Raw genomic sequence first — 57,671 nt, 5'->3', positions numbered from 1 at the left:
ATCGGCAGTGTAATTGTAATTGCTGTGGCAGCTACAATTATGTATCAGGCGGTTGCTTTTCTCGAAAAGAAGCTGACCGGCAAACGATAAGTGGGATGGAAAGCATCTAAGCTGGTGTGCCCTGTTGTGGGCGGAGGATGCCGGCTCTTTTTTTTATGAATAAAATGGACAAGCATTGAGGCAGGATTTAAGATAGGAATAAAATGCTCAAGTTGGAGATCACTCATGGGAATACGGATTATTAAAACAGCGGTTGCTGTAGTTTTGGCCATATATTTGGCGCAAAGTCTTGGACTGCATTCACCCTATTCGACGGGGCTTTTGGCTATATTGGGAGTGGATGTTACAAAACGCAAAGGGGTGCGGACATCGCTTCAGCGGATTGTTGCATCCTTTCTCGGCCTGTTAATAGCAGCGTACTTATTTTGGCTGCTGGGTTTTCATATATGGGTGATCGGAATCTATATTCTTATCTTATTTCCAATACTGGCTCGGTTCCAATTAAAAGAGGGGGTAGTGACCGGTTCTGTAGTTATGTTTCATGTCTTCATAGGCGGGCAAATTAGCAGTGATGTGATCCTTAATGAGGTGGCATTGCTGCTAGTTGGACTAGGTACGGCTACCTTAATCAATATTATATATATGCCAAAAGAGGACCGGCAGCTTTTGGATTTGCGGGAGAGGCTTGAAACATGTTTTTCACATATTTTCAAAGAAATTTCTAATCATCTGAGAGATAATCGATACGTTTGGAGCGGCAGTGAACTATTGGAGTCCAACGATATTTTGCAGCAAGCCATGAATGCGGTCAAACGCTCCAAGGAAAATGCATTATTTCATGATGACACAGTGTGGGCGGTTTATTTCTACATGAGAAAGCAACAGATGGATTCTGTCGATCGAATGGTACAATACGTAGCCCAAGTATACCAGACATTGCCGCATGGTGAGCTGCTAGCATCGGTTTTTGATGAGATAAGCGAGGATGTTAAAGTGGAGCATTATACAGGGCGCTCGGAAAAAAAGCTGGAGCTGTTAGAGCGGAAATTCCAGGAGATGCCCCTGCCAGCAAGCCGTGAGGAATTTGAAGTACGCTCCGCGTTGCTTCAGCTTATGGTGGAGCTGAAATCCTATTTGGCGGTTGCGAAAAGAGAGAAAAAGCAAAGAGAACCGGCAGCCTATGCCGATTCTGAATAAAATACCAAAAAGAGCAGAAAATTTTTGTCACCCTAGACGAATGTCCTGCATACAATTGTAATGAATGATTGTATGGAGGAGGTTGAAAGGATGTCATTAGATAAAGATTTGCACTACAGAGAGATCTATACTAAAGCTGTCTGTGGCAAAGGGCGCAAGTTTTCACAAGTAACGAACACGGTCACTCCGCCTCATGCTCCGACGAGTATATTGGGTGCTTGGATTATCAACAACCAGTACGATGCGGTTAAAGCAGGCGATGGCGTGGAGGTAGTAGGTACTTACGACATCAATATTTGGTATTCTTATGATAGAAATACCAAAACGGATGTTGCGAAAGAAACGGTATCTTACGTTGAAGGGGTTGGGCTTTCTTATCTCGATAAGAAGCATAGACCGTCAACGGCTGAAGTTACAGCTGTCGCTACCCAAGAACCGAACTGCGTGGAAGCGAGCATATCTTCCCGCGGCGACAGTGTGATCATCCGTGTAGAGCGCGAGTTCAAGGTTGAAATGATCGCTGAAACAAAAATTTGGGTTGTGGTGAACCCGAACGGAAGCGATGATTTCGACGACAAGCAAGTGGACTTTGGCAGCTCCGATGACGGTGACTTCGAAGATCTTGATCCGGATCTTTTGGATGACGATTTGAACTAATATCTACTTACAGTATATGACACAATGTTCATTTCGGCAGAGGGCGTGAGCCCTCTTTTTTGTTTCAACAGGGGGTTATTGTAAAAATGGGCTGGGCTGAGGCCCGGAGGTCAAGCGGATGTAGAGGGCTTTGCTGAAGCAGAACACAAGATGCGAGCTTGTGAGGGTATAGGAAGCCCGGACAGGATGCTTACGAATCAGGCTTCAGCAAAGCCCGCAGCAGGTGCTTAAGAAGTAAGCTTTGCATGTGCAAAAGCCCTTGGGAGGTGAAATAATGAGCGTATGGCTGCTTCACTCAAATGAGCCGACCCTCGATTTATTATTGGATCAGCTGGAATTTCCCCATGGAACAAGGCTGCCAACGCATGGTGAATCCACGCATGTTATCCATTGGGGCTGCTTTCATACGGAGAGGCCTGGGCAGCGTTCGCTTCAGCCCGTCAAGAGTCTGCTGCGTTCGTCTACTGCTCGCAAAATGGCGGAGCTGCTCGAAGTGCACGGGATCCTTTTTGATCTGGAGACAAATAAGCGCCGCTATACATATGAGTACCTTGTTCCTGTTTTTCATTTACATGCATTGGGGCTGTTTCAAAAGTCATATGGTGTATTCTATGGAGCTCCTCACCCTCTTCAAAAACAGGAGGAGAGCGAATTTACAGAATTGCTGAATGAAACACCTCCCTATCATGCCGTTAGAGCTAAGCGTGAAGCAGTGAAGGCGGTTTATGCTCTTGGGCTCGATTATGGCGTTGTACGTATTGGTGTACGCCCGGGAGGAGAGCTGGCCGTCCTTGAGCTGCAGGCGATTCCTAAGCTGACTCAGAGGCTTGCTGAGCTGTTTGCCGCCGCCATGCACAGATTTGCCCAGGAGGTTGTGAATGCCCAAACGGATAAACGTGAGATCATGATCGGGGCTGACCCCGAATTTCTGCTTCGCAATGCTCAGGGCAAAGTCACCTTTGCATCACGATTTTTGGAGAAAGAAGGCCCAGTGGGTTGTGATGCCATCGTGCTGCCAGGCTTTCGCAAGGTATATCCTTTGGCGGAGCTTAGGCCTGAACCAAACAGTGACGTGGGCCAATTGATCATTAACCTGCGTCGTACGATGCAGATAGCAACTCGTCAAATTCAAGACGAATCACTGCAATGGCTCGCTGGTGGTATGCCTGTCAAGGGTTTTCCTCTGGGCGGTCATCTCCATTTCAGCGGCACTTGGCTGAATAGCGAATTGCTGCGCGTGATGGATAATTATTTGGCGCTGCCGCTCATCTTGCTTGAGGATGCAACGACAGGCAACAGAAAGCCCAAATACGGCTTTTTGGGTGATTTTCGCCGCAAGAGGTACGGGGGATTCGAATACCGCGTGCTGCCTAGCTGGCTGATTTCCCCAACGGTTGCCAAAGGGGTATTCGCCATGTCAAAATTAATTGCGGACCACTATTCACTGCTTCAGGCTCGCCCCTTAAATGAGCTCTCAATGCAGAAGGCTTATTACGAGGGGGATAAATCCAGTATCCGTCCCCTTATTCCTGGGCTGTGGGGGGACTTGACACGGCTCCCATCCTATCGTAAATATGAGAAGTATTTGACGCCACTCAAGTCGATGTTATTGCGTCAAGAAGGCTGGAATGAACAAGGAGATATACGCCGTGGGTGGAAAATTGGCCCTTTTCGCATAAAAGAAGAATCGTCTATTAATTCATGATATAATAGTCTGTACTAGGCTGGCAGATATAGTAGTTTGGGATTTAGAGTAACTTTGAGCATTGCGAGCTTGTAAGGCGGCTACAGCCGTAGTTGAAAATGGGATATTATTTATATATTTTGCAGAGGTATCCCATTTTCAAAAAAGCGGTACGTAAACTTTCCAGGCTCTACATACAAGTACATCTGGTCTGGGAATGACAAGGAAGAAAGAAGCATGAATATAGTCAAGTAGCTGGAGGTTGGGTAAAAGAATGGCCAATTACACGCCGATGATCGAGCAATACCTAGCCATCAAGGCGGAGGTGCCCGATGCATTTTTGTTTTTCCGATTGGGCGATTTTTATGAAATGTTTTTTGAGGATGCCATACAAGCATCACGCGAATTGGAAATTACGCTGACCGGACGGGGAGGGGGAGCCGAGGAGCGCATTCCTATGTGCGGCATTCCCTATCATTCGGCGGATAACTATATTGCCAGATTAATAGAAAAAGGGTTCAAGGTCGCGATCTGCGAGCAGGTCGAGGACCCGTCATCGGTCAAAGGGATCGTTAGGCGGGAAATCATCCGCATAGTCACTCCTGGAACTGTGATGGATGCCCGATCTCTTGGAGAGACCAATAATTACATGGTTTCCGTAACTGAAGCAGAGGATGGAAGCTACGGCTTTGCAGCTTGCGATATCTCGACAGGCGAGCTGTTCGTTACGCGTTTGGAAGGTACGCTTACGCTTGTTGCCGATGAGATGAATGTGTATCATCCTTCGGAGCTGTTAGCGTCGCCTGATCTCTTAAAACGGCTTAGAGAGTTTTCACCCGCTTGGGCAGGAACTACGGTAATGACGCCGCGCGAGCATGAAGGTGGCAGATCCGCTTTTGAACTTGGCGATTATTTTGCTGAAGCGGAGCTGTCAGGTCTGCCCATTGGGGGCGCATCCTGCGTCAAGTTGTTGATGGCTTATCTGATTGAGACGCAGAAGCGGTCTTTAGGCCATATCAAAAATATTCGCGTATATGAGCAGAATCAATATATGATTATGGACCCTTTTACTCGCCGTAATCTCGAGTTGGTTGAAACGGTTCGCGATCGGACGAAGAAGGGGACATTGCTGTGGCTTATGGACAAAACCGTCACAGCAATGGGCGGCAGGCTGCTGCGCCGCTGGATCGAGAAGCCGCTTATGAACGCAGCGGCTATCGAAGAGAGGCTTGAAGCGGTGGACAGGCTGTACCACCAGCTGATTGTCCGCGACGAGCTGAAGCAGTCGCTCAAGGAAGTTTACGACCTGGAGCGGCTCGTGGCGCGGATTGCCTACGGCAACGCCAACGCTCGCGACCTGGTCGCGCTCAAGAGCTCGCTTCAGCAGGTGCCCCAGCTGAAGCAGATATGTGCTGCGTCGGGCTCTGCGACGCTTGCGACACTGACGGCACGGATGGACCCGTGCCATGATGTGATGGCGTGGATCGAGGACGCCATCACCGAAGAGCCGCCCGTCTCGATTCGTGACGGCGGTATGATCAAGGCGGGTTACCACGCCTATCTGGATCAGCTGCGCGAGGCTAACACGAACGGCAAGCAGTGGATCGCCGAGCTTGAGAAGCAAGAGCGGGAGCGGACCGGCGTCAAGTCGTTGAAGATAGGCTATAACAAAGTGTTCGGCTACTATATAGAAGTTACCAAAGCGAACATAGCTTCACTGGAGGAAGGACGTTACGAGCGCAAACAGACGCTTGCGAATGCGGAACGTTTTATTACACCGGAGCTCAAAGAGAAGGAAGGCTTAATTCTCGAGGCTCAGGAGAAAATGGTCGACCTCGAGTACGAGCTGTTCATGCAGCTGCGGGATAAGCTGTCCGCACATATATTGAGGCTGCAGCAGCTCGCGGAGCAGATTGCTTCCGTTGACGTGTATCAGTCGCTGGCTGCTGTCAGTGCGGCCAACCGTTATACACGGCCCCAGGTTGGGGAGTTCTTCGAGCTTCGTATAGAAGAAGGGCGTCATCCTGTTGTTGAGGCCGTAATGCAGGACGGTGTTTTTATTGCAAATGAAACGGCTCTTAACCAGCAGGAAGGCAGTATGCTGCTAATTACCGGACCTAATATGGCCGGGAAGAGCACCTACATGCGGCAGGTGGCTATCATTTGCTTAATGGCGCAAATCGGCTGCTTCGTTCCGGCAAAGTCAGCTCAGGTGCCCATTATTGACCGAATCTTTACACGGATCGGAGCTGCTGATGATCTGATCGGCGGTCAGAGCACCTTTATGGTAGAAATGATGGATATTCAAGTAATGACTGAGAAGGCAACATCCAGGAGCTTGGTTATCATAGATGAGCTGGGCCGCGGAACTTCTACCGGTGAAGGCATGGCGATTGCTCAGGCTGTGATTGAATATTTGCATGACAAGATTGGCTGCAAAACGCTGGTCTCAACTCACTTTCATGAATTGGCCCATTTGGAGGAAACACTTCAGTCCTTACGCAACTACTGCATGGCTGTCAAAGAAAGCGGCCGGCAGGTGACCTTTCTGAGGAAGCTGATTCCCGGCGCTGCCAGTACCAGTTATGGTATATATTGCGCTCAAATCGCCGGACTTCCGGCCGGAATCATTGATCGTTCCTATGAGCTGCTGAATACTTTCGAAGCACGTGCCGAGCTGTTGATGGGACAAGATCAAGCTGCCCCCAGCCGTACTTCAGCTGCGGACACTCTGGTTCCGTCTCCAATTGCGAATCAACCTGAAGTTGGGGGTACTGTACAGTCTCAGCAGGTGAAGGAAGGCCCGGCAGTTCAATTGAGTTTATTCCAAGAGACAGAGACCCCGTCAGAGCGAACAAAGAAAAAGTCAGATTCTCGTACCGAGCAGTTGCTGGATCAGCTGAAGGGTGCGGATTTAATGAATATGACCCCAATGATGGCTATGAACTTTTTATTTGATTTAAAGAAGCAGCTATCTTAAAGAGGGTAGTTCAAAAAGTCCCCTTTTGATCACGAAGCATTTCAGGAGGCTATTCGACATCGAATCTTGCATTCACCTTCGAAGTCCGGTGCTCATTTAGGTTTTGCCTAAACTCCGCTCCTCCTTCTTCAGGTTCTTGCAACCTCCTCGGTGCTGAAAAGTTGACTTTTTGAACTCTCACTTAAAGAGGACGCTTATACCGAAATGAATATACAACCTTTATACAAATTAGCCTTATATAATGAGAGGATGACTCTACTATGACAACGAACGGCTATCGTGCTATTTGGAGACGAACTGCATCTGTAGTACTTACACTAACGCTTTTATTTCCTGCGGCTTCCGCATCATTGGCAGCAGACCAGACCAGCACGGATTTGGCTAGAATTAAAGAAGCATTTGACTTGATCCAAAAAAATCATGTCAGCAGTCCTAACACTCAGCAATTATCTGATACCGCTATTAAATCAATGGTCACATCGCTAAATGATCCTTATACCGTGTATTTTACAGCGGATGAGCTCAAAAAATTCGAGGGCGCCATTCAGAATAATTACGTTGGAGTAGGTGTTCGAGTCAGTCAGGAAACGGAAGGCGTCTACATTTTCGAGGTGTTTGATGGTCCTGCCAAAAAAGCGGGTATGCAGGAAAACGATTTGATTACTGAGGTGAACGGAGAATCGGTTGCAGGCTTTAAAATCGATGATGTTACCAAAAAAATTATGGGTCCTGAAGGCACGAAGGTATCTGTAACGGTGAAACGCGGAGAGCAAAGCATAGTATTGGATATGACCCGTCAAACGATCCAACTGCCTGTGGTTATCAACAAGAAATTTGATTCTGGTGTTGGCTATATCCGTGTTACAAGCTTCTCAAGTGATGCGGACGAGCTTATGACTTCCCAGCTTGCTGATCTGAAGAAGCAGGGCATTAACAGCTTGATCCTTGACCTGCGCGACAATGGGGGCGGTTTGGTTGATACGGCTCTCAATATGGCGAAGCTGTTTGTTAAGGAAGGCATTTTGATTCATACCAAGGATAAAGATAATGTTGATGATCCGGTAAAATTTTCAAATGGAACGACCCAGCCTTTTCCTTTATACATTTTGGTAAATGAATACAGTGCGAGCGCTTCTGAAGTGTTAACAGGGGCCTTGCAGGATTACAATGCGGTAGCTAAGGTTATTGGAATGAAAACATTCGGCAAAGGCAGCGTTCAGACCTTATTCCCGCTCTCCACTGGTGGAGCATTAAAAATTACAATCGAGGAATATTTGACACCTAAGCTACGCAAGGTCAATAAAGTAGGCTTGAATCCTGATATTGAAATAGATGGCGAGGTTCCGCAGCTGCTAACGGCTCTGCATGAAGCGGGAATCAGCAAATTCACGGTCAGCCACAATAAAAAAGGGGTAACGGTAAACGGAGTTCCTGTCCAAGACAGTTTAGGTATTGTACGTGAAAATGGTGCTGTTTATGTTCCTTCACGTCTCCTTAGCACTATACTAGGCGGTACTATCACATGGAATGGTGATTCACAGGCGGTTGAGCTTACTGTGGGCGGTACAAAGGGTACTTATCAGATTGCAACAAGCGATCTTAAGCTTGATCATGGTACTAGCTATGTAAATATCGGTAAGGTAGCAGAAAGCTTTCCTCAGCTGGAATGGTCTGATAATGGAGAGCAATTTACAGTAACCACGTCCAAATAAGGAGCGGCTTATGGGGAAAATAAAAGTATTAGATGAGCATATCGCCAATCAAATAGCGGCGGGGGAAGTTGTGGAACGACCTTCCTCCGTTGTGAAAGAGCTCGTTGAAAACGCAATTGACGCTGGAAGCACTCGAATTGACGTTTCAATAGAGGAGGGTGGCCTTGAGCTGATCCGTGTCAGTGATAACGGCAGCGGGATGGAACGCGAAGACTGTGAGGTTGCCTTTTATAGGCATGCAACAAGTAAAATTGCTAGCAGTCAGGATTTGTTTTCCATCCGAACTTTGGGATTTCGCGGCGAGGCGCTGCCAAGTATAGCTGCGGTCTCCAAAGTAACCTGCCTGACTTCCACTGAGCAGAGCGGCTTAGGTTACCGCTTTGTCATTGAAGGCGGCACTGTAAAAGCATTGGAGGAAGCAGCAGCACCCAGAGGAACGGATATTCAAGTTCGTGAGCTGTTCTATAATACTCCAGCGCGATTGAAATATATGAAAACCGTGCAAACAGAGCTCGGACATATTTCTGATTTCATATACCGATTGACATTGGCTCATCCAGAGATAGCTTTTACATTGAAACATAATGGAAGCTCATTGATTCAAACACTGGGCAATGGGGATATGCTGCAGGTAATAGCTGCGGTATATGGCACGGCTGTCGCCAAAACGATGCTGCCGATTGAAGGGGAGCATCTGGATTATTCGATCCGTGGTTTCATTGGCAAGCCGGAAACGACTCGGGCTAACCGGAATGGGATATCAACTGTTATCAATGGACGTTATATTCGAAATTACACGGTAATTCATGCGCTTCTGCAAGGTTATCACACACTTCTTCCAATCAACCGGTTTCCTGTAGCCGTGCTTCATATTGAAATGGACCCGGCTTTGGTGGATGTTAATGTGCACCCGGCGAAGTTGGAGGTAAGATTTAGCAAGGAACAGGAACTGATTCAATTTGTGGAACAGCAGGTACGTCGTGTACTAAACCAGCAAGTGCTAATTCCGACGCCTGGCGCATCTAATAAACCGAAGCTTCATGGCATTATTCAGGAGCAAATGGAGTTGTACCGTCCTGAGCAGCGGGGGCTTGCAGCTACCACATCTCCCGGATTGCCACCGTCTGCTGGAACTGGCGCGGGAACTCCATCCGTCTATGGAAATGGCCATAATGCTGGCAATAGCAGCCAAGTTGGAAGCAGCACTATTGGAGGCAATAGTGACCGAGTCAGTACCGGGAGCAATGTTGAAAGCGACTATAGCAGAGCAGTCAGCCGTCTCAACCAAGCCGCTCAAGGTGGGGATCGAGTTAAAACCCAGTCAAACGGTCAACAGTCCGTATATTCAACCATGAATCAAGCTGGGGGAGGCAAAGAGCCCTCCTCGCGATCACATGCGGATCAGGAAAGAAAATCAACGGATCAAGGGGCGTCCAGTCAAGCACTTCTTCGTGCGTTGGCTGTTGGAAGCGAGCAAGAAGCACCTGCGATGCCATCGTTCCCGAGACTATCTTCAATTGGACAAATGCATGGTACTTATATCGTTGCTCAAAACGAGGAAGGCTTGTTCTTGATTGATCAGCATGCGGCTCATGAAAGAATTAATTATGAATACTATTTCGAGAAATTTGGCAGACCAGCCGAAGCTAGCCAAGAACTGCTAGTACCGATTACACTTGAGTTTACTTCAACAGAAGCGGAACGTTTGAAGGAAAAGCTTCCTATGCTTGAGCAAGCCGGTGTCTATATTGAACCGTTCGGCGGCAATGCTTTTCTGGTTCGAGCTTACCCGCATTGGTTTCCAGAGGGTGATGAAAAAGCGCTTGTAGAGGAAATGAGCGAGTGGCTGTTGTCGGAGCGCAAAGGGATTGACCTAAGCAAGCTGCGCGAGAAGGCTGCAATAATGTGTTCCTGCAAAGCCTCCATAAAAGCTAATCAAAGCCTAAGCACATTGGAAATCGAGGGACTGCTGGATAGGCTGGCGGCTTGCCGCAACCCCTATACATGTCCGCACGGGCGCCCTATCATTATTAGCTTTTCCACCTATGAGCTGGAGAAAATGTTTAAACGAGTGATGTAAGTTAAGGCAATTCCCATTGAAATCATGTACATGGGGCTTGTCTTTTTTTTAATAAATAATAAATGGAGGAGTCTTCTATTATGGACAAGCCATTTCACAATAGTGATTACACCATTCTGATTGCCGATGATGATACTTACATAACCGAGCTAATTAACATGTACCTTAAGAGTAAAGGATTTCATGTTTTATGTGCGGCGACAGGATCGGAGGCTCTGGAGCTGGTTCGCAGGCACACCATTCATCTCATAGTATTGGATATTATGATGCCCGATAAGGATGGATGGGCGATCTGTACGAAGATCAGAGAGACAAGCGACCTGCCTATCCTGATGCTAACAGCCAAGGGGGAAAGCGAAGATAAAATAAGAGGCTTTGGTATTGGCGCTGATGATTATATGGTTAAGCCATTTGATCCCAATGAGCTTATTGCCAGAACGGTTTCACTGCTTCGCCGATCCTATTCCTCCTTGAGGCAATTAAAGCTGCCAGCATCGATTAGAGTTGACAATCTGACGATTGAGACAGCCTCTCGTAGCGTGTATTTGGATAACGATATTGTTGAGCTGACTCCCAAGGAGTACAAGCTGCTTGTCAGCTTCGCTCAGCATCCCAATCAAGTGCTCGAAAGACAGCAGCTTCTGGATTTGGTGTGGGGAGAGGATTATTTTGGAGATGACCGCGTCGTGGATGTAACTATCAAACGACTCCGTGAAAAGCTTTCCCAAGAGAAAGAGAAGTCCACTTGGTCAATTGAGACTGTAAGAGGCGCAGGCTACAAGCTGCGAACCGAGGTACAGTAAATGCTTACTTCAGTGTTTCGCAAACAGCTTCTATCCCTGCTTTGTGTACTTTTGGTTGGTTTTACATTGATTGCCCTTGTACTCAATTTTGCGCTTCAGGATTTCCTTGTTAAACAAAAGGAAGCCTTGCTCTTCCGGGAAGGGGAACAGCTTAATGAGCTTCTGCTGGAAGGATTAAGTGCCGACCCCTCAAATCAGAAAACGATATATAACAATGCGGATTCTAGATTAAAGAGAACGCTCAACATTCGGACGAATTTGTTGCTAATTGACGAAAGCGCCGGTGTGAATAAAAAAAGGCTGGAAAAGCGGCTGCTAAAGCAAAGTGAAATTAAGGACCCAGCTCTTCTAAGCCAGGTTTTAAAAGGCGGCCGGGTTACTCAGATAGGCCCCTTTACCTATTCTGATGATACGGTGCTTCTTTCCGTGGGGATGCCTGTCATAGAGAAGGATAAAGTAATCGGAGCGTTATTCCTGCATACACCCGTACAGGAAATTCAGATGGGCAAGGTTACCCGATTGATCATCTTTACAGCTTACTTGATTGCAATTCCATTTTCCCTGCTTGTTTTTGTGCTGTCCAAACGGATGACAGGCCCGTTACTTCGTATGAATCGGGCGGCCAAGAGGCTCGGTAATGGTGATTTTACAGTAAGGGTTCCTGTGGAAAGCCGCGATGAAGTCAGTCAGCTTGCTGATACGTTTAATCAAATGGCGGAGCAGTTGGAACAGCTCGATCGAATGCGTAAAGAATTGATTGCCAATGTCTCTCATGAGCTGCGCACCCCTCTAACTTCTGTTCGCGGATTTGCTCAAGGATTGATGGAAGGGGTCATACCGGAGGAACAGCATCATCGCTATCATCAAATCATTTATGCGGAGCTGTTCAGGCTGACTTCTTTACTAAACACAATGCTCGACTTATCAGCTATTGAGACGGGACGAGTGAATATGGAAATGAAAGCAATTCGTTGGTCCTCCTTGGTTCATACAGTGAGCGAGAGCCTAGCCCCCAGAATAGAGAAAAAAGAGCTGGACGTTGAAATTGTTGAACCTGAGGATGAGATTTTAAAAGCATATGGAGACCCTGAGCGACTTAAGCAAGTGTTATTTAACTTATTAGATAATGCAATACGGCATTCCGAATCAGGCGGCAAGATTACCATTCAATCTTATTATGAACAAGATAGCCTGGTTGTCAAAGTATCAGATACGGGCTCAGGAATCGATCCATCCAAGCTGCCTTATATTTGGGAACGATTTTATACGGAGGATGACTCGCGGCACACACATCGTGAACGCAGCGGTTTGGGGCTGACCATAACCAAGCAGCTGTTAGAGCTTATGAAGGGTTCGATAGAGGTTGATTCTGTCTTGGAAAAAGGGACCACCTTCACAATACGTATACCGACTCCTCCTGAAACTTAGCAGCAATGTATAGGAAAGAGCCGATCTCTTGGTTTGATCCAAGTGAACGGCTCTTTATGATGCAAGTAAATTGATTTACTTAGGTGCTACTTTTTTGGCTTGCAGCTTGGCCTGACGTTTTTCCTCGTGTTTGGCTTGACGTTCAGCTTTATGCTTGGCTTTAAGTTCGGCCGTTTGCTGCTTTCGGTATTGTTGAACCGTAATTCCGAGCTCCTGCGCCTTTTTCACTGCTTCAGCATGCTGAGCCTTCCGCTTTTCTAAATATTGTTCAATCGTGATTCCTTGCTTATCCGCATGCTGTTGAAGTTTCGTTTGCTTGACTTCTTTACGCTGCTGCTTTTCTGTTTTAAGATCCTGTTTATATTGTTCCAATGTTACTCCGGCGGCTTGTGCTTTTTGCTCCAGCTCTGCTTTATGTGCTTGATGTTTTTGAGTCCATTGTTCCAATGTAAGGCCTTTGGCTGCAGCCTTAGCCTCTATCTTTGCTTTATGCGCCTCTTTGGTCTTTGGAGACGCAGCGGTAGTCTCATTTGCTGCAAAAACGGAGCCCATTAACCCTACTGTTAATAATGCGCCTGCTACAGTTCCTACGATTGTTTTTCTTAGCATTAAGCTCAACTCCCAACGATGATATGTTTCTTACAAGCTAATAGTAGCGTTGTATTATGACAGGAATATTACAAAATGAAGCAAAGTTATAAATGCGTTTGTTTAAGTGAATTTTTTGAATATACTTCTATGGTTTTGTTTGTTATAATATCAGAATTCTTCTGCGGAGCAGGATATTGCAACAAAAGCTGCCGAATATACACGGATGTATCGCGGAGCAGATTCTGATATTGCAACATAAGAGAAGATTAGGGTTGGTGCAAACTTACAAATGATAAGAGAATGGATTTCATTTCAGAGGGAGAACGAAGATGTAAGAGTTTTTCTTGATAGAGGCGTAAAAGAAAGAATCGACTACTCTCAGTTTTCAACCCTTCTCAATCTTTCTTTAAATATTTATCACATCGCTGAAAAGAAAGAACAAGTTACACAAATTCAAGAAGAGCTTATAGAGCTTCAGGAGAAGCTGGATTCAAGTATTCTTGAAGCGAACCAAGGGGTGTTTATTGGGAGGATTGATTCTGAGACTCGAATTGAGCTTATTTTTTATGTAAGAGACCCCGAGAAATGTAAAGAAATGATTAAAAATGGCTTAACTCTTTTTGCGAGATTTCGTTATGTCATATCTTCCAGAATAGATGAGCAGTGGGACTTTTACGATTATCTTTCCCCCAATACTATAGAAGCCGAATATTATAATAATTACAATGCGATTCATTCATTTTATTATGAAGGCTACAAAACGGATGTAGAATACAGAGTCCACTATTATTTGCGATTTCAAAATAGCCAGGATCTATTAGAGGCCGCGGAAAGCTTAAAACGACATGATTATACCGTTGAGAACATCGACTATGATGCTGAAGGTATCCATTATAAACATGTTCTGCATCTGAGCCTGGCCTGCTTTTTAAATGAGGATTCACTAAATAAAAATACCTTAATGCTGATTGAAACCGTATCAAAGGTTGACGGGAGATATGAGGGCTGGGGGATTTTTCCCAAAGAAAGACCGATAAGGAAAATCAAGGCTGCTTTTAAAAAGATAAAATATTATGGCTTAGTTGCTTGTTTTATACTCATATTGGCTGCAATTGGCATGTACGTTATGCGAAAAATGTAAGAAAGTTAGATGGAGCGAGCTATCCCAAAAGTCATCTTGAGTCAGCTCATACACTACTTTATCATAAATATAGGGTTGCAAAAGGACCCTCAAACCCGCCTTGGATAGTGGAGTGCACCCTTTAGAATAGACATTGGAATAAACCCCTGGTTTATCCGATGAATTCTAAGGGTGCATTTTTGATGGTGAAAGTTCTTTTGCAATTTCAGTAAAATATCAGGAAAATGTCAGGTTAATTACGCCGAAAAATAGCGTTCGAAGCCCTATAGATGAAATTTCTCATGCTAATTCGAAGTGGTTTGGGCTGATATCATCCATATCACCTATATTAGTCTGAGTTTTTCCAGTTAAATTAATTTCAAACGACATCTAGGCTGGATTAACGTGAGAAATTCCATCTATTTCCTTTCCCTCATGTGGTTGAGTGTCGGATAAACCCTGGACTCCCTTACATATGTAGGCGGTTTGAAGATTGCTAAACAATTTGAACAAAAGTATCAATAATAGCTGGATCAAAGAAAGTACCTTGGTGCTCCCGTAGAAAACCGATTGCTTTTTGTTTATCCCATATTTCTTTGTACGGCCTCCTGGAAGTTAAAGCATCATATACATCGACAACTGAGACGATACGAGCCTCAAATGGGATGTCGTTTGCTTTCAATTGATGCGGGTATCCAGAGCCATCCCATTTCTCGTGATGAGATAAAATAATATTTTTCGCAACATTTAATTCTTCCTTAAAAAAGTCATCATCAAGTTCAGCATTGATCTTTTCAAGAATATCCACTCCGATTAATGGATGCATTTCTATGATGATCCGTTCATAGCTGGTCAAGGGGCCGGGCTTATACAGAATGCCTTCCGGAACTCCCGATTTACCAATATCATGCATAATACTGGCATGGATAATGCTTTGAATATAATCTTGAGACAAGCCTAATTGAAGCCGCTCGTTGTGAGCATGAATTAATTGTCCGGTTAGCTGCTGTACCCTTGTCAAATGCTCCTCAATCGCCGGGTCGCGAATTTCGCAGGATATGGCAAGTACCTTCAACAAAGCCGCTTGTATGCCGCTTCGGCGCCCCTCAGCAATATAAATGCCCTCCTGCAGATGCTCAAGTTCTCTAAAGACCCCAACATAGTAGGTATCTCCATTTATTAGAAACGGAGTGATCGAGATGGATGAGTGCCACAGTTCACCGTTTCTCTTTTTGTTGACAAATACCCCTGACCAGCTTAAGAGCTGATTTAGTGCTTTATGCATCTCGTGGTAAGTAGATTCTGATGTGAGCCTTGTTTTTAAAATACCTGCTCGGAACCCGAGAATTTGTTCACGGGAATATCCAGTAATGTCCTCGTAGGTTTTATTCACATCAAGAATTCGATGGTTAATGTCCGTAATAATTACCGCATCTGACAATAATAAAAATGGCTTCAAAGATTCTTCCATACTTAAGCTCCCTTATGACGACTTTCTTTAGCTTAGTTAACGTGCTTAATAGTATTATAAGGACGATGACCCATGAATGTAAAACGAAGGATCCGTGGACGCAGTAAAGAAAAACTGTTAAAATTCAGTTGTTCCGATTTTTTTTATAAAATTCAAGAGCTAGACGGGTGATGCAGTTGCTGATAACAACCTCTTATGAACCACAGGCGGAGCAGCTGGAACTGACAGCGCATTTGTCAAAGCAAGTCAGGGGACTAACAGGTATACAAGAGGACATTCGGGTTGTTTCACGCCGACAATTTTCAATTGCACAATTGAGGAAACGTTACGGCGCTCAGGATGTCTTGCTTGTATCGCGCGAACGAATAGAGTATTATCAGGATCAGCAGCCTCTGCTGTTCTTTCATCCAAGTACTGCCGCCATCCGGGTCAAACGTCTTATTAATGGAGAACCGGATTCGCTCATGCAGTTATCTGGATTAAAGCCAGGAGACAGGGTGCTGGATTGCACAGCCGGGTTAGGCTCCGATGCGATTGTTTATTCTTTCGCTCTTGCGGGTAATGGACAGGTAACTGCCCTCGAAAGCAGGCCTTTGCCGTACCTACTGTTGAACCAGGGGCTTCACGCTTATCATTCGGACATTCCCGGAATGAATGAAGCGATGCGCAGTATTCAAGTGACTCAGATTGACCATTATGATTTTTTGAAACAGCAGTCAGATAAGTCATTCGATGTGATTTATTTCGATCCCATGTTTCGCAGGCCAATCGAAGAATCCAACTCTATTAGCGCGATTAGGGAATTAGCTGATCCTAGAGCGATTACAGAGGCAACGATTACAGAAGCTATGCGGGTAGCCCGCCGATCTGTAATTTTGAAAGAACATCGTGAAAGTAAAGAATTTGCACGTTTAGGCTTCACGGAAGTACATCGTTCGACCACGAGAATAGCTTACGGAGTGATACGATTGTGACACAGGCTTCTATTAAGCCAAACCTGCTGGTATTGGTTGGACCGACTGCAGTAGGTAAAACGAGGCTTAGCCTTCAACTGGCAGCCGATTATGGCGCTGAAATTATATCTGGGGATTCAATGCAGGTCTATCGTGGAATGGATATCGGGACCGCCAAGGCTTCCTTGCAGGAGCAAGAGCAGGTTCGCCATCATTTGATAGATATTCATAATCCTGATCATCCGTTTTCAGTAGCGGAGTTTCAGGAGCGGGCTAGCCAACTGATCTTTGACATTCATGGCCGCGGCAAGCTGCCTTTTATTGTGGGAGGTACAGGACTGTACGTTGAATCCGTTTGTTACGACTATCAATTTAGCGAGAGCGGCTCAGACGAAGCTTTCCGCAATGAACAAGCTGAATTTGCCTTGACTTATGGAGCTGAAGCCTTGCTGGAGAAGCTGCGACAGATTGATCCTGAGAGTGCTGATCGGCTGCATGCCAACGACCAACGACGCATTATTCGCGCGCTTGAAATCTTTCATTTGACAGGCGAACGTTTATCCGACAGGTTAAAAGTACAGAAAAAACAGTCTCCCTACGAACTATGTATCATCGGGTTGACAATGGATAGAGCTTTACTATATAAACGTATAGAAGAGCGAATCGATCAGATGATCGATGAAGGATTAGTCGAAGAGGTTGAGGGGCTGCTTAAACAGGGTTACGGTAAGCAATACATATCAATGCAGGGTTTGGGATATAAGGAAATGATCGCCTATTTGCAGGGTGAATTATCTTGGGAAGCCTCTGTGGAATTGCTGAAGCGTGATACCCGCCACTTTGCTAAGCGACAGCTCTCATGGTTCCGTCATATGAAAGATATCCATTGGGTGGATATGAGTGATTTGGTAAATTTTTCTGCCCATTTGGACCAGGTTCATGCTATAATATCAGATAGGTTAAAATTCGAACGTTAAACTCATTTGAGGGGGCCCATGATGAACAAATCGATCAATATTCAGGACACATTTTTGAACCAATTGCGCAAGGAAAATATACCGGTAACCGTCTATCTGACTAATGGGTTTCAAATCCGCGGTGTTATCCGTGCGTTCGATAATTTCACGATCATCATTGATAGCGAAGGCCGTCAGCAAATGGTTTATAAGCATGCAATATCAACCTTCACGCCTCAGCGTTCCGTTTCATTAATGCAGCAGGAGAACGCTACAGACAACTAGAATTTTACTAAGAGCAGCATTCTAATGAGCAACATTTAAGTTAAATGTTACGTCTAAATGAATATGAAACATAAGAGCAACCCGTTAGAAGGGTTGTTCTTTTATTGTAACGAAGCTGCTGATCGAAACCCTTACTATAAAGATACATTGGTATTTTAGAGAAAGCAGTTTTTATTGAAAGATCAGGGGAGCCGGGCATCGCTGACGGCTGATTCTTACTGATCTTATATAGAGAAAACAGGGGTGGCTAAAGAGATGGCGACTGTGAAAAAAACCAATGCAGAAAAATCGAAGCCCAAAAAAAAGAAGCGGAAGGTCAGTGTCGGCAGAGCGTTAATGTTCGCATTCGTAGCTGCCGTAGTTGCTCTTATTTGTGCACTAGGCGTCTATATTTTTATTATTATAAACGGAGATAAGATTCTTAAGGAAAATATCGATAAGCTGGACATGGATGAAGCTTCTCAGGTTTATGATGTCAACGGAGCAGAAGCTGCTGTGCTGTATCGTGAAAATCGTGAAATAGTGCAGCCGGAAGACATTCCGGAGAAGCTGCAGCAGGCCTTTATTGCTACGGAAGATAAAAGATTTGGTGAGCACTCGGGTATTGATTTCTTGGGAATTGGCCGGGCCCTGGTTAAGGACGTTATTGCAAGAAGTGCTGTAGAGGGTGGAAGCACAATAACACAGCAGCTTGCCAAAAATCTGTTCTTGAGCTCGAACAAAACCTTTTTCCGAAAAGCGACTGAAATGTCCATTGCTGTAGCCTTGGAAAACAATTACTCCAAAGATAAAATATTAACGATGTATTTAAATCGAATTTTCTTTGGAAACCGGGCTTATGGGGTAAAAGCGGCAGCGAAAAAATATTTTGGAGTATCCGATTTAAAGAAGCTGGAATTGTGGCAGATGGCAACGCTCGCTGCGATACCTAAGGCTCCAAGCACTTATAATCCAATATCTAATCCTGAAAAATCAAAGGATCGCAGAACGGTTGTTTTGAAATTGATGGAAGATCAGAAATATATAACGGCAGATGAAAGAGCCAAAGCCGAGGCTGCGGAATATGTGGCGCCAAAGGAAACAGGCTCGAAGGATTATATCGCTTTTCTTGATTATGTAATTAATGAAGCTAATGACTTGTACGGCTTGTCTGAGGATGAGCTTTTGCGTAATGGCTATAAAATCTACACAACAATGGATATGAATGCTCAAAAAATTATGGAGCAAACATTTGCGAATGAAAAGTTTTTTCAAAAAGACGGTCCTGAGCAGAAAATGCAGGGGGCAATGGCTATCGTTAACAATAAGGATGGCGGATTAGTCGGTATTGTCGGCGGCAGGGATTATGTGCTGCGCGGCTTGAACCGGGCAACTGTAATGCAGCAGCCGGGCTCCTCGATCAAACCTATATTGGTGTATGCACCAGCTCTTGAAAGCGGCAAGTACACGCCATACAGCATGCTACAGGATAACGAAGCTAATTACAATGGGTATACGCCACGCAACTATGACGGGATTTACCGAGGTCAAGTTACGATGTTTGAGGCTGTCAAGAAGTCGATTAATGCTCCTGCTGTTTGGCTGCTGAATGAAATTAAAGTGACTACAGGCATGAAATTTGCTGAAAACTTGGGTATTCCACTGGATCCGGTTAAGGACAGAAATCTGGCCATCTCCCTTGGCGGTATGACAAAGGGGGCTACACCTGTTCAAATGGCCGCTGCATACAGTGCATTTGCTAATAATGGATATTTGAATACTACGCATTCGATTGTGAAAATTTTAAATGATCAAGGAACCGAAGTGGCTACGTTCAAGCAAGAGCGTAAATCACCCGTTATGAGTGCAAAAACAGCGTATTATATGACGCTTCTTATGCAAGGTGTAATTGAGCCTGGCGGTACAGGGACTGCGGCGAAGTTCGAGCGTCCAGTTGCTGGAAAAACAGGTTCTACTCAAAATGTAATTAAGGGTCTTGAAAAGTATAACAGAGATCTATGGTTCACAGGCTATACGCCGGAATGGAGTGCAGCGGTATGGCTCGGCTTCGATAAGCCGGATGCCAAGCACTTCGTATCCATGAGCAGTGGTGCACCTGCGGTGATCTTTAAGGAGGTTATGCAGAAGTCGCTGGCTAAACGTCCTGTCACGCAGTTTACACGACCTGATGGGGTAGCTGATCCTGTAGCACCGCCTAAAGGTGTAGCAGAATTGAAGGCTGAATATGTGATGGAAAGTCGGGCTGTGGTGCTTAGCTGGCCAGCTGTAGGAGAAGGGACATCGTATCAAATATTCCGCAAGGAAGACAAGGATAAGGATTTTGCAGCTGAGCCGCTCCTGTCGACGACAGCTACCGAGGTTAGAGACATAACCGTTAAGCCAGGTGTAACGTATCAATATGCAGTTGCTTCTGTGAATCCGGATAATGCGGCTACCGGCGGGAAGTCAAGTGCGGTAACCGTAGCTGTACCTTTGGACGCTGGAACTGTTCCTGGGCTTAATGGACAGGGCCAAGGACAGGGACAGGGACAGGGCCAAGGTCAGGGTCAAGGACAGGGCCAAGGACAGGGTCAAGGTCAAGGACAGGGACAAGGTCAAGGACAAGGTCAGGGACAAGGGCAAGGTCAAGGACAGGGACAAGGACAGGGACAGGGACAGGGACAGGGACAGGGACAGGGACAAGGTCAGGGTCAAGGTCAGGGTCAAGGTCAAGGTCAAGGACAGGGCCAAGGCCAGGGACAAGGACAAGGACAGGGACAAGGACAAGGTCAGGGACAAGGACAAGGACAGGGACAAGGGCAAACGCCTGGAGGGGGCAAGCCAGGCGCAGGAAGTGGAAGCCCCGGCACAGTGACGCCGGGGCAAGGCACTGGCACAACCGCTCCCGGATCGGGCGGTCAGCAGGGCTCTCCGCCGGGGACGTCGTCCCCCGGCGGGGCAACAAGCGGTACCGGTGCATCCGGTACCGGAACCCCCGCTGCCGGAACGGGCAGCGGGAGCGGAGCCGGAACAGGGGCTGGAAGCCCTGTTCCGACCTCGCCCAGCAGCACCACGGGTGCTGCTGGAGCTGTTGATCCCGCGGCGAAGCCGGGATCAGGCACGCGCTAGGCCGGGGGCTATGCCCGGCCTAGCCTTACGGTTGCGGCAAACAGCCCGCAACCTGCGGGTCCGCGGACGTTTTGTTATAATTTGATTCCCCGTAGTATAATAATGGATATGGCAATGACCATAAATTACAATAATGGAGTTGAAGAGTAGATCATGAAAGCAACATTTACAGCCACTACCGCGAAATGGGCCGCTATTGCAGCCGTTTGTACACTTCTGCTTTCAGCCTGCGGTACGAAGCCCACTGAACAACCAGGAGCTTCAGGAGGAGCAAGCCAAACACCATCCGGTCAACAAACACAGCAGCCTGCTAATAACACCCCAGCTGCGCAGCAGCCAGCAGCCAAAAAAAGCTGGACCACACCACCTGAAATGAAAATTGATGTCAAAAAAACATACCAAGCAACAGTCGCTACAACAAAAGGCACGTTCAAAATCGACCTGTTTGCCAAGGATGCGCCTAAAACCGTAAATAACTTCGTATTTCTAGCCAAAGAAGGATTCTATCAGGATATTATTTTCCATAGGGTTATATCGACTTTCATGATACAAACCGGTGACCCTACCGGTACTGGAAGAGGCGGCCCTGGCTACAAGTTTGAGGATGAGCTGAAAACTCCTTATAAATACGAACCGGGTATTGTAGCTATGGCGAACTCAGGTCCGAATACGAATGGAAGCCAGTTTTTCATCTGCTCAGGTGTGGATTGTCAAGGCTTGAACAAGAAACCGGACTATTCGATTTTTGGAAAAGTATCCGAGGGGATGGACGTTATACAGAAAATTGCAACCACCCCTGTAAACGGTGAAGCTCCCAAAGAAAAAATCGCCATTCAGTCTGTGACCATCACAGAAAAATAATTTTTTTTCAAAATAAGCGACTTTGAGCTTTAACCTTGAATTCGCTCAATCCTTGACAAACACGCTGGTCCTTAAAAAACGGCGGTAACGTTTATCCTTGACTCGGACTAAAAGGGAGGGTTTGCCATGGCATTTCAATTATCCCAAACAGATCGTTACAGGGGGAGTCTGCTAGGGTTAGCTATCGGAGATGCTATAGGAACAACGGTAGAATTTTGTGCTCCGGATTCGTTTGAACCACTTAAGGAACTTGTTGGCGGTGGGCCCTTTGATTTGCAAGCAGGACAATGGACAGACGATACCTCGATGGCGCTTTGTTTGGCTGAGAGCTTACTCGCATGTGGCAAGTTTCATCCGGTAGATCAAATGGAGCGCTACGTGAAATGGTACCGTGAAGGCTACTTGAGCAGCACGGGCGTATGTTTTGATATCGGCAATACCGTTCGAACGGCACTGGAGAGATTTGAGTTGACCGGTGAACCGTTTTGCGGATCATTTAGCCGCATGGCATCAGGAAACGGATCGTTAATGAGGCTTGCTCCTGTTCCCTTGTACTATGCGGCTAATCCTCAGGAAGCTATTGTCAAGTCGGGAGACAGCTCACTGACTACCCATGGATCGATATTGACTGTGGATGCATGCCGATACTACGCAGCATTAATTATAGGTGCATTACAGGGTGTGACCAAAGAGCAGCTGCTTACCGAACGTTTTTCACCGGTAGCCGGCTTCTGGGAGCAGCACTACTTGATTACCGAAATCGATGAGGTTGCGAAAGGCTCGTTTAAAAGACTACAACCTCCTGATATTAAGGGAAGCGGTTATGTTGTAAAATCGCTGGAAGCAGCACTGTGGGCTTTCTATCATAGCAGCAGTTTTGCGGAAGGCTGCCTGCTGGCGGCTAATTTAGGTGATGATGCCGACACAACGGCAGCGATTTACGGGCAACTGGCAGGTGCCTATTATGGCGTTCATGATATACCTGAGCATTGGTTGGATAAGTTAACCATGAAAAGCTTCATCCAAGAAACGGCCGATAGATTGCTTCGGGCGGCAGATGAGGTGAAACGCTGTGGGTGAACGGCATTGCCTGATGCTGCATGGATTCACAGGCGGGCCTTATGAGCTGACGCCGCTTGCAGATCATTTAACCAGGAAGGGCACAGTATGCCACGTGCCTGTCCTGCCGGGACATGATCCTGATCTCCGAACGCTGGGGGAAGTCCGATGGATCGATTGGGTCCATGAAGCATCTGTCGAGGCTGCCAGATTGACTCGGCAGTACGGCACTTTTGATCTTATCGGCTTTTCAATGGGTGGCTTGATCTCAGCCTATATCGCTAATCGGTTTCCGATCCGTAAGCTGGTGCTGTTGAATGCTGCCGTATATTATTTCAGTCCTCTTCGATTTATTAAAAATTTAGCTTTTAGAGCTCAGAGCAATGAGTGGTTTAATTGGAATGAAAAAAAGAGAAAAACACCTTGGAGAGCTACCAGGCAGTTTATTGAATTAAATAAGCAAATGCGGCCAGAGTTGCCCCAGATTACGGTGCCGACTTTTATAGCTCAAGGAGAACAGGATCCTATCATTCATCCCAAAAGCGCTCAGTATTTGTATCGGAAGCTGCGAGGAGAGAAGGAAATTCATTATTATCCGGGTACGCGGCATATGATTTGTTTGGAGCCTGAAGCTCCCTTGTTGTTTAAATCTGTTGAGCAATTTTTGGATAAAAAATGATAAAAGTAACTGGCTTTAATCATTCAACATTGCGTATCTCAAGCCTAGATCGTTCACTTCCGTTTTATACAGATATACTTGGTATGAAGCTGGTACACAAGGGACGAACAGATGTTTACCTGGAGTGGGGAGCCGCTTGGATTTGCCTGATAGAGCTGCATCGGGTTGAACCCGATCTTAAACCATCTGTAGACGAAGCTTCGATTACTGAACTGCCTTGTGAGCCATTTGCCATTCATACAGGTTTGGATCATCTTGCATTCTCGATAGAAGAAGCAGATTTTGCAGAAGCAGTTGAGAGGCTCCGTGCTGCAAATGTACCTATCATACGAGGCCCTTTATATCGTGGAGGGGGCTGGAGCGTCAACTTTCTAGATCCTGACGGTATTCAGCTTGAAATTTTTACTGGTACACTTGCGGATAGAATGAAAAATTGGACATAAATTGAACTTATCCTACATATAAAATCGCAAGTGAAATATCCCCACAAAGTGGTGGCTTGCTTCGAAGTTGATTCAGATACTTTGCGGGGAGCCCCGAAACATATAACTTCTATTAATGCGAAAAAGCCTTCGCCACTCCAAAAAGTGGGAAGGCTCTTTTTTCTTATCCATTTACGATTACGCCGCCATTAACATGCATAATTTGTCCTGCCATATAGGAGGAATCATCACTTGCGAGAAATACATAGCTTGGGGCCAGCTCCTCGGGTTGACCGGCTCGCTTCATTGGTACATCAGCTCCAAATTTGGCTACTTGTTGTTCATTGAAGGTTGACGGAATTAGCGGAGTCCAGATAGGACCTGGAGCAACACCATTTACTCGGATGCCCTTGCTGATTAGAGATTGTGATAGGGAACGTGTAAAGGTGACGATCGCTCCTTTAGTTGCTGAATAGTCCAAGAGCTGGTCATGCCCTTCATAAGCGGTAATGGAGGCGGTATTGATGATCGCACTCCCTTGCTTCATATGGGGAAGGGCCGCTTTAGTTAAATAAAACATGGAAAAGATGTTGGTTCGAAAAGTGCGTTCCAATTGCTCCGCTGTTATGTCTTCAAGCTTCTGCTGGGGATGCTGCTCGGCTGCATTATTGACCAATATATCAAGCTTGCCGAATTGTTTGATGGCCTGCTCTACAACTTGCATGCAAAAGGCCTCAGTGCCAAGGTCTCCTGCCAGGACCAGACATTTGCGGCCTTCTTCTTCAACCTGCCGCTTCGTCTCCTCTGCATCGCTGTGTTCGTTTAAATATACGATTACAACATCAGCGCCTTCTTTGGCATAAGTAACTGCTACAGCTCTGCCAATTCCGCTATCGCCACCTGTTATAATGGCTGTTTTATTCAGGAGTTTACCGGCAGGTTTATACTTCTTATCCTCATAAATCGGGCGTGGGTTCATTTCTGACTCAATTCCGGGCTGATGCTGTTGATGCTGAGGGGGAAACGTCTCACGTGTTGGTGTTGTCGTGCTCATACAAATCGCTCCTTATTTGGAAATGGGCTCTTCTTTAGGATGCGACAGGATGGTTTAATTATTCTTGCAGCGATAATGATACTGATACAATGGAACAAAACCGGCCTTGGTATAGAGCTTTGTTGCAGGTTCATTATCATTTATAACTTGTAGGTAGAGACCTTCTGCTCCATTTACTCGGCTCCACACAGCCAGTTCGTGCAGAATAATATGTCCAAGTCCTCTGCCGCGAAGTTCAGGATTCACAGCAACGTTTATTAAGCCTGCCCAGCCGTCTTGAATGATCGAGGTTCCTACAGCGGCGCACAAGCCATCTGTTCCTAATGTGAAAAACCCTTTCGTTGGTTCGATGTCCGCAAACAGCTTATGATAGAAGGCGCGCCTTTCTTCGCCAAAGCCTTCCATATGCAGAAAATGATTTAGCCAATCATCATTGTGTTGTGAACTAATCGTAATACGGAAGTCATGGCCTGCAGAAGATTGCATCTTCTCAATAACCTTGTCGGCCTGTGCGATCATGACGGTGCATGGGGTTTCTTTCAAATAACCTTGCGTCTCCAGAAAAAGATCCAGTTGCTTAGGCGATGCATCGCTTATATGATAACGGACAGGTAATCCATGTTCACTGTAAAAACGGACCGCTTCCTCAAGCCAATCCCCATGGGGCATAGGTTCTCCAGCGGCAGTCCACACACTATTGGCCCGCTTGGTAATACCACCTGAGGCTCTGTATACCCAATGTTCAGCGGCAACCGTCGATGCAGCGGGCCAAGTATTAAAAGCGAGCTTTTCAAGTTGAATAATGAGTGCGGATGTTCCATTAGACAGATTGTTATTAGAAGGATACATAGTACACCACCTATTTTTGAATACAATAATTTGTATTAATATACATTAAAGTGAATAAAAATACAATTAATTTCTAGGTTTATTTTACTTTAATTTGCAATTTATCAAAAAAACCTTCCATTTTATGTAACATCATTGTACGATCATACTAAACGTAAGTAGAAATAAATCCTGAAAAATAGATGGTGGGGGCGTGTCTTAACATTGATTAAAGCTATAATATTTGATTTTGATGGATTGATTCTTGATACGGAAACACCTGAGTATGAATCGTTTCAGGCGATGTACCGCGATCATGGAATGGAGCTGACTATGGATTTATGGGGGTTATGCATTGGAACGGACGCTTCCGCATTTGAGCCTTATTCTTATTTAGAGCAATGCCTGGGGACGCCTATTGACCGGGAGACGGCTAGAAAATTGCGGAGGCAGCGTTACTCGGAACGTATGAGTGAAGTCCAGCCGAGACCGGGTGTAATCGACTATTTGAGGGAAGCAAGCGAACTGGGATTGCAGATTGGCTTGGCTTCCAGTTCTACACGGGAATGGGTGACAGGGTACTTAAAGCAGTTTGGATTACTAGATTATTTCAGTTGCATCCGGACAAGAGATGACGTAGAGAAGGTTAAGCCTGATCCTGCGCTCTACATGCAAGCATTGAGCTGTCTGGGAGTTCTGCCTGAAGAAGCCATTGCCTTTGAGGATTCGCCCAATGGATCCTTGGCAGCCAAACGGGCTGGAATGCACTGCGTCATTGTTCCTAATGAGCTTACAGGACAGCTAAGATTTGGTGAGCACGATCTTCGCCTACCTTCCATGAGCGCTATGACATTAACAGAAGTTATCTCGCGAGTTACTGCAATTACTTGAAATAACTAATTTGGAGAAAAGGGCGGGTATTTAACAAATGCAAACCATCTATTTGATCCGCCATTGTAAGGCAACGGGCCAGGCAGCTGAAGCTGAGTTAACTGAAGAGGGGTGGTTGCAAGCTCAGAAGCTTGCTTCATTTCTTCATAACTATTCGATCGAATATGCAATTTCAAGTCCCTATGTTCGTGCACAGCAGACGCTAATTCCTTACGCTGAGCTTGCAGGGTTAACCATTCATACAGATGCTAGACTTTCTGAGCGAATCTTAAGTGGTGAACAGCTGGAAAATTGGATGTCATGTCTGGAGCTTACTTTCGAGGATGCTCTGCTCAGCTATCCGGGTGGAGAGTCGAGCTGTGCCGCAGCTGACCGCGCTATTGCTTCACTTACTGAGCTGCTTGCATTGGGGCATTCAGCATATGCGGTGGCTACCCATGGCAATCTGCTGTCTCTGATACTGAAGCGATATGATGATTCTATCGGCTTTGCCGATTGGAAGGGACTAACTAATCCTGATGTGTATCGATTGAGTTTTTCCGAAGGTTCTCTTCAAGCCATGTCACGGATATGGAACGGTTGATTATGCATGTCAAAAAAATATAACTCCATTTCATAGCGCGCAGTCAGATGATTCATGAATGTAGTACTTCACCGCATATGATGAATTAATGGGGTGAAGAGCATGAGTGATCCGATGTTTGGCGCAGAAACGCGAAAGATAACACAGAAAGACCATCAAATAAGTGTTGTATTTCGAACCCAAGATACAGTTGTAAAGCAGCTGCCGGAAGAGTCCAAATTAAACTTTGCAGGCAACCAGGCATTTTCGGATATTTTTAAAACATTGGATGAAATGATTGGGTTAGAAGAAATAAAAGAGCTTATTTTTCAAATTTATGCCATGCTGCAGGTGAAACAGTTTCGCGAGGAAGTTGGATTACAAGGCGGCTCGCAGGTGTTTCATATGATTTTTAAAGGAAATCCGGGGACTGGTAAAACCACTGTGGCGAGAATTGTTTCCAAGCTCTTTAAATCAATGGGTGTACTGAGTAAAGGACATTTAATTGAAGTGGAACGAGCAGATTTAGTTGGCGAATATATTGGACATACGGCTTTGAAAACAAGAGAAATTATGAAGAAAGCAATGGGCGGTATCCTTTTTGTAGATGAAGCTTACAGCTTGGCAAGAGGCGGGGAAAAAGATTTTGGGAAGGAATGTATTGATTGTCTTGTAAAAGGTATGGAGGATTATAAAAATGATTTTATATTAATTTTGGCAGGATACACGGATGAAATCGATAATTTTTTATTGACGAATCCGGGTCTTCCATCACGGTTTCCTATTCAAGTTCACTTTCCGGACTATTCTATTGAGCAGCTGTTGAAAATATCCGAGAAAATGCTTAATGAGCGAGAGTATTCGTTTCTACCGGAAACCTTGAAGAAGCTGAGGGAGCATCTGCATTATGAGACCACGAATTGCTTTCATTTCAGCAATGCCAGATATGTCAGAAATGTTATCGAAAAAGCTATCCGGTATCAAGCCGTACGTCTGTTGAACCGCCGCCATCCCGCAAAACCAAGCAAGGACGATCTCATGAGTATTTATCCTGAAGATATTCAATTCGATAAGAGCAAGGAAACAGCTTTTCCCATGAACGATTTCACCAATTACAGGGTTATGGATTCGTAGAAAAATAGTGGCTGCACAAAGTACACTTAGGGAAAGAATAGATAAGAACCATTCATTAAGTTGTAATTACGCATAGGGACGTTTACAATTACTGTGAACGCCTCTTTTTGCTGTATAGGAAGGAAATCAGCAAAGCAGATTCCTCTGGCTCTTGGGAGGGATTTGTTCCTATTTCTGAACGGATGAGCGAAAAAAATGAGCTGCAGCTGAAATTTGGTTGCTTATAATTGGCTAAACTAAGCTCTGGGCTCATTTAAGCGAATACCTTCAAAGGAGATTTAATACTATGAAATCTAATGTACATATCATTGAACACGAGCAGCCGCGGGCTGTATTAATGAGCTTGATCACGCCAACGCAGAAGAGACAGGAAGCTTTTGTTGCTGAATATTCATTATCTGAGCTTGTAAGCTTGGCTGAAACCGCAGGTGTAGAAGTACTTGCCACCATGACTCAAAACAAAGAATCGGTAGATTCCAAGTGGTTCGTTGGCAAAGGCAAAGCTGAGGAGTTAAAGCAGTTACTCGAAGAGCATGATGCTAATACAGCTATTTTTGATCAAGAATTGTCCGGAGCACAAGTTCGCAATTTGGAACAGTATTTGGATGTAAAAATTATCGACCGGACTCAGCTTATACTGGATATTTTCGCTCAGCGTGCAAAGACACGGGAGGGCATTATTCAAGTCGAGCTCGCTCAACTCAGCTATCTGTTGCCACGTCTTTCCGGCCAAGGCAAAAATTTATCCAGATTAGGTGGCGGGATAGGGACGAGAGGACCCGGGGAAACGAAGCTGGAAACGGACCGCAGACATATCCGTGACCGGATAACCGAGCTTAAGAATCAATTGCAAGAGGTAGTTAAACACCGGACCTTGCATAGAGAGCGTAGAAAGAAATCGGGTGTTTTTCAGGTTGCGCTGGTTGGTTATACAAATGCAGGGAAATCGACACTGCTGCGTCAACTGACTCATGCGGATGTATATGTGGAGAATCAACTGTTCGCGACATTGGACCCTACTTCAAGAAACCTGGAGCTTCCCGGAGGGAAAGAAATTGTGTTGACGGATACGGTTGGGTTTATTCAAAACCTGCCTCATGACTTGGTCGCTGCATTCCGTGCAACGCTGGAGGAAGCTTGTGAAGCCGACCTTATCTTGCATGTTGTGGACAGTGCTTCCGATATGATGGCTACACAAATGTATGTCGTTGACCAAGTTCTTCAAGAGCTGGGGGCTCATCAAACGGAGCAAATCACGTTGTTCAATAAAGTGGATTTGTGCTCGCCTGAGCAAGAGGAAATGTTATCGGACAAAGGGGAGTATTTGCGTATCTCGGCTTATCGTGACGGGGATTTGAAGCGGGTGTGCGATGCGATAGAATCCAAGCTGATGGGGGATTGCAAAACATTCCGGATCCCGGCAGAAAAAGGCGACGTCATATCGCTTGTTTACAGAGTCGGGGAAGTATTGGAGAATGAAGTAGAAGGTAATGATATGCTGATTCAGGTAAGGCTGAATAACAAAGAATATGGTAAATTGGGGTATTTATTAGCAGCTTATGCCTTGGATCAGGCTTACAATGAGGGAGAGAACAGCGAGCATGTTTAATGAAAGGATTACGGCATGGATGGAGAATGCCGAGGAACAAATTGAGGGCAGGATTAAAGAACTGGACCGGATCGTTGACCAGAATCAATGGAAGGTAATCCGAGCTTTTCAGAAGCATAAAGTGAGCGATTATCACTTTTCCGGCTCCACAGGTTATGGATATAATGACCGTGGCCGCGAAGTACTGGATTTAGTTTATGCTGAAGTATTCGGAGCAGAGGCCGCCTTAGTGCGGCCACATTTTGTGTCCGGGACCCATACAATCGGAACAGCTTTATTCGGCGTGTTAAGGCCTGGGGATGAGCTTCTGATGATTACAGGGAGTCCTTATGATACGTTGCATAAAGTAATTGGCAAACCAGGTGATGGAAAAGGCTCACTTCAAGATTGGGGTATCGTTTATAACGAAGTAGCCTTGCTATCGGATGGAAGCCCTGACTATGATTCCATTCGCGAACAGTTATCCGAAAGAACCAAAGTGGTCGGCATTCAACGGTCACGAGGTTATTCCTGGCGTCCATCGTTTACCGTTGCTCAGATAGGCGAAATGGTTCGTTTTGTGAAAAGCTTATACCCTAACGTTATAGTCTTCGTGGATAACTGTTACGGCGAATTTACGGAGCTGCAGGAACCGACAGAGGTTGGTGCAGATTTAATTGCAGGCTCACTGATCAAAAATCCAGGCGGTGGAATAGCTGCTACCGGCGGCTATATTGCCGGGAATAAAGAGTATGTAGAGCTGGCATCCTACCGGCTTACAGCACCTGGTATCGGGGGGGAAGTTGGGGCGATGCTTGGAACTATCCGGTCGATTTATCAAGGATTATTTCTCGCGCCTCATCTTGTTGGACAAGCTGTTAAAGGCTCCATATTTGCTGCGGCGGTATTCGAGCAGCTTGGATTTGTAACTCACCCGCATTGGAGCGATCCCAGAACGGACTTAATACAGGCGATCCAATTTACGAGTGACCGACATCTGATTGCTTTTGTCCAAGGGATTCAGCAAGCAGCAGCTGTTGATGCCCATGTTGTGCCGGAGCCTTGGGATATGCCGGGCTATGAGCATCCTGTCATCATGGCCGCAGGGACGTTCATTCAAGGCGGCAGTCTGGAATTGTCAGCTGATGCGCCGATCCGTGAACCCTATATTGCTTATATGCAGGGCGGGTTGACGTATTCGCACTGCAAGCTTGGAGTGTTGACTGCATTGAGCAATATGATAGAACGGGGACTACTGTAAAATATACTTACATCTTGCATGAACCTAACATAACTTGACATGTTTATGTAGGAGGGGTACAATGAAGGTAGTTTTTAGTCCACAGAGGTGATGGGTAGTGACGGATGACATTCGCCGTAATATGGCACTTTTTCCAATCGGTATTGTAATGAAGCTGACCGATTTAACAGCCAGACAAATCAGATATTATGAACAGCATGAATTAATTATTCCAGCAAGAACAGGTGGCAATCAGCGTCTATATTCTTTTAACGATGTTGAGCGTTTGCTCGAAATCAAGGATTTGATTGAAAAAGGAGTAAATATCGCGGGGATTAAGCAGGTACTCCTGCCGGTTTCCAAAGACTCCGAAGAAGCTACCGTTCTAAGTGAGCAATCGGAAGTTAAGCGTAGAGAATTAACGGATACTCAGCTTCATCGTATGTTGAAGCAACAGCTGCTCGGCGGAGGCAAGCGGGGTCAGGTTTCACTGATTCAAGGCGAGCTTTCGAGATTTTTCAAGAAGTAAAATGCTAGTTTGTGCATGTTCGGGAGACGTAGTATTTCAGAACATGCGCTGTCAATTTTTCATATTTAAAGGAGGAGTTTCACAGTGACGGAAAAGAACTACAAAAAAGAGGATATTACGCGCATTGCGAAGGAAGAAAATGTGCGGTTTATTCGCCTGCAGTTTACTGACTTGCTCGGTACGATCAAGAATGTGGAAATTCCTGTTAGCCAGCTTGAAAAGGCGCTTGATAACAAAATGATGTTTGATGGTTCTTCAATCGAAGGATATGTTCGTATCGAAGAATCCGACATGTACTTATATCCTGATTTAAATACTTGGGTTGTGTTTCCTTGGGTTGCTGAAGACCGCATAGCCCGGTTAATTTGTGATATTTATTTGCCTGATGGCAGACCTTTCCCAGGAGATCCACGTGGAATTCTTAAACAAGCATTGAAGGAAGCTGAGGAAATGGGCTTCACTGCAATGAACGTAGGTCCTGAACCGGAATTTTTCTTATTTAAAACCGATGAGAACGGCAATCCATCCATGGAGCTTAATGACCAAGGCGGTTACTTCGACTTGGCACCAATGGATTTAGGTGAAAACTGCCGTCGTGAAATTGTGTTGACCTTGGAGGAAATGGGATTTGAAATCGAAGCATCCCACCATGAAGTAGCTCCAGGACAGCATGAGATTGACTTCAAATATGAGAATGCAATCAAAGCGGCCGATCAGATCCAAACGTTCAAGCTTGTGGTCAAAACAGTAGCAAGACAACATGGATTGCATGCAACTTTCATGCCAAAACCATTGTTTGGCGTGAACGGCTCCGGTATGCATTGCCATCAATCACTGTTTACTGGCAAATCCAACGCGTTCTATGATGAAAGCGACAAATTGGGACTTAGCACAACTGCGAGACATTATATGGCGGGTATATTGCGTCATGCACGCGCATTTGCAGCCATTACGAATCCAACTGTCAACTCGTATAAACGTTTGGTACCTGGGTATGAAGCACCTTGTTATGTTGCTTGGTCCGCGAGCAACCGCAGTCCGATGATACGTATTCCAGCATCCCGCGGCTTAAGCACGCGTGTTGAGGTCCGCAACCCGGATCCTGCTGCTAATCCATATTTGGCATTGGCCGTTATGTTGAAGGCCGGTTTGGACGGTATTAAGCATAAAATGCAGCTTCCGCCTCCTGTGGATCGCAATATTTATGTGATGACAGAAGATGAGCGTGAAGATCAAGGTATCCCAAGCCTTCCAGTCAATCTGAAAACAGCTATCGATGAGCTGCTTCGTGACGATGTCATTTGCGATGCGCTGGGCGATCATGCTCTGGCTCATTTTGTGGAGTTGAAGGAAATTGAGTGGGATATTTACCGAACTCAAGTTCATGCTTGGGAACGCGAGCAGTATTTGACGCTTTATTAATAAGCATAACCCTTGACGCTCCAAGCGTTGAGGGTTTTTCTTTTTGTGGGCGATTGAAAGGTTTCTGAATAGCATGAGTAGCATGAGGAATAGCGTTTTCGGCTGCTTATTTAAATAAGCTCTGAATCCATCTTTTCTTCTTTCTATGACGCATTGAACGAGGTGGGTAAGGTGTGTCAAGCGGTTTATTGGACTCGACCTTGCTGTCTTTATCATCTTCATTAGAAAGTAACATTCTAAGTTCTTCATCAGACAAGATGTTATGTTTATTCAACAAATCGCTCACCTCAGAGATTGGTTTTTGCTTGTTGTATGATCAAACTATGTATATTAAAGAATACCATATTGAGGCTGTACTTGAAACGATTCTGGGCATAACTTTGCTTAGATGGCAGGTAATATTTTAAATGATGAAAAAACTTGATTTAACGCATTCCTTATTAAATGAAACTCTTGACGCTCCAAGTGTTGAGGTTTTTTTGTTTGTGGTCGTGATTAGAATTTTGTGATAAAGAGCACGGTTAGGTATGGTGTTTTTTAGGCAATCGCCTGTACATCAATTGGTGGATTATCTGTATCACGTCTTATGAAAAGCAAACAGAGTGGAAGCGACTTCCCTATTTTTTTCCTGTGAAAGCGCCTATTTTTCGAAACTGTCCAATCAGGTAAGGGCCGACATTCATAAGATGCAGAAGTTAAAGCGGAAGGAGGCGGAAACTATGGGATTAGGAGTAGGAACAAGTTGTGGTAGTTTTTTTACTAGCACAGGTACAATCCTTGTTTTATTCATTTTGCTTGTTATCGTTTCTCGTTCCTTTATCTAACAAATATGTTCCCTCTTTCCTTCGGAATTGAGGGACATTCTTTGTTTGTCAGAAAAATTCTCCGTACCCCGCCAGCTCTTCGCTGGCGGGGCTTTTTCGTGGTGAAGGGTTAGTACCCATTCGCCCATCAATTTTTAATTACTTGTCAACTTTTATTGCTGTCATTCTCCGAGGGTTGAAAAATGATACCCCTCTTGATCAACTCTTTTTCCAGAAGTTCAATAAATGCTTTGTCCAATTCCAGTTCTCGAGCCAAGTTGTAGGATGCAAGTAAATGATTGTCATTAAGCTTCAATAGAAGACCAATCTCCTTGTAGCGAACGGGACCTAACTCCTCACCTATATAATGATTTACACTATTTCCTTTATTATCCTGTATGCCGATGTTTATGTTCGCTATCAAAATTCACGAAGGTGGTTAATAGAAGCAGCTTGAGAATAAATAAAGCCAAGAATCAGATCGAGCGACCGAATTCTTGGCTTTATAAATTTGTAATCTTACATCATATTGAATGGAGACTTGCATGGATTAATGGATATCCCGGAATACGCCCACGACTCGACCTAAGATGGTAACTTGATTCAATAGTATCGGCTCCATAGTGACGTTCTCTGGTTGTAGCCGGAAATGATCTTTTTCTTTGTAAAAGCGCTTAACAGTAGCTTCATCATCTTCTGTCATAGCTACAACGATCTCTCCATTGTTCGCAGACTGCTGCTGACGGACGATTACATAGTCTCCATCATGAATGCCAGCGTCAATCATACTCTCACCGACTACGCTAAGCATGAAAACGTTATAGTCTCCTACATAATGGCTAGGCAACGGGAAATAATCTTCGATGTTTTCAGTTGCCGTAATGGGAACACCTGCAGTTACACGTCCGATTAAAGGTACACGTGCTACCGAGAGAGCGAACTGGGTACCTTCTGCTGAAGAGCCGTCGGTAATTTCGATCGCCCTTGGTTTGGTGGGGTCGCGACGAATAAGCCCTTTTTTCTCCAGTCGTTCCAAATGTCCGTGAACCGTAGAGCTGGATGCAAGTCCGACTGCCTCACCGATCTCACGAACGGAAGGCGGGTAACCTTTATCCTTGACTTCGTTCTTAATAAAATCCAAAATCGCCAACTGACGATTGGATAGTTTACTCATCTGAATCACTCCCGTATGGGTAATTATTGAAAAAAGTATAACATAGAACCGGAGTTCGTACAAACATAAGTTCGAAAATATATTGACACAAACAAGTGTTCGTGTTAAATTGAGAACAGAACAAATGTTTGGGAGTGATTAATAATGTATATGAATGAACAATTATTTGATCGTTCGGCTGGTTCCACTAATTCTAAGCCTGGTGCATACAGTAACAGCAACAATTCGAAATTATCCAAATTTTTTGTTTTGCTTGCTGCTGTTGTACTTGTTTTAGTTTTCAGCTTATGTGCTCCCATGCTTGGTGGAGATCAGGATGCTCTTGCTGCTTCAAGCGGCAGCCATCTGAAACAAACTTTTGAAATTGAAAAAGGGGACACCCTTTGGAAGATAGCAAATCAATATGCGCCTAAAGGACAGGATGTCCGTGAATATATGTATGAGATTAAATTGTTAAATGGATTGAAGTCGAATTTACTGCAAGAAGGTCAACTTCTTCAATTGCCTTAATAGGGAACTGTTAAGCTCACACTCTTGACAATCGAAACCTGTAATGTCAAAGTAGAGATTGATGTATTCACTGAGTTGGTGAAACTTTTAATGACACAGGCTGGACATACTGGGAGGATTGGCATGAGTAGTGAAGCAGGGCACGAACAGGACATCAAGCGAATCAATGAGCTTGCCCGTAAAGCCAAGACGGTCGGGTTGACTGATGAAGAAATTGACGAACGCAACATATTACGCAAGCGATATATTGATGCGTTCAAAAGCTCACTCCGCAATCAATTGGATAACATTACATTGGTTGATAAAGAGGACAAGCAATAAGAACAATTAATCTTTAGATTAATTGTTCTTAAGCAGTTCTCTGCTCTGGAGAATGAATACATGCATGTTTGATCTGGAAGTTCAGGATTCAATTGTAAGCTCGTTGAAAACATCCTTTGAGGAGAAATGCTATGTCACGTAAGTGGGAACGAATGGTTCAGAAAAACACGAAAATAACGAATAAGGTTAGAGCAAAGCAAGGTAAGCCATTGGTAAGCGAAGCTGTTGCAGATGGTACAGTAACGATTAAGGGGCGCAATTGGCTTATGCCGCTTCTTTTTGTTTTTGTCGGCATATTCTGCTATATTGCCTTCCGAAATACTTACCAAGATGATAATCTGTATTGGATTACAGGTGGAAGTTACATATTGCTGGGAATATTTACTTTTCTAGTTAGACGTCCGTTTATTAAAATCGGTAAAAACTTTTTGGGGACACGCCGGTTTACTGGAGATAAAAGGGCTGAGCCATCGCAAATTCAGGAGATCGTGGTTTCCAAGGATGCTGTTGTTATTTCATTACAGGGCAAGGGCGGCAAGTGGGTATTTACGCGTCTTTACCATCGGATTGATATTTCGGAGGCATCCGAGCGTTTGAAAGAGTTTGCAGACCAAAATTCGGTTACTTTTAAAACAGAGTAGTGCCAATATATATATAAACACATAAAAATTTATAAGTTACTTAGGAAAGAGGAAAGAGCGAAGATGACGATTCGAGCCGTATTATTTGATTTAGATGATACCCTGCTGTGGGATGATCGAAGTGTTAAGGAATCTTTTCAAGCAACTTGTGAAGAAGCTGCCAAGCATGTTCAGGTTCAACCTGAAGCACTTGAGGAAGCGGTAAGGAAGGAAGCACGGGAGCTTTACCAAACATTTGAAACATTTCCTTTCACCAAAATGATTGGAATTAATCCTTTTGAAGGTCTCTGGGCTAACTTCACTGAGGGAGAGAACGAAAACTTCCGTAAGCTCGAACAGCTGGCTCCGGGATATCGTACCGAATCATGGACACGTGGATTGAAGGCTCTTGGGGTGGACAATCCAGAGCTTGGATACCGTTTAGGAGAGTTGTTTCCTGCAGAGCGCCGCAGCCGCCCTATTGTGTATGATGAAACTTTCGAGGTTTTGAACCAGCTGAAGGGAAACTACAAGCTGCTCCTGCTAACAAATGGCTCTCCTGATCTGCAGAAAGAAAAGCTAGCTGGAGTACCTGAGCTGGCACCCTATTTTGATCATATTATCATTTCCGGAAATTTCGGAGAAGGAAAGCCAGCCGTCTCTATCTTCCATCATGCAATAGAGCTTCTGGGCATCAGCGCTAATGAGGGAGTTATGATCGGTGATAAGCTGACAACCGACATATTAGGATCGAACCGTATTGGGATGCCGAATATGTGGATCAATCGTCATGGACTGCAGCGCACCAATGAAATTATACCCGCGCACGAAATCGTTAATCTCCGGGAAATTCAAGGCATCATTGATACTATTTCTAAATAAATGACAGGATAAAGTTTCACATCTAACAAGCCGGAATGAAAAACCCGCCAGCTCCTTGAAGGGATCTGACGGGTTTTGATGTATTTTTTATGAATTTTGGAAGGAAGGGTCAGCATAAGGATGTGCAATCCAGCCTTCTGTTTCAATGAATAAGCGTACAGCAACAATTTGACGGTTATCCATTAATGTAAAGAAGTGTGCCTTATGCTCAGGAACGGAAATTACGTCGCCTGCTTCAAGCTCTACATCAAAGTAACCCACATCGTCTGTACCTTTAATAATAAAAATACCTTTTCCAGCTGTAATTGCACGAACTTCATCTTCGGTATGTGTGTGAACTTGCTCAAACTTTTTCAACAACTCATCCAAATTTGGAGTTGCATCGGAGAGTGCAATCAAGTCCCAGGTTTTGTAGCCGCGGCGGCTTGCCAAATCATTGATTTCAGAATCAAATGTGGCTAGAATTTGTGCTTTTTCCTCATCGGAAAGAATGAATTTTTCTTGCAGTGCTTCGGGTAGCTTAGTTGCATCCCAATGCTCGTATAATACTTCTTGCTTATCCAAAAATGCCTTCACATTTTGCTCACCAGATATACGATCATTAGTATTGCGGATTCTAATTTCAGCCATGGCCATCCTTCTTTCATTATGAAATTTACGTTCTTAGATGTATTATAGTGGAAGCAGCTGATTCTGTCGATATCATAACTTGATAAATCCGATAGGAATCATTGTATATAATGGATTGTGATGTATTCTATCTTTTCATGAACATAGCTTTCTGTTACACTTAGTTTTACATTATTCTAAAAAATTCGCGGTATTCCTTTAAGATTTTCAAAATAAATTAACATTTACAAGACTGTTTGTCGGACGGATGTCATTGAAGGGAAGATAAGAATGAGTAAACCAACTCTACAAGAACAGCTAAAGAAAAAAATAATGATTTTAGACGGTGCCATGGGTACAATGATCCAGCAAGAGAATTTAACCGCAGAGGATTTTGGCGGCGATGACCTTGATGGTTGCAACGAATATTTGGCTATTACCCGTCCTGATGTCATTACTAAAATACATGAGGCTTATTTTGCAGCCGGAGCGGATATTATTGAATCCAATACTTTCGGAGCATCGAGTGTGGTATTGGCGGATTATGATTTGCAGGACCGGGCAAGAGAAATCAACCTAGTATTGGCTAAGCTGGCTGTAGATGCAGCTAAAAAATACAGCACTCCTGAATGGCCACGTTATGTAGCTGGAGCAATGGGGCCAACAACCAAGACATTATCCGTCACAGGCGGGGTCACGTTTGATGAACTGGTGGACAGCTATTATGAGCAGGCTTTAGCACTAATTGAGGGTGGAGTCGATGCTTTACTTCTGGAAACTTCTCAGGATGCACTGAATGTGAAAGCCGGTAGTATTGGTATCCGCAAAGCTTTTGAAACATTGGGCATTAAACTGCCGATTATGATCTCCGGTACGATTGAACCGATGGGTACGACATTAGCAGGTCAAAATATAGAGTCCTTCTACATCTCGATGGAGCATCTTGAGCCAATAACCTTTGGTCTGAACTGTGCTACAGGACCGGAATTTATGAGAGACCACATTCGGACATTATCTGAGCTGGCCCAAACAGCCGTAAGCTGTTATCCCAATGCAGGGCTTCCAGATGAGAACGGCAAATATCATGAATCTCCTGAATCGCTTGCCAAGAAGATGGCTGGTTTTGCTGAGCAAGGCTGGCTCAATATGGCTGGTGGATGCTGTGGAACCACTCCTGATCATATTCGTGCGATGGCTGAGGCGTTGGCCCCCTACAAGCCACGTGAGCACGCTGCTGCGCATCCTCCCGCGGTTTCAGGTATTGAAACAGTATTTATTGAGGACGCAAACCGCCCATACATGGTAGGTGAAAGAACTAACGTACTGGGTTCCCGTAAGTTCAAACGGTTAATTGCCGAAGGCAAGTACGAAGAAGCTTCCGAGATTGCAAGAGCGCAGGTTAAAGGCGGAGCGGCTGTTGTCGACGTCTGCTTACAGGACCCGGATCGCGATGAAGTCAGCGATATGATTAAGTTCCTGGAGCTTGTTGTTAAAAAGGTTAAGGTTCCTTTAATGCTAGATTCCACCGATACAAAGGTTATCGAGCTGGGTCTTAAATATTCGCAAGGTAAAGCGATCATTAACTCCATCAATTTGGAGGACGGGGAAGAAAAGTTCGAGAGTGTTGTGCCTCTAATTCACCGTTATGGAGCAGCGGCAGTTGTCGGAACCATTGATGAGCGCGGTCAAGCAATTACAGCTCAAGACAAGCTGGAGGTTGCTCAACGTTCACATGATTTACTTGTGCACAAATACGGGATGAATCCCAAGGATATTATTTTTGATCCGCTTGTATTCCCGGTTGGGACGGGCGATCAGCAGTACATTGGTTCTGCCAAAGAAACGATCGAGGGTATTCGCCTTATTAAACAAGCTATGCCGGATACACAGACCATATTAGGATTAAGCAACGTTTCCTTTGGTTTGCCGCCTGCAGGACGCGAAGTGTTGAATGCTGTTTATTTGTACCATTGTACAAAAGCAGGATTGGACTACGCTATCGTTAACACGGAATCGCTGGAGAGATATGCTTCTATACCAGAGGAAGAGCGTCGTCTATCCGAAGAGCTTATTTACAATACGAATGATGACACACTTGCCGAGTTTGTAGCCCATTTCCGTGTCAAAAAAGTTGAGAAGAAAGAAAAGATATCCAATCTAACGCTTGAAGAGCGGCTTGCTTCTTATGTTGTAGAGGGTACGAAGGAAGGATTAATTCCTGATTTGGATGAGGCGAGAGGCAAATATCACCCTCTTGAGATCATTAATGGACCCTTGATGAAAGGGATGGAAGAGGTAGGCCGTTTATTTAACAACAACGAGCTTATTGTTGCGGAGGTGCTTCAAAGTGCCGAGGTCATGAAAGCGTCTGTTTCTCATCTGGAGCAATTTATGGAGAAGGCAGAGAGTGCCGTTAAAGGGAAGATCATTCTTGCAACAGTTAAAGGCGATGTTCATGATATCGGGAAAAACCTGGTGGAGATCATTCTTTCCAACAATGGTTACAAAATCATCAACCTAGGTATTAAGGTTCCGCCTGAACAATTGATTGAAGCGTTCCGCCGGGAAAAAGCGGATGCGATTGGTTTGTCAGGTCTACTGGTAAAATCTGCCCAGCAAATGATCATCACAGCCCAGGATTTGAAGAATGCAGGAATAGATGTTCCAATCCTGGTAGGTGGTGCGGCATTAACTCGTAAGTTTACGAAGACACGTATTGCTCCGGAGTATGAGGGTATGGTGTTATATGCCAAGGATGCGATGGACGGCCTGGATATTGCCAATAAGCTCAGCGATCCAGTTCAAAGGCAGCAATTGATCAAGGAGCTGCGCGAAAGCAAGGAATCCGATGTAATGGAAGCCGGCAAAAAGGAAGAAGCAATGCCTACGTTGACGCGCGTCAAAACATCGTCCATAGACAAAACGCTTCCTGTCCAAGTTCCGCCTGACCTGGAGCGCCGCGTGATCCGTGACTATCCTATCAGTCATATTATGCCTTATGTTAATATGCAAATGCTGTTAGGTCATCACCTGGGCTTAAAAGGGAAAGTAGATAAGCTTCTGGCGGAAAAGGATTCAAAGGCCGTTCAATTGAAGGAAACGGTAGATGACATATTTGCTCAAGCGCAAAAAGAAGGCATTATTCGCGCTCACGGTATGTATCGCTTCTTCCCTGCACAATCTTCAGGGAATGACGTGCTTGTATATGATCCTAATGATACTACAAAGGTGCTTCAAACGTTCTCATTCCCACGTCAGGATAAGGAGCCATTCTTGTGTCTTGCAGATTTTTTGAAGTCTGTTGAGAGCGGGGAAATGGATTATGTTGGTTTCCTGGTGGTTACAGCTGGGCATGGCATCAATGAGAAGGCTAGAGAATGGCGTGATAATGGTGATTATCTGCGCTCCCATGCGCTGCAGTCGTCCGCATTAGAAACAGCCGAGGCACTCGCGGAACGCGTTCACGAAATGATGCGTGATGTGTGGGGTTTCCCTGATCCGGCAGGCATGTCGATGCAGGAGCGCTTTGGCGCTAAGTATCGTGGACAACGTTTCTCATTCGGTTATCCCGCTTGTCCTAATCTGGACGATCAGCAGCAGCTGTTCGCCTTGCTAAATCCTGAGGATATCGGGGTGGAATTGACCGAAGGAAGTATGATGGAGCCGGAAGCGTCCGTATCGGCGATAGTATTTGCACATCCGGAGGCCCGCTATTTTAATGTAGACAAAAGTTAGGCATGCTAGTGTAGAGTGGAGTTGTTATCGACTCCACTCTTTTCCCTATGTTTACATGAAGAAAGCATGAAACGGAGTAGATGAAGTTTGGAAATTTACTTTCTTGGTACAGGTGCCGGCATGCCCTCAAAAGATCGGAATGTCACATCAATCATCCTGAACCTGTTAGCTGAACGGAATACATATTGGATGTTCGATTGCGGCGAGGGAACTCAGCATCAGGCTTTGAGGTCCCCGATCCGCATTGGTAAGCTCGAAAAGCTGTTCATTACTCATCTGCATGGAGATCATATTTACGGGATACCGGGCTTGCTGACCAGCCGTTCTTACCAAGGCGGAGATACACCCTTTACTGTCTATGGGCCAAGGGGAACCGAGCAGTTTATTTTGACTGCTTTGAGCCTGAGTCAGGCTCATTTATCTTATGAGCTTATCATTCAGGAATTTGATGTCACTGAGGAAACGATACTGTTCGAGGATGAGCAGTTTGTAGTCAGCATTGCACCGCTTATACATCGTGTGGACAGCCATGGTTATCGAATCGTCGAAAAACCGCAAAAAGGACGTCTGCTGGTGGAAAAGCTCAAGGAGCTCGGAATCACCTCTGGTCCAGTGTTCGGCAAGCTTAAACAAGGGTTTGACGTAACATTAGAGGATGGCACTTTCTTGATTGCAAATGAGTATATCGGCCCTTCTTATCCCGGACGCATAGTCACTATCTTGGGCGATACACAGCCATGTGAGAATACAAGCAAGCTGGCTAAAGGTGCAAACGTGTTGGTTCATGAGGCTACGTTTGCCGAGCAGAAGAAGCATTTGGCTGTAGAATACGATCATTCCACAGCTATGGATGCTGCACGTGCAGCACGAGAAGCGGGAGTGGAAACATTGATTTTAACTCATATTAGCTCGCGTTATCAGAGGGATGAGGCAGAATTGCTGGTACAGGAAGCGAAGCAAATTCATGATTGTACCTATTTGGCCAGAGATCACTGGAGCTATGAGGTGCCAAGGTCCAAAAGATAAGGGTACGGGCAACATTGGAAAACGAGAAAATGGTTAGTCAAAAGAGTAGAAACCCCATCCTTGGGATGGGGTTTTCGTATGATTACTGGATGCCGCACTATTGATTTTGCTGATTTTCGGATTCATCCTGAATCTCGCTTTGAAAGCCCTGCAAGCTTCGTTCGCGGCGTTGATTTTTTTCTTGAATGGTTTGCTTTTCGCTTGGACTAATTTCATCGGCATGTTCGGATAAATAAGCTTCAGCCTCTTCTTGATTTTCAATAGTGTTATTAATGCTGCTTTGCAGTTTTTCTACGTTATCTGCGCGGTTATCCGGTTTTGCCATTGTAATAAACAGCTCCTTTTTCTAAGTTGTGGGTATGCTTGCTGCACACCAAGTTTACGATCCCACAAAGGGATGAAAAATATGCACAGGTTATTGTGATCGTCCTTTGAGAATGAAAGACACTGAATTTCATATAATTTATAGGTTTATTTATAAAATGATTGTAATGGAGGGAATAAGTTTGCTTGGTTTTTCAATTGTAACCGGTTTCTACTTATTGGGTATGCTTTTGCAGACTGCTTTGCACATTCCAATTCCGGCGAACGTGATAGGACTCATTTTATTTACATTAAGCTTGTTTTTGAAGCTGGTAAAGCTGGAATGGGTGGAGGATGCAGGACAATTCCTCATTAAACATATGCTGCTGTTTTTTACTCCTTTCGTTGTAGGAACGATGGTGTTCTTTCACTATATCGGTGAAAATTCGATGCAGCTGCTAGTCAGTCTTTTTGCAAGCACCTTTGGAGTTCTTATAATAACAGGCTGGTCGGCCAAACTTTTCAAGGGGAAGGAGAAGAGCCGGAATGAGTCTTTATGATATTACGGAGCAGTCGATTTTTGGGTTGGCCTTGTCAGTTATCAGCTATTCGCTAGCGCTCTATTTGTACCGAAGATGGCAATGGCTTCATCCGCTATTCGTAAGCTCGGGGCTTATCATAGCTTTTCTGTTGACCACGGATATACCCTATGAAGCCTATAGGAAGGGCGGCGATACCCTTATTTTATTTCTGGGTCCGGCTACGGTAGCTTTGGGCATTCCTTTCTATAAAAATGCAAAACGTATACGCTCGAGTCTGCTTTCCATTGTGGGGGGCGTTACGGTGGGCTCTGCAAGTGCATTGCTGCTATCCGCTGCTCTAGTATGGAGTTTAGGCGGGTCGAAGGAATTGATGGTGACTATGATGCCGAAGTCGGTAACTTCACCTATTTCTTTGGAAATTTCACGTCAAGCCGGAGGGCTGCCGGAGCTTACTGCGGTATTGACAGTGTTAACAGGGTTGATTGGAAGCATGTTTGGACCCGCTTTACTAAGACTTTGTGGAGTACGTGATGACATTTCGATCGGAACAGCTATTGGTACAGCTGCACATGGCATTGGAACCGCACGTATAATTAAGGATTCCGAGCTTCAAGGCAGTGTAGGTGGCTTTGCGATGGGAGCTGCGGCAATAATAACCTCATTCTTATTTATTCCGTTATATATTTGGCTTCGATAAGCTACAAAAGTGAAAGTTCAATGATTCTGAAAAGAGCCCTTAGAGGCTCTTTTTTTCGTTAAGAGGTGATCCTGTAAAGTAATTTTTTTTGAAATAATCAGGGGAATCAATGGACAAGCCAACCTAATCCTTACAAAACATTAACAACGCGAAAATGCCGGATTAATATTCGTTTGCTACGCTGAAGAAGTAAGAAATACTCCAACTCCGCTAAAGAAAGGTGTGTTGACTTGTGACTCAAACTGCCGTTCAAACAGTACCTCAGCAGACTCGTTTATGTGTCAAGTTGGCTTCAAATAGTGAGGAGATTGAGCAGGCGATGCGCTTGCGGTACCGGGTTTTTGTTGAAGAGGAAAAAAACATGCTGATGTTAAACGATAATGGCTTGGAGCAGGATGAGTATGATGTTTATTGTGATCATTTAATCGTTAAGGATTTAGACAATGACAGAATAATAGGAACGTACCGCCTATTACCGGGAGACCTGGCTATTTTGAACAAAGGGTTTTATTCAGAATCGGAGTTCGATCTGTCTTCTTTTCATAGCTATAAACCTCAGACGTTGGAATTAGGACGCAGCTGTATCGATCGGGCTTATCGCGGCGGTAAAGCTATACAACTATTGTGGGAAGGTATTGCCAGCTATATTACAGAACGCAATTACTCTTATCTAATAGGTTGTGCGAGCGTGCATGTTCCTTCACTGAATGAATTGAATGTGATCTACAGTATGCTCTGCGAAAAGCAAGTGATAACTGACAAATACGGTATTCAACCCCTTGAATCACATAGGGTCAGAGGACTGCAAAAGGTTGAAAGCGGACTTAGCGAAAAGGAAGTGTTCCGCAAGCTGCCCCCGCTCATGAAGGGCTATCAATGGCTTGGAGCAGAAATTGGGGGAGACCCGGCCTACGATTCATTATTCGATACGATTGATTTTTTCATCATTTTAGAAAAAGACAGAGTAACCCGTAGATACAAAAAACATTTTTTGAACAACTAAGATCGGGATACCCAAGACATGAGCAAGGGGAGACCTATAACATTGTACGAATGGATTGGAAAAATAACTGGCAATACCCTAGCAACAAGAAGATTCGCTATGCTATTCAGGTTGCTTCCACAGAGCTTGGTGCTGGTACTTTGTAAGGGAATGGGATGCATATTATACTGCCTGGCAGGCGACAAGCTGAGAAGCAAAATAGGACGTAACATGCTGGAATTGCTGCCAGATCGCAGCGATAAGGACAGGAGCTCCTACAGCCTGCAGTTTTTTCAAAATTTGCTGATCACTTTATACGAGTTGCTATTGGATTCGTATCAGCTGCAGGGAAGTGAAGCGTGGAGGTTCTGTGTCAAAGGGGAAAAGCATCTGGAGGAAGCGTTGAGTATGGGCCGCGGGGCCATTGTATACTCACCTCATGTAGGCAATTTTTTCTATTATTACTGGTATTTATGTCAGAAATATGCCTGCTTGACTATTGCTACTTCGGGGAGCTCCGAATTACGTCCTTTGTATTTGAGATTTAAGGACCTGGGTTGTCCAGGTTTGGATTATGACAGCACGCCTCCATTGGAGCTGCTTCGTAAGCTTCGCAAACATTTATCCGGAAATGGTGTTGTTTATATTTTAGGTGATTTTTGGCGGCCGACGTTTCCTGAATCGTATTTTTTTGGTAAAAAGACCCGCACACCGGAAGGCGCTGCATCATTGGCCATTGAACATCAGGTGCCGTTAGTTCCGTTTTATGGTCGAAGACTCAAAGGCTTCACACATGAACTAATCTTCGAGCAGCCCTTGCAATTGTATGACTTGTATTCGAGGTCGCAGAGGGCAGAAGCAACACTCATGCTAAACCACCATATGGAGAGGGTAATTCGTAAGTATCCTGCTCAATGGTTTTATTGGTTTAATGCAGAGGAGCGATGGGAAAAAGATAAAGCGGCAGACTTGAAGTTAGCGAAAGCTGAATAGAAGGGACACATCAGGAGGGGAACTGGCGATGGACACGGGAAGTCACTTATTATTTGGCGCTACATTAGCTGGTCTTGCAATGCTTGATCCTGTTATTGCCCAGGATCCTGAGCTGTCACATGCGATTTTGACGGCAACCTTGATAGGCTCGCATGCACCGGATTTTGATTCTTTTACAAGATTGCGAGGTTATTCGGCGTATATCCGATTTCATCGTGGTATAACTCATTCGCTCCCGGCCATGCTGTTATGGCCTTTGTTAATCACCGTGCCGGTTGCAGCGATGTTTGGCGTATGGCCGTATGCTTCGTTACTGTTCATATGGTCATTGGCAGCTGTTGTTTTTCACATTGCTTTGGATTGGTTCAATGCTTATGGTGTACAGTGTTTTCGGCCAATATCCAATAAATGGAGCCATTTGGATTTCATGTCGCTGTTTGATCCTTTTTTATTTTCCATCCATGGTATTGGGCTGCTTGTTTGGATAGTTACCGAATTTTCGCCAGGAATGCTGTTTCTATGGATTTATGGGATATCGATAGCTTATATAGTCGTTCGGGCTATTCAACATCGGCAAATGATAGCTAAGGTTCGCAAGAAATTACAGTTAGATGGAAATTGCCAAGTGATACCGGGTCTCAGTTGGTTTCGTTGGCAGTTCGTAATGGAAACCCCATTATTATTTTATATAGGTACTATTCGTGGTAAAGAAATTGTGGTAGAGGATGTTTATAGTAAGGACGAAACCAACGAAGCTATTCGTGCTACTTTATCGACAGATGGTGTGAGAGCGTTTTTGTATTTTGCACAACGGGTTCATGTAAGCTGTAAAGAAAGGCAAGACGGCTATATGGTGGAGTGGCGTGATGTCCGATTTTGGCATAATCATAAGCTCCCATTCGGAGTTGATATACAATTAGATCATAATTTGCAAGTGGTCGATCAATGCTTGGGATGGCGAAAGAAAACGTGGGAGCCTCCCTTTGTTTAGAATCAATAAATGAATGAATTTTGCCTTTTTTGGTTAGAATAGGTCAAGAAGAAAAATTGTTGCTCAGGAGGGGCTGCGGTATGGATTTTACAAGTCACGATATCGCCGTAATCGAACAAGCTTTGCAGTTGGCCATTAATGCCGAAACCAAAGATTCGAAGGTGAATCACTTTCGCGAGGTTCTGAACAAGCTGCAAAAAAATGCGGCTGTGGCTATGCACGGATCGTATCTGCAAACAGCTTCGCAAGACGGAGTTCGATATGATTACGATGATTCCTCGGACTTACTGTAAAAAATCAGAACACAATCCATCCCAGGTTTTGTATCTTAATTCGAATTCTACTTCCCGACAAGTTCCCTTATGTTAATGCAAGAATTAGTTGAAATGAAAAAAATAGATGCTTGGATAAAATGACCCTGATGCAGTGCTGATCAGGGTTTTCTTTTGTTAAATTCACGATTGTAGTGCGAACGTGCATTCGGTATAATGAAGTAGTACTATTAAGCCTAATATTCATTCACTCTGTTCACCAAAAGGCTTCAAGTATAAGCTTCATAATAAGGAGTCTGAGCTTATGAACCGCTTAACTGGAAAAGTTGCTTCCATAGATGAAATGATAGATTTAATTAAAGACACGCCGGAGCTTATGTCTCAAGTAACCTATTGGCGGACGATACCGCCTAGAGATCCTTCATACGAGGCTTTTCCAGAAGGAACACATCCGCTTATCAAGGCGGCTTTGATGGAAAAAGGCATCGACAGGCTTTATACTCACCAAGCTGAATCCTTTCGCGAGGTGCTCGCAGGTCGTCATCTGGTGACCGTGACGCCTACAGCATCAGGTAAGACGTTATGCTATAACCTGCCGGTACTTCAGGGCATATTGGAAAATGACAGTGCACGTGCGCTATATTTGTTCCCGACCAAGGCATTGGCCCAAGATCAGGTAGCGGAGCTGCAGGAAACGGTCAACCGGATGGGCGCGGATATCAAAACTCATACTTATGATGGAGATACTCCGCCAACGGTAAGACAAGCGATCCGTAACGCGGGCCATATTGTGGTTACCAATCCAGATATGCTCCATTCCGCGATATTGCCTCATCATACCAAATGGGTCAAGCTGTTTGAAAATATTAAATACATTGTTGTTGATGAAGTTCATTCGTACCGAGGAGTTTTCGGCAGTCATGTAGCGAATGTGATCCGCCGGCTGAAACGGATTTGTCGTTTTTATGGCTCATCTCCACAATTTATTTGCGCTTCTGCGACCATTGACAATCCACAAGAGCATGCTGAGCGTTTGATTGGCGAGCCCGTGTCACTGGTTGACCGCAACGGGGCTCCGTCTGGAGAAAAGCATTTTGTATTTTACAATCCTCCGGTAGTTAATCAACAGCTTGGAATCCGCAAGAGCAGCGTGCTGGAAACACGAAAAATTGCCGGTTTGCTGCTTAAGCAGGGTGTACAGACGATTGTATTCGCTCGAAGCCGCGTGCGCGTCGAGCTGCTGCTTACCTACTTGCAGGAGCTGGTCAAGCATGAGCTGGGCTCGAAGTCGATCCGCGGCTACCGGGGAGGCTACTTGCCCAAGCTGCGCCGAGAGATTGAGCGTGGCTTGCGCAATGGTGAAATCCGCGGCGTTGTGAGCACAAATGCGCTCGAGCTGGGCATTGATATTGGCCAGCTGCAGGCGTGCGTGTTGAACGGCTACCCGGGTACGGTAGCGAGCACATGGCAGCAGTCCGGCCGAGCGGGCCGTCGCCAGGAAAGCTCGATCACGTTTCTCGTGGCGAGCAGCAACCCGTTGGATCAATACATGATCCAGAATCCGCGCTATTTCTTCGAGCGTCCACCCGAGCAGGCATTGATCCATCCGGATAATCTGATTATCCTCGTGGATCATGTCAAGTGTGCGGCATACGAGCTGCCCTTCGAAGAAGGAGAAAATTTTGGCGGGGAATCGCTAAAGGATATATTGGAGTTTTTGACCGAGGAGCATATTCTTCACAGTGTAAAAAACCGCTACTACTGGATGGACCAATCATTCCCGGCACACGATATATCGCTGCGCTCGGCTGCGCAGGAAAACTTCGTTATTATTGATATAACGAATGGGAGTCGAGTTATCGGTGAGGTCGATCGTTTTAGCGCTCCAACCATGATTCACGAGGAAGCCATCTATATTCATGAGGGAATTCAATTTCAGGTGGAGAAGCTGGATTATGAGGAGAAGAAGGCTTTCATTCGCGAGGTGAACGTGGACTATTATACCGATGCCAGTATGGCGGTCCAGCTCAAAGTACTACATGTTCATAGAGAAGCAGAGGAGGAAGGGCTGCTGCGCCAATATGGAGAAGTGACTCTTAATGCGAAGCCAACGATTTTCAAAAAAATCAGGTTGAGGACACATGAGAATATTGGTTCAGGTCCCATTCACCTGCCGGAGGAGGAACTGCACACAAGCTCTTATTGGATAACATTCTCCGATGAGATTGCCGCATCGACAACGACCAACGACATGCAGTTTGCGCTGCTGGGTGTCTCCAACGTTCTGGTACATATAGCGCCGCTCTATTTGATGTGTGATCCGCAAGACATTCGGGTGGTTCCGCAGGTGAAGGCGGTTCACAATAAGAAGCCGACTATCTTTTTCTACGACCGATACCCGGGCGGCGTAGGATTGAGCGAGCGGCTCTACGATGTGCACGGTGAGCTGATGGATGAGGCAAGACGGCTGATCACGGCTTGCGGCTGCTTGAGCGGCTGCCCGGCCTGCGTCGGGCCGATCGAGGAAGTTGGCCTCACGGGCAAGCAGCTGTCGCTGAAGCTGCTGGATCAGCTGAGGGCCGTGCGATGAGCGGCCTGAGAGAAAGGCTGCTGCGGCACAAGAAGCAGAGTGGCGAAGGGCCTGGAGTGGACGCCGCCGGTGCAGCAGATGGAGCGGACCTTGCGGATGTGAAACAGGGAGAAGCTGCAGCGGACGGGGAATGGGCGCAGATCGGCGCGCGCATGGAGCAGGGCGAGTGGGGCTCTTTCGTAATGCGTCGCCGCGTCTACGATGGCGAAGCGATGCACGGTCGCTACGCGCTCCATGAGCTGATCGGGCAGTCCGATCAGCTGAGGGCAATGCTCGCGCCGGCAGGCACGAAAAAGCGGTCGTCAGTGGCTGCCACTGACGACCGCCCCAGCTGCCTGCCGCACGATCAACTGCTCTACCTCGACACCGAGACGACAGGTCTCGGCATAGGAGCTGGCAATGTGCCGTTTATGATCGGCATCGGATATTATGAACAAGAGCAATTTATCGTTGAGCAGATGTTCATACGCCATCCTGGTGAGGAGCTGGCCATGCTTCATTATTTGCAGATAAAGCTGCAGGAGCATCCGTATCTGGTGTCTTATAATGGAAAAACATTTGATTGGCCGATTATTAAGAATCGGTATATTTTGAATCGTATGCCGTCCGAGCCTGATATTGCCGGGCATCTGGATTTTCTGTATCCTTCGCGCAGCCTTTGGAAGCATACCTTGCCCTCCTGTCGCTTAGGCAAGGTAGAAGAAGAAAGGCTTAACGTGGTCCGACATAATGATGTACCAGGTTCATTAGCGCCTGCCTTGTACTTCCAATACTTGGCGGAGCGGGATGTCTCGATTGTCGAAGGAGTTTTTGTTCATAACGAGCTGGATATTTTATCATTAGCTGGTTTATCGATTCACTTTGCCGATGTGTTGAATGGAAGAAGCAAAATGACCGAGATGGGCTTGGAAGAGCTGTACCGGCTTGGATTATGGCTCGATAAGCTCGATCAGGGGAGGCTTGCTGAGCAAGCATTAGCACTTCTGGAAGAAAGGCTGTACGAATCGGAATCTGAAGAGGCTGCTGATTATTTGCAGCCATTAGCGTTAGTGTACAAGAAGCAGCAGCGTTTTACCGAGGCATGTCGCTTGTGGACCCTATATGTTGAGCGTAAGGGAGACCGCAGCTCTGCATCGGCTGAGCCGTTCATTGAGCTTTCTATGCATTATGAGCATAGGGAGAAGCAGTTGAGCCAGGCGTTGTATTACGCTGAGCAAGCCTTGCTCAGAGCAAGGCAGCGTCAAGCCTTGAAGCATTCCTATGGCATTGGCAGCTTCAGAATGGGGAAGGGACGCGGTGCTGTATCACCAATGGACGCTAAGCAGCTTGAGGAGATCGCAGCACTGGAGAAACGAATTCAGCGTCTGCGTCACAAGTCAGAGCTTGCTGACCAAGCCTTATCATCGAGGCGGTCTTCTGGTATTAAGCGTAATGTCCTTAAAAACAACGCAAGGAAGGTAACAAAAAAGGAAACGGATTATATGATGGATCATTTGATCTAATCGCCGCATTGTAAGCCTGGACAAGCCATAACATAAATAAATGGTTATGGCCCCACAGGATAACTTCACATAAGAGTCAACTATTAAATACCCGCCACTCAAGCTGTGTTTTATGCTTGAGTAGCGGGTATTTCGGCATTTTCTTGGTTGATTCCCGAATTTTGCAGAAAATATTGTTGAAATAATACATTGACAAATGATCACCTGAAAACTTATATTTTAATAAGGAATAATTAAGGAAAAATTCCTATATATATTTTTGGTTCCTTTACGGTTTCATTAGGAGATGATTAGAGTCGGATGGATATCAGTCAGGATGTGCAAGCAATTCAAGACAAGCTTACGCAAAGAAGACGGGATTTCCACATGTTCCCTGAATCGGGTTGGGTGGAGTATCGTACCGCAGCGATTGTCGCGGAGCAATTAAATCAATTGAATTATCAGGTTTATGTGCGGGAGGATGCGAGCAGATCCTCGTCCCGTATGGGCGTTCCCGCAGCCGAAGTACTTCAGTTTCATGAGAATAGGGCAATTTCCGAAGGTGCCGATCCAGTTTGGGTCGAGCAGATGAAGGGTGGACATACAGCTGTTGTCGGTGTCATTCGAACTGGAAAACCGGGTCCAGTTATCGCTCTGCGGTTTGATATGGATTCGAACGATTTGACCGAATCTGCCAGTGAGAGCCATCGTCCGGTACAGGAAGGCTTTTCTTCCCGACATGCAGGTATGATGCATGCCTGCGGACATGATGGGCACACGGCTATCGGACTCGGAGTGGCCGAAATTTTGGCCAAACATAAAGATCGGCTGTGTGGGGAAATTCGCCTGCTGTTCCAACCTGCCGAGGAAGGAAGCCGGGGGGCCAAATCGATGGTCGATGCGGGATGGCTAGACAATGTTGATTACTTTTTCGGCGGGCACATTGCTTTTAAGAGTAAAACATTAGGAGAAATCGTAGCCTCGATAAACGGTTTTTTGGCTACTACCAAAATTAATGTCACTTACACGGGCATAGCTGCACATGCAGGGGCTGCTCCGGAAGAAGGACGCAGTGCGCTGCTCGCGGCTGCTGCCGCTTCGCTGCATTTGAACGGAATTAGCCGTCACAGCGGTGGAGCTACAAGAATTAATGTAGGTACGCTTGAAGCGGGCTCGGGCCGCAACATTGTTGCGGACAAAGCATTGATGAAGCTGGAAACTCGCGGCGGTACGACGGAATTGAACCATTTTGTGAAAAATGAGGCGATCCGCATCATCGAGAATGTGGCAATAATGTACAATGTAGCCTGCGAATGGGAAATTGTCGGTGAAGCTCCCGGGGCAGAAAGCAGTCCTGAGCTTATTCCTGTCATCCGTCAGGCCGTGGAGCAGATGGGCAGCGTGAAATCGTTTATCCCATCCATGGATTTAGGTGGCTCAGAGGATATTGTGTATATGATGAATCGCGTTCAGCAGCAGGGTGGAAAGGCATCATATCTATTATTCGGTTCACCGCTGGAAGATGGACATCATCAGGTAGGCTTCGATTTTGACGAAAATGTGTTGGTTATCGGAACGGAGCTGCTCATCAGACTTGTGCTAGCATGTCAAGAAACGATTTTGTAGGAAAGGGGAGCTGCAGATGAACCCAACCATGACATTTGTTGCAACAGGGGACAGTTTTATTACACGCAGACTGCCGTCTGTGAAGGGGGAGCGGTTTACTGGTGTTTCGAGCCTTATTCAAAAGGCGGATGTTCGTTTTACGAATTTGGAAGTTACTGCGCATCATTTCGAAGGAACGCCTTCAGCTTTAAGCGGGGGCACCTGGGCAATAGCCCAGCCCGAGGTGTTGAAGGATATTAAAGATTATGGGTTTAACATGTTGGCATGGGCCAATAACCATACTTTGGATTACTTGTACGACGGATTGAAGGCTACGGTCAAATATTTGGATCAATACGGCTTTATTCATGCAGGGGTCGGCCAAAATTTGGCGGAGGCTAGTCAAATTAAATACATGGAGACCGCTTCAGGTCGAGTTGCGCTCATCGCGGCGACGTCGACTTTCCATGAATTTTGGCTTGCTGGGGAGCAGCGCCCCGATATGAAGGGCAGGCCTGGTATTAATCCTCTTCGTTATCAAGCGAACCATATCGTTTCTGCAGAAAAAATGGATCAATTAAGAGCGATTGCGGATACGGTGTATATCAATGCCCAGCAAAATATGTCTAAAAAGGAAGGGTTTCTTGCAGCATCGGACTCCAATGTGTTTCAGTTTGGCAAATACTGTTTCCAGACTGGTGAGTCAGAGGGCCTCACAACAACACCTCACGAAGCTGACATGCAGCGGATGCTGGATAGAATTGATGAGGCAAAGCGGCAAGCAGACTACGTCCTTGTAAGCATTCACGCTCATGAAATGGAAGGAGATGCCAAAGATAAACCTGCGGAATTTTTGAAAACGTTTGCTAGAAAGTGTATCGACCAGGGAGCTAATGCCATCATTGGGCATGGACCGCATATTGTGCGCGGGATTGAAATTTATAAAAATCGACCTATTTTCTATAGTTTGGGGAATTTTATTTTCCAAAACGATACGGTGACGCATTTGCCTGCCGATTTTTATGAAAAGTACGGCTTAGGACATGATGACAATATTTCGGATGCTTTTGACAAAAGAAGCGGCAATGAAACAAGAGGGCTGGGAACAGACCCCAAAGTGTGGTCTTCTGTTATACCGTACTGGACGATGGAAAACGGTGATTTAAAGGAACTTGTTTTACATCCAATTGAAATCGGTTACGGGCAACCGAGGTATCGCAGAGGCTGGCCGAATTTGACAGCAGATACTCAGGTATTAGAAAACATACAGCTGTTGTCCGCTCCATTTGGAACAAGAATCGAAATTGAGAGAAACATAGGAAAAGTTATCATTTGTTAATAAGAAAAGGTGGTCTTGCGGAGATGACTATGCAAATGCGAACGGAAAAAGATTTTCTTGGACAAAAGGAAGTTCCGGCAGAGGCATACTATGGGATTCAAACGAAGCGCGCCACGGAAAACTTCCCGATTAGCGGCTATACTATTGACCGTGAACTAATCAGGGCAATGGCTGTGGTTAAGAAAGCTGCTGCGATGGTTAATATGGAAATCCGGCAGCTGCAGCCGACGTTAGGCAATGTGATCGTGCAAGCAGCAGAAGAGATATTGGCAGAGCGATGGCATGACCAGTTTGTTGTGGACCCGATACAAGGCGGAGCAGGCACTTCTATTAATATGAACACCAATGAAGTTATTGCCAATCGGGCCATCGAGCTGCTTGGGGGGACTAAAGGGGATTATTTTACAGTGAGTCCGAACACCCATGTTAACATGGCACAGTCCACGAATGATGCCGTCCCTACAGCTGTACATATCGCTGTCCTTAAGTTGATCGGCAAATTGCTGCAGACAATGGAGGAATTGAGGGGCTCATTGGAAGACAAAGCGGCTAAGTTTGATCATGTAATAAAAATGGGGCGAACACACTTGCAGGATGGGGTGCCGATCCGTCTGGGACAGGAGTTTGGCGCTTATGCCAAAGTACTGCAGCGCGACATTAAACGAGTCATGCAGACGCGTGAGCATCTATATGAGGTGAACATGGGTGCCACTGCGGTTGGCACCGGATTGAACGCAGATCCCCGCTATATTAAACGGGTTGTCGTGCTGCTCGCAGATCTGACAGGGTTGCCGCTTATTAATGCGGACAATCTGGTGGATGCTACACAAAATACCGATGCTTATACGGAGGTGTCGGCAGCTCTCAAGGTTTGTATGATTAACATGTCGAAGATGGCCAACGATCTTCGGCTGATGGCCTCAGGTCCGCGGACAGGCCTTGGAGAAATAAGCTTGCCTGCCAGACAGCCGGGTTCTTCAATCATGCCGGGCAAGGTGAATCCGGTCATGTGCGAAGTTGTCAACCAGGTTGCATTCCAGGTGATCGGCAACGATCATACGATTTGTCTCGCATCTGAAGCAGGACAGCTGGAACTCAATGTCATGGGTCCTGTTCTTGTATTTAATTTAATTCAGTCACTAAGTATGATGAATCAAGCATTCACAGTATTCAGAACCCATTGTCTGGAAGGAATTGAAGCCAATGAGGAGAGATGTGTGGAAAATGTAGAGAAAAGTGTAGGTGTGATAACCGCACTGAATCCTCATCTGGGGTACGAGACCGCGGCAAGAATAGCTCGGGAAGCAACGCTGTCAGGCCGTTCTGTCCGCGAGTTATGCCTTCTGTATAACGTACTCACGGAGGAAGAACTCAATCTCATACTGGATCCTTATGAAATGACACATCCCGGAATAGCAGGGGCGGCATTATTGGATAAATAAAAACATACAGGCCGGGCGCAGTTTTGCGGCGAGCCTGTGAGGTGCGTATGCTTCAAGTGTTGGAGGAACCTCTTAACGATCAGACCGATTGAGTTAGAGGATTGATACGGTATATTTTGCTTGGTCTGCCGCGGTTGGAGGGAGCCTCTTCGCCTATTAGCTCGGCGAGGTTATGCTCTTCCAAATCCGATAGAATACGGCGTGCGTTTCGTTTCGTCATGCTAAGGGATTCAGCGATGAGCGACGCACTGATGGCATTCTGGCCCAAGTTCTTCTGTACCGACAGCATCTTGTTGTAAGTCGTAATGGTTACTCCGGCCTTTTTCAGCAGCTCGAGCATCTGAAGATCTTCCGTGCGGTAATTAAAATTGATGCTTTTGGCCTGTTGCAGCGGCCCTTCAATTTCTCCAGTGTCTTTAACGAGAATGGCGATGAAATTGCCCGATTTTTTAGCGTGCTGGATCGCAAGCTGCGCATTTCGTTCCGCCGCCAGTGCAGTCACACCATAGCCGATTCCGATATTAGTTTTCAAGTCGGTGAGCAGGGCCAGCTTTTCGAGCAAAACGGAGGGATCGGCTATAGAATTAGCAGCTTCAAACGCTCCTCTTGTTGTAAACACGAGGAACTTGCCGTTGCCTAAAGCGATAAATGATCCCGATAACGCCTCCACATGGTCAATAATCATTTCTTGAAATTGGAGGTCGAGACGGCGTATATCATAAGAGCTTTTATTTTCGATGAGCTTTTCCGTTTCTTCGATGTTTATGAGCATGACGGCAATTTGCGATTTTTTAAAATGCATCGTCTCACCCTCGGTGCTGGCCAAATTCAGCATAGTTCGAATGGTCATCCGGTTGGGCTGAATCCGATAGACAGGGATGCCCTTCGCTTTCAGTTTCTCGTAGACGCCGCTCAAGCAAGTTGCACAAGCATCCACTTTTCCTGAGGCAAACAGCTGGCTGTGAAATTCCAGCAGATCTTCCTCCGGCTTGAAGCCGGTATACGATAAAAGATGGATGTGATCACAGGTGAGATCAAGTTCGGTACAGGTTTCGTTGAAATGATGCGGCAATATCGTATCGAAGCTGACCCGATCCAGAATCAAACGATCGCGGTACACGATTTCCATCAGCACCTTGGTGAGGCTGGAGCCGTTTAATTGGGGGAACAGTGCTTTGCGTTTGATTGGCTGCTCCAGGGCGATCGAATAAGGGGCTTGTCCTGAAAATACCCAAATATCTATATCGTGTTCTTCCCGCATGACAATTTCACTCGTTTCGTTCATTGAATTGTAAACGAAAGGAATAACGAACAATTGATTTTGAAACTCTTTGCCGATTTCGGCGATCAACTCAATAGAGTCCTTAGGACCGACGGCTCCAACTCTGGCAATCATGTGTTTTAGACTCCTTTCAGGCATTTTCCGGCATAGTTAAGTTTCGTGATGGATAATATTCGCT

General features: G+C 45.5%; 52 protein-coding genes (1 of these 52 running past the window's edge). 43 read left to right on the top strand and 9 right to left on the bottom strand.

The features are described 5' to 3' along the window. The 9 genes from NV381_RS12010 to NV381_RS11970 form a co-directional block, all read left to right on the top strand. Nucleotides 1–90 carry the end of an ABC transporter permease gene (locus NV381_RS12010; RefSeq protein WP_258213519.1) on the top strand. The gene continues 774 nt to the left of window position 1, outside the view, so the window shows 90 of its 864 coding nt (coding positions 775–864); the start codon falls outside the window, past its left edge; its stop codon occupies nucleotides 88–90. A 135-nt stretch (nucleotides 91–225) separates the two neighbouring features. Then, the gene (locus NV381_RS12005; protein WP_258213518.1) at nucleotides 226–1,197 is read left to right on the top strand and encodes an aromatic acid exporter family protein; all 972 of its coding nucleotides are present in this window, start codon (nucleotides 226–228) and stop codon (nucleotides 1,195–1,197) included. A gap of 90 nt (nucleotides 1,198–1,287) precedes the next feature. After that, nucleotides 1,288–1,854, top strand: coding sequence for an outer spore coat protein CotE (locus tag NV381_RS12000; protein ID WP_258213517.1), 567 nt, complete (start codon nucleotides 1,288–1,290; stop codon nucleotides 1,852–1,854). A 274-nt stretch (nucleotides 1,855–2,128) separates the two neighbouring features. Continuing rightward, the gene (locus NV381_RS11995; RefSeq protein WP_258213516.1) at nucleotides 2,129–3,559 is read left to right on the top strand and encodes a putative amidoligase domain-containing protein; all 1,431 of its coding nucleotides are present in this window, start codon (nucleotides 2,129–2,131) and stop codon (nucleotides 3,557–3,559) included. A 253-nt stretch (nucleotides 3,560–3,812) separates the two neighbouring features. Beyond that, nucleotides 3,813–6,518: a DNA mismatch repair protein MutS gene (mutS, locus tag NV381_RS11990; RefSeq protein ID WP_258213515.1), complete on the top strand. Its 2,706-nt coding sequence runs from the start codon at nucleotides 3,813–3,815 to the stop codon at nucleotides 6,516–6,518. Nucleotides 6,519–6,778: 260 nt separating this feature from the next. Beyond that, on the top strand, nucleotides 6,779–8,230 hold the full coding sequence (locus tag NV381_RS11985; protein ID WP_258213514.1) for a S41 family peptidase: 1,452 nt from the start codon (nucleotides 6,779–6,781) through the stop codon (nucleotides 8,228–8,230). A gap of 10 nt (nucleotides 8,231–8,240) precedes the next feature. Beyond that, a complete protein-coding gene (gene mutL / locus NV381_RS11980) occupies nucleotides 8,241–10,310 on the top strand; it encodes a DNA mismatch repair endonuclease MutL (protein ID WP_258213513.1) in 2,070 nt (689 codons plus the stop codon). A gap of 80 nt (nucleotides 10,311–10,390) precedes the next feature. Next, entirely contained in the window at nucleotides 10,391–11,113 is a 723-nt protein-coding gene (locus NV381_RS11975; protein ID WP_258213512.1) for a response regulator transcription factor, read from the top strand. Further along, nucleotides 11,114–12,541, top strand: a complete 1,428-nt coding sequence (locus NV381_RS11970) for a sensor histidine kinase (protein ID WP_258213511.1) — start codon at nucleotides 11,114–11,116, stop codon at nucleotides 12,539–12,541. A 75-nt stretch (nucleotides 12,542–12,616) separates the two neighbouring features. Here the strand turns inward: NV381_RS11970 and NV381_RS11965 are convergent, their stop codons facing one another. Next, entirely contained in the window at nucleotides 12,617–13,150 is a 534-nt protein-coding gene (locus NV381_RS11965) for a hypothetical protein (RefSeq protein WP_258213510.1), read from the bottom strand. Nucleotides 13,151–13,421: 271 nt separating this feature from the next. On the opposite strand from NV381_RS11965, the gene NV381_RS11960 reads away from it, so the two are divergent. Further along, on the top strand, nucleotides 13,422–14,273 hold the full coding sequence (locus NV381_RS11960; protein ID WP_258213509.1) for a DUF695 domain-containing protein: 852 nt from the start codon (nucleotides 13,422–13,424) through the stop codon (nucleotides 14,271–14,273). A gap of 475 nt (nucleotides 14,274–14,748) precedes the next feature. On the opposite strand, the gene NV381_RS11955 is transcribed toward NV381_RS11960, so the two are convergent. Further along, nucleotides 14,749–15,723: an HD domain-containing phosphohydrolase gene (locus NV381_RS11955; RefSeq protein ID WP_258213508.1), complete on the bottom strand. Its 975-nt coding sequence runs from the start codon at nucleotides 15,721–15,723 to the stop codon at nucleotides 14,749–14,751. A 170-nt stretch (nucleotides 15,724–15,893) separates the two neighbouring features. On the opposite strand from NV381_RS11955, the gene NV381_RS11950 reads away from it, so the two are divergent. The 8 genes from NV381_RS11950 to NV381_RS11915 all read left to right on the top strand — a co-directional run bounded on the left by NV381_RS11950 (nucleotide 15,894) and on the right by NV381_RS11915 (nucleotide 24,067). Next, complete coding sequence (locus tag NV381_RS11950) at nucleotides 15,894–16,697, top strand: class I SAM-dependent methyltransferase (RefSeq protein WP_258213554.1); 804 nt, start codon at nucleotides 15,894–15,896, stop codon at nucleotides 16,695–16,697. Next, entirely contained in the window at nucleotides 16,694–17,653 is a 960-nt protein-coding gene (gene miaA, locus NV381_RS11945; RefSeq protein ID WP_258213507.1) for a tRNA (adenosine(37)-N6)-dimethylallyltransferase MiaA, read from the top strand. Before NV381_RS11950 ends, miaA begins: the two co-directional genes overlap by 4 nt. A gap of 21 nt (nucleotides 17,654–17,674) precedes the next feature. Further along, complete coding sequence (gene hfq, locus NV381_RS11940; RefSeq protein WP_171655214.1) at nucleotides 17,675–17,917, top strand: RNA chaperone Hfq; 243 nt, start codon at nucleotides 17,675–17,677, stop codon at nucleotides 17,915–17,917. A 255-nt stretch (nucleotides 17,918–18,172) separates the two neighbouring features. Then, on the top strand, nucleotides 18,173–21,025 hold the full coding sequence (locus NV381_RS11935; RefSeq protein ID WP_258213506.1) for a transglycosylase domain-containing protein: 2,853 nt from the start codon (nucleotides 18,173–18,175) through the stop codon (nucleotides 21,023–21,025). A gap of 153 nt (nucleotides 21,026–21,178) precedes the next feature. Continuing rightward, on the top strand, nucleotides 21,179–21,886 hold the full coding sequence (locus NV381_RS11930) for a peptidylprolyl isomerase (protein ID WP_258213505.1): 708 nt from the start codon (nucleotides 21,179–21,181) through the stop codon (nucleotides 21,884–21,886). Nucleotides 21,887–22,012: 126 nt separating this feature from the next. Beyond that, nucleotides 22,013–22,966, top strand: a complete 954-nt coding sequence (locus NV381_RS11925) for an ADP-ribosylglycohydrolase family protein (RefSeq protein WP_258213504.1) — start codon at nucleotides 22,013–22,015, stop codon at nucleotides 22,964–22,966. Further along, nucleotides 22,959–23,624 (top strand): alpha/beta hydrolase, encoded by a 666-nt coding sequence (locus tag NV381_RS11920; RefSeq protein ID WP_258213503.1) that lies wholly within the window; start codon nucleotides 22,959–22,961, stop codon nucleotides 23,622–23,624. The genes NV381_RS11925 and NV381_RS11920 overlap by 8 nt, the downstream gene beginning before the upstream one ends. After that, nucleotides 23,624–24,067, top strand: coding sequence for a VOC family protein (locus tag NV381_RS11915; RefSeq protein ID WP_258213553.1), 444 nt, complete (start codon nucleotides 23,624–23,626; stop codon nucleotides 24,065–24,067). The genes NV381_RS11920 and NV381_RS11915 overlap by 1 nt, the downstream gene beginning before the upstream one ends. A gap of 163 nt (nucleotides 24,068–24,230) precedes the next feature. Here NV381_RS11915 and NV381_RS11910 read toward each other — a convergent pair whose 3' ends face one another. Together NV381_RS11910 and NV381_RS11905 are read right to left on the bottom strand one after the other, a co-directional pair. Then, on the bottom strand, nucleotides 24,231–25,100 hold the full coding sequence (locus NV381_RS11910; protein ID WP_258213502.1) for an SDR family oxidoreductase: 870 nt from the start codon (nucleotides 25,098–25,100) through the stop codon (nucleotides 24,231–24,233). 54 nt (nucleotides 25,101–25,154) lie between these two features. After that, entirely contained in the window at nucleotides 25,155–25,949 is a 795-nt protein-coding gene (locus NV381_RS11905) for a GNAT family N-acetyltransferase (RefSeq protein WP_258213501.1), read from the bottom strand. Between the two features lie 204 nt (nucleotides 25,950–26,153). On the opposite strand from NV381_RS11905, the gene NV381_RS11900 reads away from it, so the two are divergent. The 8 genes from NV381_RS11900 (at nucleotide 26,154) to NV381_RS11865 (ending at nucleotide 34,118) form a co-directional block, all read left to right on the top strand. Then, entirely contained in the window at nucleotides 26,154–26,819 is a 666-nt protein-coding gene (locus NV381_RS11900) for an HAD family hydrolase (RefSeq protein ID WP_258213500.1), read from the top strand. Nucleotides 26,820–26,856: 37 nt separating this feature from the next. Then, nucleotides 26,857–27,402: a histidine phosphatase family protein gene (locus tag NV381_RS11895; RefSeq protein ID WP_258213499.1), complete on the top strand. Its 546-nt coding sequence runs from the start codon at nucleotides 26,857–26,859 to the stop codon at nucleotides 27,400–27,402. A 102-nt stretch (nucleotides 27,403–27,504) separates the two neighbouring features. Then, on the top strand, nucleotides 27,505–28,515 hold the full coding sequence (locus NV381_RS11890; protein WP_258213498.1) for an AAA family ATPase: 1,011 nt from the start codon (nucleotides 27,505–27,507) through the stop codon (nucleotides 28,513–28,515). A 286-nt stretch (nucleotides 28,516–28,801) separates the two neighbouring features. Next, nucleotides 28,802–30,124 carry a GTPase HflX gene (hflX, locus tag NV381_RS11885; RefSeq protein ID WP_258213497.1) on the top strand — a complete coding sequence of 441 codons (1,323 nt, stop codon included), beginning with the start codon at nucleotides 28,802–28,804 and terminating at the stop codon, nucleotides 30,122–30,124. Continuing rightward, complete coding sequence (locus tag NV381_RS11880) at nucleotides 30,117–31,364, top strand: aminotransferase class I/II-fold pyridoxal phosphate-dependent enzyme (RefSeq protein ID WP_258213496.1); 1,248 nt, start codon at nucleotides 30,117–30,119, stop codon at nucleotides 31,362–31,364. The genes hflX and NV381_RS11880 overlap by 8 nt, the downstream gene beginning before the upstream one ends. Nucleotides 31,365–31,461: 97 nt before the next feature. Beyond that, nucleotides 31,462–31,872: a MerR family transcriptional regulator gene (locus NV381_RS11875; RefSeq protein ID WP_171655203.1), complete on the top strand. Its 411-nt coding sequence runs from the start codon at nucleotides 31,462–31,464 to the stop codon at nucleotides 31,870–31,872. Between the two features lie 84 nt (nucleotides 31,873–31,956). Beyond that, nucleotides 31,957–33,294: a type I glutamate--ammonia ligase gene (gene glnA / locus NV381_RS11870; protein ID WP_258213495.1), complete on the top strand. Its 1,338-nt coding sequence runs from the start codon at nucleotides 31,957–31,959 to the stop codon at nucleotides 33,292–33,294. Nucleotides 33,295–34,013: 719 nt separating this feature from the next. Next, entirely contained in the window at nucleotides 34,014–34,118 is a 105-nt protein-coding gene (locus NV381_RS11865; RefSeq protein ID WP_258213494.1) for a YjcZ family sporulation protein, read from the top strand. Between the two features lie 145 nt (nucleotides 34,119–34,263). Here the strand turns inward: NV381_RS11865 and sda are convergent, their stop codons facing one another. Next, nucleotides 34,264–34,413: a sporulation histidine kinase inhibitor Sda gene (gene sda / locus NV381_RS11860; protein ID WP_258213493.1), complete on the bottom strand. Its 150-nt coding sequence runs from the start codon at nucleotides 34,411–34,413 to the stop codon at nucleotides 34,264–34,266. 234 nt (nucleotides 34,414–34,647) lie between these two features. Further along, a complete protein-coding gene (lexA, locus tag NV381_RS11855; protein WP_258213492.1) occupies nucleotides 34,648–35,271 on the bottom strand; it encodes a transcriptional repressor LexA in 624 nt (207 codons plus the stop codon). A 144-nt stretch (nucleotides 35,272–35,415) separates the two neighbouring features. Here lexA and NV381_RS11850 point away from each other — a divergent pair, with 144 nt between their 5' ends. The 4 genes from NV381_RS11850 (at nucleotide 35,416) to NV381_RS11835 (ending at nucleotide 37,604) form a co-directional block, all read left to right on the top strand. Then, nucleotides 35,416–35,781, top strand: coding sequence for a LysM peptidoglycan-binding domain-containing protein (locus NV381_RS11850; RefSeq protein ID WP_258213491.1), 366 nt, complete (start codon nucleotides 35,416–35,418; stop codon nucleotides 35,779–35,781). Between the two features lie 123 nt (nucleotides 35,782–35,904). Then, entirely contained in the window at nucleotides 35,905–36,102 is a 198-nt protein-coding gene (locus NV381_RS11845; protein ID WP_258213490.1) for a DUF896 domain-containing protein, read from the top strand. A gap of 131 nt (nucleotides 36,103–36,233) precedes the next feature. Further along, complete coding sequence (locus NV381_RS11840; protein ID WP_258213489.1) at nucleotides 36,234–36,743, top strand: hypothetical protein; 510 nt, start codon at nucleotides 36,234–36,236, stop codon at nucleotides 36,741–36,743. Between the two features lie 63 nt (nucleotides 36,744–36,806). Beyond that, the gene (locus NV381_RS11835) at nucleotides 36,807–37,604 is read left to right on the top strand and encodes an HAD family hydrolase (RefSeq protein ID WP_258213488.1); all 798 of its coding nucleotides are present in this window, start codon (nucleotides 36,807–36,809) and stop codon (nucleotides 37,602–37,604) included. A gap of 87 nt (nucleotides 37,605–37,691) precedes the next feature. Here NV381_RS11835 and NV381_RS11830 read toward each other — a convergent pair whose 3' ends face one another. Further along, nucleotides 37,692–38,234 carry a 1,2-dihydroxy-3-keto-5-methylthiopentene dioxygenase gene (locus NV381_RS11830; RefSeq protein WP_258213552.1) on the bottom strand — a complete coding sequence of 181 codons (543 nt, stop codon included), beginning with the start codon at nucleotides 38,232–38,234 and terminating at the stop codon, nucleotides 37,692–37,694. Between the two features lie 270 nt (nucleotides 38,235–38,504). Here NV381_RS11830 and metH point away from each other — a divergent pair, with 270 nt between their 5' ends. Together metH and rnz are read left to right on the top strand one after the other, a co-directional pair. Next, complete coding sequence (metH, locus tag NV381_RS11825) at nucleotides 38,505–41,948, top strand: methionine synthase (protein WP_258213487.1); 3,444 nt, start codon at nucleotides 38,505–38,507, stop codon at nucleotides 41,946–41,948. Nucleotides 41,949–42,035: 87 nt separating this feature from the next. Continuing rightward, nucleotides 42,036–42,974, top strand: a complete 939-nt coding sequence (gene rnz / locus NV381_RS11820; protein WP_258213486.1) for a ribonuclease Z — start codon at nucleotides 42,036–42,038, stop codon at nucleotides 42,972–42,974. A 97-nt stretch (nucleotides 42,975–43,071) separates the two neighbouring features. On the opposite strand, the gene tlp is transcribed toward rnz, so the two are convergent. Next, nucleotides 43,072–43,299 (bottom strand): small acid-soluble spore protein Tlp, encoded by a 228-nt coding sequence (gene tlp, locus NV381_RS11815; protein ID WP_258213485.1) that lies wholly within the window; start codon nucleotides 43,297–43,299, stop codon nucleotides 43,072–43,074. Between the two features lie 181 nt (nucleotides 43,300–43,480). Between tlp and NV381_RS11810 the strand changes: the two genes are divergently transcribed. The 11 genes from NV381_RS11810 (at nucleotide 43,481) to aspA (ending at nucleotide 56,211) form a co-directional block, all read left to right on the top strand. Continuing rightward, nucleotides 43,481–43,837, top strand: coding sequence for a CidA/LrgA family protein (locus NV381_RS11810; RefSeq protein ID WP_258213484.1), 357 nt, complete (start codon nucleotides 43,481–43,483; stop codon nucleotides 43,835–43,837). Further along, nucleotides 43,824–44,516: an LrgB family protein gene (locus tag NV381_RS11805; protein WP_258213483.1), complete on the top strand. Its 693-nt coding sequence runs from the start codon at nucleotides 43,824–43,826 to the stop codon at nucleotides 44,514–44,516. The genes NV381_RS11810 and NV381_RS11805 overlap by 14 nt, the downstream gene beginning before the upstream one ends. Before the next feature lie 232 nt (nucleotides 44,517–44,748). After that, a complete protein-coding gene (locus NV381_RS11800; protein ID WP_258213482.1) occupies nucleotides 44,749–45,519 on the top strand; it encodes a GNAT family N-acetyltransferase in 771 nt (256 codons plus the stop codon). Nucleotides 45,520–45,561: 42 nt separating this feature from the next. Further along, nucleotides 45,562–46,491 carry a lysophospholipid acyltransferase family protein gene (locus NV381_RS11795; RefSeq protein ID WP_258213481.1) on the top strand — a complete coding sequence of 310 codons (930 nt, stop codon included), beginning with the start codon at nucleotides 45,562–45,564 and terminating at the stop codon, nucleotides 46,489–46,491. Nucleotides 46,492–46,519: 28 nt separating this feature from the next. Next, complete coding sequence (locus NV381_RS11790; protein ID WP_258213480.1) at nucleotides 46,520–47,482, top strand: metal-dependent hydrolase; 963 nt, start codon at nucleotides 46,520–46,522, stop codon at nucleotides 47,480–47,482. Nucleotides 47,483–47,562: 80 nt separating this feature from the next. Next, nucleotides 47,563–47,775, top strand: a complete 213-nt coding sequence (locus tag NV381_RS11785) for a hypothetical protein (protein ID WP_258213479.1) — start codon at nucleotides 47,563–47,565, stop codon at nucleotides 47,773–47,775. Between the two features lie 283 nt (nucleotides 47,776–48,058). Further along, entirely contained in the window at nucleotides 48,059–50,344 is a 2,286-nt protein-coding gene (locus tag NV381_RS11780; protein WP_258213478.1) for a DEAD/DEAH box helicase, read from the top strand. After that, complete coding sequence (locus NV381_RS11775) at nucleotides 50,341–51,846, top strand: ribonuclease H-like domain-containing protein (protein ID WP_258213477.1); 1,506 nt, start codon at nucleotides 50,341–50,343, stop codon at nucleotides 51,844–51,846. Before NV381_RS11780 ends, NV381_RS11775 begins: the two co-directional genes overlap by 4 nt. Before the next feature lie 300 nt (nucleotides 51,847–52,146). Continuing rightward, entirely contained in the window at nucleotides 52,147–53,451 is a 1,305-nt protein-coding gene (locus NV381_RS11770; RefSeq protein WP_258213476.1) for an amidohydrolase, read from the top strand. Between the two features lie 16 nt (nucleotides 53,452–53,467). Next, nucleotides 53,468–54,769: a CapA family protein gene (locus tag NV381_RS11765; protein ID WP_258213475.1), complete on the top strand. Its 1,302-nt coding sequence runs from the start codon at nucleotides 53,468–53,470 to the stop codon at nucleotides 54,767–54,769. Nucleotides 54,770–54,792: 23 nt separating this feature from the next. Next, nucleotides 54,793–56,211, top strand: a complete 1,419-nt coding sequence (gene aspA / locus NV381_RS11760; RefSeq protein ID WP_258213474.1) for an aspartate ammonia-lyase — start codon at nucleotides 54,793–54,795, stop codon at nucleotides 56,209–56,211. Nucleotides 56,212–56,290: 79 nt separating this feature from the next. On the opposite strand, the gene NV381_RS11755 is transcribed toward aspA, so the two are convergent. Beyond that, entirely contained in the window at nucleotides 56,291–57,607 is a 1,317-nt protein-coding gene (locus NV381_RS11755; protein ID WP_258213473.1) for a hypothetical protein, read from the bottom strand. Between the last annotated feature and the right edge of the window lie 64 nt (nucleotides 57,608–57,671).

Source organism: Paenibacillus radicis (ex Xue et al. 2023), assembly GCF_024722015.1.
Taxonomy (GTDB): Bacteria; Bacillota; Bacilli; order Paenibacillales; family NBRC-103111; genus Paenibacillus_S.
This window is presented reverse-complemented; position numbering and strand designations above follow the sequence as displayed.

What these genes read in the sequence shown, in the direction of transcription:
- NV381_RS11935 (WP_258213506.1), top strand. Translation starts at nt 18,173, where the DNA reads ATGGCGACTGTGAAAAAAACCAATGCAGAAAAATCGAAGCCCAAAAAA.
- NV381_RS11975 (WP_258213512.1), top strand. Translation starts at nt 10,391, where the DNA reads ATGGACAAGCCATTTCACAATAGTGATTACACCATTCTGATTGCCGAT.
- NV381_RS11775 (WP_258213477.1), top strand. Translation starts at nt 50,341, where the DNA reads ATGAGCGGCCTGAGAGAAAGGCTGCTGCGGCACAAGAAGCAGAGTGGC.
- NV381_RS11865 (WP_258213494.1), top strand. Translation starts at nt 34,014, where the DNA reads ATGGGATTAGGAGTAGGAACAAGTTGTGGTAGTTTTTTTACTAGCACA.
- NV381_RS11995 (WP_258213516.1), top strand. Translation starts at nt 2,129, where the DNA reads ATGAGCGTATGGCTGCTTCACTCAAATGAGCCGACCCTCGATTTATTA.
- NV381_RS11765 (WP_258213475.1), top strand. Translation starts at nt 53,468, where the DNA reads ATGAACCCAACCATGACATTTGTTGCAACAGGGGACAGTTTTATTACA.
- NV381_RS11965 (WP_258213510.1), bottom strand. Translation starts at nt 13,150, where the DNA reads ATGCTAAGAAAAACAATCGTAGGAACTGTAGCAGGCGCATTATTAACA.
- NV381_RS11840 (WP_258213489.1), top strand. Translation starts at nt 36,234, where the DNA reads ATGTCACGTAAGTGGGAACGAATGGTTCAGAAAAACACGAAAATAACG.
- NV381_RS11850 (WP_258213491.1), top strand. Translation starts at nt 35,416, where the DNA reads ATGTATATGAATGAACAATTATTTGATCGTTCGGCTGGTTCCACTAAT.
- NV381_RS11830 (WP_258213552.1), bottom strand. Translation starts at nt 38,234, where the DNA reads ATGGCTGAAATTAGAATCCGCAATACTAATGATCGTATATCTGGTGAG.
- NV381_RS11895 (WP_258213499.1), top strand. Translation starts at nt 26,857, where the DNA reads ATGCAAACCATCTATTTGATCCGCCATTGTAAGGCAACGGGCCAGGCA.
- NV381_RS11910 (WP_258213502.1), bottom strand. Translation starts at nt 25,100, where the DNA reads ATGAGCACGACAACACCAACACGTGAGACGTTTCCCCCTCAGCATCAA.
- NV381_RS11770 (WP_258213476.1), top strand. Translation starts at nt 52,147, where the DNA reads ATGGATATCAGTCAGGATGTGCAAGCAATTCAAGACAAGCTTACGCAA.
- NV381_RS12005 (WP_258213518.1), top strand. Translation starts at nt 226, where the DNA reads ATGGGAATACGGATTATTAAAACAGCGGTTGCTGTAGTTTTGGCCATA.
- NV381_RS11890 (WP_258213498.1), top strand. Translation starts at nt 27,505, where the DNA reads ATGAGTGATCCGATGTTTGGCGCAGAAACGCGAAAGATAACACAGAAA.
- NV381_RS11955 (WP_258213508.1), bottom strand. Translation starts at nt 15,723, where the DNA reads ATGGAAGAATCTTTGAAGCCATTTTTATTATTGTCAGATGCGGTAATT.
- NV381_RS11930 (WP_258213505.1), top strand. Translation starts at nt 21,179, where the DNA reads ATGAAAGCAACATTTACAGCCACTACCGCGAAATGGGCCGCTATTGCA.
- NV381_RS11960 (WP_258213509.1), top strand. Translation starts at nt 13,422, where the DNA reads ATGATAAGAGAATGGATTTCATTTCAGAGGGAGAACGAAGATGTAAGA.
- NV381_RS11970 (WP_258213511.1), top strand. Translation starts at nt 11,114, where the DNA reads ATGCTTACTTCAGTGTTTCGCAAACAGCTTCTATCCCTGCTTTGTGTA.
- NV381_RS11845 (WP_258213490.1), top strand. Translation starts at nt 35,905, where the DNA reads ATGAGTAGTGAAGCAGGGCACGAACAGGACATCAAGCGAATCAATGAG.
- NV381_RS11805 (WP_258213483.1), top strand. Translation starts at nt 43,824, where the DNA reads ATGAGTCTTTATGATATTACGGAGCAGTCGATTTTTGGGTTGGCCTTG.
- mutS (WP_258213515.1), top strand. Translation starts at nt 3,813, where the DNA reads ATGGCCAATTACACGCCGATGATCGAGCAATACCTAGCCATCAAGGCG.
- mutL (WP_258213513.1), top strand. Translation starts at nt 8,241, where the DNA reads ATGGGGAAAATAAAAGTATTAGATGAGCATATCGCCAATCAAATAGCG.
- NV381_RS11985 (WP_258213514.1), top strand. Translation starts at nt 6,779, where the DNA reads ATGACAACGAACGGCTATCGTGCTATTTGGAGACGAACTGCATCTGTA.
- NV381_RS11950 (WP_258213554.1), top strand. Translation starts at nt 15,894, where the DNA reads ATGCAGTTGCTGATAACAACCTCTTATGAACCACAGGCGGAGCAGCTG.
- NV381_RS11835 (WP_258213488.1), top strand. Translation starts at nt 36,807, where the DNA reads ATGACGATTCGAGCCGTATTATTTGATTTAGATGATACCCTGCTGTGG.
- metH (WP_258213487.1), top strand. Translation starts at nt 38,505, where the DNA reads ATGAGTAAACCAACTCTACAAGAACAGCTAAAGAAAAAAATAATGATT.
- hfq (WP_171655214.1), top strand. Translation starts at nt 17,675, where the DNA reads ATGAACAAATCGATCAATATTCAGGACACATTTTTGAACCAATTGCGC.
- NV381_RS11880 (WP_258213496.1), top strand. Translation starts at nt 30,117, where the DNA reads ATGTTTAATGAAAGGATTACGGCATGGATGGAGAATGCCGAGGAACAA.
- hflX (WP_258213497.1), top strand. Translation starts at nt 28,802, where the DNA reads ATGAAATCTAATGTACATATCATTGAACACGAGCAGCCGCGGGCTGTA.
- NV381_RS11790 (WP_258213480.1), top strand. Translation starts at nt 46,520, where the DNA reads ATGGACACGGGAAGTCACTTATTATTTGGCGCTACATTAGCTGGTCTT.
- NV381_RS11925 (WP_258213504.1), top strand. Translation starts at nt 22,013, where the DNA reads ATGGCATTTCAATTATCCCAAACAGATCGTTACAGGGGGAGTCTGCTA.
- NV381_RS11755 (WP_258213473.1), bottom strand. Translation starts at nt 57,607, where the DNA reads ATGATTGCCAGAGTTGGAGCCGTCGGTCCTAAGGACTCTATTGAGTTG.
- NV381_RS11785 (WP_258213479.1), top strand. Translation starts at nt 47,563, where the DNA reads ATGGATTTTACAAGTCACGATATCGCCGTAATCGAACAAGCTTTGCAG.
- NV381_RS12000 (WP_258213517.1), top strand. Translation starts at nt 1,288, where the DNA reads ATGTCATTAGATAAAGATTTGCACTACAGAGAGATCTATACTAAAGCT.
- tlp (WP_258213485.1), bottom strand. Translation starts at nt 43,299, where the DNA reads ATGGCAAAACCGGATAACCGCGCAGATAACGTAGAAAAACTGCAAAGC.
- aspA (WP_258213474.1), top strand. Translation starts at nt 54,793, where the DNA reads ATGACTATGCAAATGCGAACGGAAAAAGATTTTCTTGGACAAAAGGAA.
- lexA (WP_258213492.1), bottom strand. Translation starts at nt 35,271, where the DNA reads ATGAGTAAACTATCCAATCGTCAGTTGGCGATTTTGGATTTTATTAAG.
- NV381_RS11905 (WP_258213501.1), bottom strand. Translation starts at nt 25,949, where the DNA reads ATGTATCCTTCTAATAACAATCTGTCTAATGGAACATCCGCACTCATT.
- NV381_RS11780 (WP_258213478.1), top strand. Translation starts at nt 48,059, where the DNA reads ATGAACCGCTTAACTGGAAAAGTTGCTTCCATAGATGAAATGATAGAT.